This window comes from Denitratisoma sp. agr-D3, assembly GCF_054658675.1.
On record NZ_BAAGIA010000002.1, the window covers coordinates 393,437 to 449,406 of the forward strand.

Annotated in this window: 53 protein-coding genes and 1 tRNA gene (2 of these 54 running past the window's edge); 35 read left to right on the plus strand and 19 right to left on the minus strand. The window is 65.8% G+C overall.

What is annotated here, in order from left to right; genetic code table 11:
* From ACYQ2U_RS06860 to lipA, 5 genes are all read left to right on the plus strand, one after another.
* On the plus strand, nt 1–1,341 hold the end of the coding sequence (locus tag ACYQ2U_RS06860) for a cation-translocating P-type ATPase (RefSeq protein WP_459949614.1). It extends 1,356 nt beyond the left edge of the window; 1,341 of the gene's 2,697 nt are visible here — the last part of the coding sequence; the start codon falls outside the window, past its left edge; its stop codon occupies nt 1,339–1,341.
* Nucleotides 1,342–1,389: 48 nt separating this feature from the next.
* Nucleotides 1,390–2,241 (plus strand): D-amino acid aminotransferase, encoded by an 852-nt coding sequence (locus ACYQ2U_RS06865; protein WP_459949932.1) that lies wholly within the window; start codon nt 1,390–1,392, stop codon nt 2,239–2,241.
* Between the two features lie 73 nt (nt 2,242–2,314).
* Nucleotides 2,315–2,578, plus strand: a complete 264-nt coding sequence (locus ACYQ2U_RS06870) for a YbeD family protein (protein WP_459949615.1) — start codon at nt 2,315–2,317, stop codon at nt 2,576–2,578.
* Nucleotides 2,578–3,192, plus strand: a complete 615-nt coding sequence (lipB, locus tag ACYQ2U_RS06875; RefSeq protein ID WP_459949616.1) for a lipoyl(octanoyl) transferase LipB — start codon at nt 2,578–2,580, stop codon at nt 3,190–3,192. Before ACYQ2U_RS06870 ends, lipB begins: the two co-directional genes overlap by 1 nt.
* Nucleotides 3,189–4,130, plus strand: a complete 942-nt coding sequence (lipA, locus tag ACYQ2U_RS06880) for a lipoyl synthase (protein ID WP_459949617.1) — start codon at nt 3,189–3,191, stop codon at nt 4,128–4,130. Before lipB ends, lipA begins: the two co-directional genes overlap by 4 nt.
* 70 nt (nt 4,131–4,200) lie before the next feature.
* Here the strand turns inward: lipA and ACYQ2U_RS06885 are convergent, their stop codons facing one another.
* Genes ACYQ2U_RS06885 through ACYQ2U_RS06895 form a run of 3 tightly spaced genes read right to left on the minus strand, consistent with a single transcriptional unit; the run spans nt 4,201 to nt 6,913 of the window.
* Nucleotides 4,201–4,830: an SAM-dependent methyltransferase gene (locus ACYQ2U_RS06885; protein ID WP_459949618.1), complete on the minus strand. Its 630-nt coding sequence runs from the start codon at nt 4,828–4,830 to the stop codon at nt 4,201–4,203.
* 12 nt (nt 4,831–4,842) lie between these two features.
* Entirely contained in the window at nt 4,843–6,456 is a 1,614-nt protein-coding gene (locus tag ACYQ2U_RS06890; protein WP_459949619.1) for a hypothetical protein, read from the minus strand.
* A 1-nt stretch (nt 6,457) separates the two neighbouring features.
* Nucleotides 6,458–6,913, minus strand: coding sequence for an HIT family protein (locus tag ACYQ2U_RS06895; protein WP_459949620.1), 456 nt, complete (start codon nt 6,911–6,913; stop codon nt 6,458–6,460).
* A gap of 137 nt (nt 6,914–7,050) precedes the next feature.
* On the opposite strand from ACYQ2U_RS06895, the gene ACYQ2U_RS06900 reads away from it, so the two are divergent.
* The 18 genes from ACYQ2U_RS06900 (at nt 7,051) to ACYQ2U_RS06985 (ending at nt 27,476) form a co-directional block, all read left to right on the plus strand.
* Complete coding sequence (locus ACYQ2U_RS06900) at nt 7,051–8,409, plus strand: TolC family protein (protein ID WP_459949621.1); 1,359 nt, start codon at nt 7,051–7,053, stop codon at nt 8,407–8,409.
* Complete coding sequence (locus tag ACYQ2U_RS06905) at nt 8,406–9,587, plus strand: efflux RND transporter periplasmic adaptor subunit (RefSeq protein ID WP_459949622.1); 1,182 nt, start codon at nt 8,406–8,408, stop codon at nt 9,585–9,587. Before ACYQ2U_RS06900 ends, ACYQ2U_RS06905 begins: the two co-directional genes overlap by 4 nt.
* On the plus strand, nt 9,587–10,348 hold the full coding sequence (locus tag ACYQ2U_RS06910; protein WP_459949623.1) for an ABC transporter ATP-binding protein: 762 nt from the start codon (nt 9,587–9,589) through the stop codon (nt 10,346–10,348). The genes ACYQ2U_RS06905 and ACYQ2U_RS06910 overlap by 1 nt, the downstream gene beginning before the upstream one ends.
* Nucleotides 10,345–11,565 carry an ABC transporter permease gene (locus ACYQ2U_RS06915; protein WP_459949624.1) on the plus strand — a complete coding sequence of 407 codons (1,221 nt, stop codon included), beginning with the start codon at nt 10,345–10,347 and terminating at the stop codon, nt 11,563–11,565. Before ACYQ2U_RS06910 ends, ACYQ2U_RS06915 begins: the two co-directional genes overlap by 4 nt.
* A 7-nt stretch (nt 11,566–11,572) precedes the next feature.
* Nucleotides 11,573–13,096 (plus strand): apolipoprotein N-acyltransferase, encoded by a 1,524-nt coding sequence (lnt, locus tag ACYQ2U_RS06920; RefSeq protein ID WP_459949625.1) that lies wholly within the window; start codon nt 11,573–11,575, stop codon nt 13,094–13,096.
* 126 nt (nt 13,097–13,222) lie between these two features.
* A complete protein-coding gene (locus ACYQ2U_RS06925; protein WP_459949626.1) occupies nt 13,223–15,640 on the plus strand; it encodes an ankyrin repeat domain-containing protein in 2,418 nt (805 codons plus the stop codon).
* 75 nt (nt 15,641–15,715) lie between these two features.
* The gene (locus ACYQ2U_RS06930) at nt 15,716–15,946 is read left to right on the plus strand and encodes a FeoA family protein (protein ID WP_459949627.1); all 231 of its coding nucleotides are present in this window, start codon (nt 15,716–15,718) and stop codon (nt 15,944–15,946) included.
* 11 nt (nt 15,947–15,957) lie between these two features.
* Nucleotides 15,958–17,784, plus strand: a complete 1,827-nt coding sequence (feoB, locus tag ACYQ2U_RS06935; protein ID WP_459949628.1) for a ferrous iron transport protein B — start codon at nt 15,958–15,960, stop codon at nt 17,782–17,784.
* Nucleotides 17,785–17,852: 68 nt separating this feature from the next.
* Nucleotides 17,853–18,656, plus strand: a complete 804-nt coding sequence (locus ACYQ2U_RS06940) for an ABC transporter ATP-binding protein (RefSeq protein ID WP_459949629.1) — start codon at nt 17,853–17,855, stop codon at nt 18,654–18,656.
* A 147-nt stretch (nt 18,657–18,803) separates the two neighbouring features.
* The gene (locus ACYQ2U_RS06945; RefSeq protein ID WP_459949630.1) at nt 18,804–19,625 is read left to right on the plus strand and encodes an AraC family transcriptional regulator; all 822 of its coding nucleotides are present in this window, start codon (nt 18,804–18,806) and stop codon (nt 19,623–19,625) included.
* 121 nt (nt 19,626–19,746) lie between these two features.
* On the plus strand, nt 19,747–20,685 hold the full coding sequence (gene glyQ / locus ACYQ2U_RS06950; protein WP_459949631.1) for a glycine--tRNA ligase subunit alpha: 939 nt from the start codon (nt 19,747–19,749) through the stop codon (nt 20,683–20,685).
* A 3-nt stretch (nt 20,686–20,688) separates the two neighbouring features.
* Nucleotides 20,689–22,866 (plus strand): glycine--tRNA ligase subunit beta, encoded by a 2,178-nt coding sequence (glyS, locus tag ACYQ2U_RS06955; protein ID WP_459949632.1) that lies wholly within the window; start codon nt 20,689–20,691, stop codon nt 22,864–22,866.
* Nucleotides 22,867–22,945: 79 nt separating this feature from the next.
* Nucleotides 22,946–23,488: a D-glycero-beta-D-manno-heptose 1,7-bisphosphate 7-phosphatase gene (gene gmhB / locus ACYQ2U_RS06960; protein WP_459949633.1), complete on the plus strand. Its 543-nt coding sequence runs from the start codon at nt 22,946–22,948 to the stop codon at nt 23,486–23,488.
* A 12-nt stretch (nt 23,489–23,500) separates the two neighbouring features.
* On the plus strand, nt 23,501–24,238 hold the full coding sequence (locus ACYQ2U_RS06965; RefSeq protein WP_459949634.1) for a lysophospholipid acyltransferase family protein: 738 nt from the start codon (nt 23,501–23,503) through the stop codon (nt 24,236–24,238).
* 111 nt (nt 24,239–24,349) lie between these two features.
* The gene (locus tag ACYQ2U_RS06970) at nt 24,350–24,829 is read left to right on the plus strand and encodes a YgjP-like metallopeptidase domain-containing protein (protein ID WP_459949635.1); all 480 of its coding nucleotides are present in this window, start codon (nt 24,350–24,352) and stop codon (nt 24,827–24,829) included.
* Entirely contained in the window at nt 24,826–25,701 is an 876-nt protein-coding gene (locus ACYQ2U_RS06975) for a M48 family metallopeptidase (RefSeq protein ID WP_459949636.1), read from the plus strand. The genes ACYQ2U_RS06970 and ACYQ2U_RS06975 overlap by 4 nt, the downstream gene beginning before the upstream one ends.
* Before the next feature lie 10 nt (nt 25,702–25,711).
* Nucleotides 25,712–26,092, plus strand: coding sequence for a lactoylglutathione lyase (gene gloA, locus ACYQ2U_RS06980; protein WP_459949637.1), 381 nt, complete (start codon nt 25,712–25,714; stop codon nt 26,090–26,092).
* Between the two features lie 28 nt (nt 26,093–26,120).
* Nucleotides 26,121–27,476 carry an MATE family efflux transporter gene (locus ACYQ2U_RS06985; protein ID WP_459949638.1) on the plus strand — a complete coding sequence of 452 codons (1,356 nt, stop codon included), beginning with the start codon at nt 26,121–26,123 and terminating at the stop codon, nt 27,474–27,476.
* Here the strand turns inward: ACYQ2U_RS06985 and ACYQ2U_RS06990 are convergent.
* A complete protein-coding gene (locus tag ACYQ2U_RS06990; protein ID WP_459949639.1) occupies nt 27,440–27,874 on the minus strand; it encodes a YqaA family protein in 435 nt (144 codons plus the stop codon). The genes ACYQ2U_RS06985 and ACYQ2U_RS06990 overlap by 37 nt on opposite strands.
* 55 nt (nt 27,875–27,929) lie before the next feature.
* On the opposite strand from ACYQ2U_RS06990, the gene ACYQ2U_RS06995 reads away from it, so the two are divergent.
* From ACYQ2U_RS06995 to ACYQ2U_RS07010, 4 genes are all read left to right on the plus strand, one after another.
* A complete protein-coding gene (locus tag ACYQ2U_RS06995; RefSeq protein WP_459949640.1) occupies nt 27,930–28,928 on the plus strand; it encodes an alpha/beta fold hydrolase in 999 nt (332 codons plus the stop codon).
* A gap of 46 nt (nt 28,929–28,974) precedes the next feature.
* The gene (gene ilvA, locus ACYQ2U_RS07000; protein WP_459949641.1) at nt 28,975–30,546 is read left to right on the plus strand and encodes a threonine ammonia-lyase, biosynthetic; all 1,572 of its coding nucleotides are present in this window, start codon (nt 28,975–28,977) and stop codon (nt 30,544–30,546) included.
* A gap of 20 nt (nt 30,547–30,566) precedes the next feature.
* Nucleotides 30,567–31,727, plus strand: coding sequence for a MalY/PatB family protein (locus ACYQ2U_RS07005; protein ID WP_459949642.1), 1,161 nt, complete (start codon nt 30,567–30,569; stop codon nt 31,725–31,727).
* 125 nt (nt 31,728–31,852) lie between these two features.
* The gene (locus tag ACYQ2U_RS07010; protein WP_459949643.1) at nt 31,853–32,089 is read left to right on the plus strand and encodes a hypothetical protein; all 237 of its coding nucleotides are present in this window, start codon (nt 31,853–31,855) and stop codon (nt 32,087–32,089) included.
* A gap of 130 nt (nt 32,090–32,219) precedes the next feature.
* Here ACYQ2U_RS07010 and ACYQ2U_RS07015 read toward each other — a convergent pair whose 3' ends face one another.
* On the minus strand, nt 32,220–32,561 hold the full coding sequence (locus ACYQ2U_RS07015) for a hypothetical protein (protein WP_459949644.1): 342 nt from the start codon (nt 32,559–32,561) through the stop codon (nt 32,220–32,222).
* Nucleotides 32,562–32,706: 145 nt separating this feature from the next.
* Between ACYQ2U_RS07015 and ACYQ2U_RS07020 the strand changes: the two genes are divergently transcribed.
* Complete coding sequence (locus tag ACYQ2U_RS07020; RefSeq protein ID WP_459949645.1) at nt 32,707–33,651, plus strand: GNAT family N-acetyltransferase; 945 nt, start codon at nt 32,707–32,709, stop codon at nt 33,649–33,651.
* A gap of 97 nt (nt 33,652–33,748) precedes the next feature.
* On the opposite strand, the gene ACYQ2U_RS07025 is transcribed toward ACYQ2U_RS07020, so the two are convergent.
* Nucleotides 33,749–34,411, minus strand: a complete 663-nt coding sequence (locus tag ACYQ2U_RS07025; RefSeq protein WP_459949646.1) for a TetR/AcrR family transcriptional regulator — start codon at nt 34,409–34,411, stop codon at nt 33,749–33,751.
* Nucleotides 34,412–34,638: 227 nt separating this feature from the next.
* Between ACYQ2U_RS07025 and ACYQ2U_RS07030 the strand changes: the two genes are divergently transcribed.
* Genes ACYQ2U_RS07030 through adeC form a run of 3 tightly spaced genes read left to right on the plus strand, consistent with a single transcriptional unit; the run spans nt 34,639 to nt 40,407 of the window.
* Complete coding sequence (locus ACYQ2U_RS07030; RefSeq protein ID WP_459949647.1) at nt 34,639–35,808, plus strand: efflux RND transporter periplasmic adaptor subunit; 1,170 nt, start codon at nt 34,639–34,641, stop codon at nt 35,806–35,808.
* Between the two features lie 26 nt (nt 35,809–35,834).
* On the plus strand, nt 35,835–38,996 hold the full coding sequence (locus ACYQ2U_RS07035) for an efflux RND transporter permease subunit (RefSeq protein ID WP_459949648.1): 3,162 nt from the start codon (nt 35,835–35,837) through the stop codon (nt 38,994–38,996).
* 1 nt (nt 38,997) lies between these two features.
* Nucleotides 38,998–40,407 (plus strand): AdeC/AdeK/OprM family multidrug efflux complex outer membrane factor, encoded by a 1,410-nt coding sequence (gene adeC, locus ACYQ2U_RS07040; RefSeq protein ID WP_459949649.1) that lies wholly within the window; start codon nt 38,998–39,000, stop codon nt 40,405–40,407.
* 92 nt (nt 40,408–40,499) lie between these two features.
* Here adeC and ychF read toward each other — a convergent pair whose 3' ends face one another.
* From ychF to ACYQ2U_RS07085, 9 genes are all read right to left on the minus strand, one after another.
* Entirely contained in the window at nt 40,500–41,591 is a 1,092-nt protein-coding gene (gene ychF / locus ACYQ2U_RS07045; protein WP_459949650.1) for a redox-regulated ATPase YchF, read from the minus strand.
* A 228-nt stretch (nt 41,592–41,819) separates the two neighbouring features.
* Nucleotides 41,820–43,835: an acyltransferase family protein gene (locus tag ACYQ2U_RS07050; protein ID WP_459949651.1), complete on the minus strand. Its 2,016-nt coding sequence runs from the start codon at nt 43,833–43,835 to the stop codon at nt 41,820–41,822.
* 327 nt (nt 43,836–44,162) lie between these two features.
* Nucleotides 44,163–44,765: an aminoacyl-tRNA hydrolase gene (gene pth / locus ACYQ2U_RS07055; RefSeq protein ID WP_459949652.1), complete on the minus strand. Its 603-nt coding sequence runs from the start codon at nt 44,763–44,765 to the stop codon at nt 44,163–44,165.
* An 8-nt stretch (nt 44,766–44,773) separates the two neighbouring features.
* A complete protein-coding gene (locus tag ACYQ2U_RS07060; protein ID WP_459949653.1) occupies nt 44,774–45,382 on the minus strand; it encodes a 50S ribosomal protein L25/general stress protein Ctc in 609 nt (202 codons plus the stop codon).
* A gap of 80 nt (nt 45,383–45,462) precedes the next feature.
* Entirely contained in the window at nt 45,463–46,413 is a 951-nt protein-coding gene (locus ACYQ2U_RS07065; protein WP_459949654.1) for a ribose-phosphate pyrophosphokinase, read from the minus strand.
* Between the two features lie 54 nt (nt 46,414–46,467).
* Nucleotides 46,468–46,544: transfer RNA gene (locus ACYQ2U_RS07070), tRNA-Gln, on the minus strand.
* Nucleotides 46,545–46,609: 65 nt separating this feature from the next.
* Nucleotides 46,610–47,461 (minus strand): 4-(cytidine 5'-diphospho)-2-C-methyl-D-erythritol kinase, encoded by an 852-nt coding sequence (ispE, locus tag ACYQ2U_RS07075; RefSeq protein ID WP_459949655.1) that lies wholly within the window; start codon nt 47,459–47,461, stop codon nt 46,610–46,612.
* Nucleotides 47,458–47,985, minus strand: a complete 528-nt coding sequence (locus ACYQ2U_RS07080) for an outer membrane lipoprotein LolB (protein WP_459949656.1) — start codon at nt 47,983–47,985, stop codon at nt 47,458–47,460. The genes ispE and ACYQ2U_RS07080 overlap by 4 nt, the downstream gene beginning before the upstream one ends.
* Complete coding sequence (locus ACYQ2U_RS07085) at nt 47,982–49,724, minus strand: tetratricopeptide repeat protein (protein ID WP_459949657.1); 1,743 nt, start codon at nt 49,722–49,724, stop codon at nt 47,982–47,984. Before ACYQ2U_RS07085 ends, ACYQ2U_RS07080 begins: the two co-directional genes overlap by 4 nt.
* A 101-nt stretch (nt 49,725–49,825) precedes the next feature.
* Between ACYQ2U_RS07085 and mutM the strand changes: the two genes are divergently transcribed.
* The 3 genes from mutM (at nt 49,826) to ACYQ2U_RS07100 (ending at nt 52,664) form a co-directional block, all read left to right on the plus strand.
* On the plus strand, nt 49,826–50,668 hold the full coding sequence (mutM, locus tag ACYQ2U_RS07090; RefSeq protein WP_459949658.1) for a bifunctional DNA-formamidopyrimidine glycosylase/DNA-(apurinic or apyrimidinic site) lyase: 843 nt from the start codon (nt 49,826–49,828) through the stop codon (nt 50,666–50,668).
* A gap of 146 nt (nt 50,669–50,814) precedes the next feature.
* Nucleotides 50,815–51,822: a YeiH family protein gene (locus ACYQ2U_RS07095; protein WP_459949659.1), complete on the plus strand. Its 1,008-nt coding sequence runs from the start codon at nt 50,815–50,817 to the stop codon at nt 51,820–51,822.
* Nucleotides 51,823–51,875: 53 nt separating this feature from the next.
* Entirely contained in the window at nt 51,876–52,664 is a 789-nt protein-coding gene (locus tag ACYQ2U_RS07100; protein WP_459949660.1) for a sulfite exporter TauE/SafE family protein, read from the plus strand.
* A gap of 41 nt (nt 52,665–52,705) precedes the next feature.
* Here ACYQ2U_RS07100 and ACYQ2U_RS07105 read toward each other — a convergent pair whose 3' ends face one another.
* Genes ACYQ2U_RS07105 through rsmD form a run of 3 tightly spaced genes read right to left on the minus strand, consistent with a single transcriptional unit; the run spans nt 52,706 to nt 53,993 of the window.
* Complete coding sequence (locus ACYQ2U_RS07105; RefSeq protein WP_459949661.1) at nt 52,706–52,954, minus strand: YfhL family 4Fe-4S dicluster ferredoxin; 249 nt, start codon at nt 52,952–52,954, stop codon at nt 52,706–52,708.
* Nucleotides 52,955–52,977: 23 nt separating this feature from the next.
* The gene (gene coaD / locus ACYQ2U_RS07110) at nt 52,978–53,463 is read right to left on the minus strand and encodes a pantetheine-phosphate adenylyltransferase (RefSeq protein ID WP_459949662.1); all 486 of its coding nucleotides are present in this window, start codon (nt 53,461–53,463) and stop codon (nt 52,978–52,980) included.
* A complete protein-coding gene (gene rsmD, locus ACYQ2U_RS07115; protein WP_459949663.1) occupies nt 53,460–53,993 on the minus strand; it encodes a 16S rRNA (guanine(966)-N(2))-methyltransferase RsmD in 534 nt (177 codons plus the stop codon). Before rsmD ends, coaD begins: the two co-directional genes overlap by 4 nt.
* Nucleotides 53,994–54,068: 75 nt before the next feature.
* Here rsmD and ACYQ2U_RS07120 point away from each other — a divergent pair, with 75 nt between their 5' ends.
* Complete coding sequence (locus tag ACYQ2U_RS07120; protein WP_459949664.1) at nt 54,069–55,154, plus strand: hypothetical protein; 1,086 nt, start codon at nt 54,069–54,071, stop codon at nt 55,152–55,154.
* A gap of 387 nt (nt 55,155–55,541) precedes the next feature.
* Here ACYQ2U_RS07120 and ACYQ2U_RS07125 read toward each other — a convergent pair whose 3' ends face one another.
* Nucleotides 55,542–55,970, minus strand: the final stretch of a protein-coding gene (locus tag ACYQ2U_RS07125) for a M16 family metallopeptidase (protein WP_459949665.1). Its footprint extends 924 nt past the window's final position; 429 of the gene's 1,353 nt are visible here — the last part of the coding sequence; the start codon falls outside the window, past its right edge — the gene reads right to left on this strand; the stop codon is at nt 55,542–55,544.

A 55,970-nucleotide genomic window follows, 5' to 3' on the forward strand; every position in this document is an offset into this window, starting at 1 on the left:
CAGGTGCAGCTCTGGTTCAAGGGCGCGCCGGACGTGTTGCTGCCCCTGGCCCGGCTCGATGCTGCCGAGCGCCAGGCCTACGCCGCCGCGAACGACCGACTCACGGGCCAGGCCCTGCGGATCATCGTCCTGGCCGGGCGGCGCATGGCCGCCGCCGAGTTCGACGCCGCCCAGGCCCGGGGCGACGCGCCCATGACGTGGGCGCGGGAATTGATCCCGCTGGGCTTGGTGGGCTTGGCCGATCCGCCCCGGGCCGAGGCCAGGGAGGCCATCCGCCTCTGCCGTCGGGCCGGCATCGCGGTGAAGATGATCACCGGCGACCACCGCGCCACCGCCGCCGCCGTGGCGCGGGAGCTGGGGGTGGTGGGCCCCGTGCGCGAAGGCCGGGAACTGGAGGGCCTGACGGACGAGGCCCTGCGCGCCCTGGTGATGGAGACCGTGGTGTTTGCCCGGGTGGCGCCCGAGCACAAGCTGCGCATCGTCCGCGCGCTCCAGGCCCGGGGCCAGGTGGTGGCCATGACCGGCGACGGGGTGAACGACGCGCCGGCCCTGAAGGCGGCGGACATCGGTATCGCCATGGGTCGCGGCGGCACGGCGGTGACGCGAGAAGCGGCCACCCTGGTGCTGGCGGACGACAATTTCGCCACCATCGTCGGCGCGGTGCGGGAAGGCCGCACCATCTACGACAACATCGTCAAGTTCGTCCGCTTCCAGTTGTCCACCAACATCGGTGCCATCCTCACCGTGCTCGGCGCCCCCCTGCTGGGCCTGCCGACGCCCTTCAACGCGGTGCAGATCCTGTGGGTGAACATCATCATGGACGGTCCGCCGGCCATGACCTTGGGGGTCGAGCCCAGCCGCCCCGGCGTCATGGACGAACCGCCCCGCCAGCGGGACGTCGCCATCCTCGGTGGCCCGCGCCTATTGCGCATCGCCCTCTACGGCCTGACCATGGCCGTCGGTACCCTGGCCGCCTACTGGATCGGCCTGCACCATCTGGGGCCTGGCCACGACGCCCGCTACGCCGCCACCCTGGCCTTCACCACCTTCGTCCTGTTCCAGTTCTTCAACATCTTCAACGCCCGGGCCGACCGGGGCAGCGCCTTCAATGCCCAGTTCTTCCATAACGGCCGGCTGTGGGCCGCCCTGGCGGCGGTGTTGCTGTTGCAGGTCCTGGCGGTGCATTGGGGGCCGGCCCAGGCCCTGTTCGACACCGTGGACCTGTCCCCGCCCCATTGGGGCCTGGCCTTCGCCGTGGCCGCCAGCGTGCTGCTGTTGGAGGAGGGACGCAAATACCTGCGCCGGCGGGGCCTGTTGCGCTGGCCTGCGTCGCCGGAATAGGCACTTAGTGCGAAAATCGCCCTTTTCCCCTTTGGAATCCCCGTGTCCCTGATCTATCTCAACGGCGAATACGGCCCCCTGGAAGACGCCCGCGTCCCGGTGATGGACCGGGGTTTCCTCTTCGGCGACGGCATCTACGAAGTGGTGCCGGTGTACGACCGGCGACCCTTCCGTCTGGCGGAACACCTGCAACGCCTGGACCGCAGCCTGGCCCAGGTGCGCATCGCCAATCCCCACGACGAGGCGGCCTGGGCGGCCCTGCTCGCTCCCGTCATCGCCGCCGCGCCCTGGCCCGACCAGTCGCTGCTGATCCAGGTCACCCGGGGCGTCGCGCCGGTGCGCAACCACGCCTTCCCCGCGCCGGCGCCGAGCCCCACGGTGTTTGTCATGGCCGAGGCCCTCAATTCGCCCGATGCGGCCCTCAAGGCCGAGGGCGTGGCCGCTGTGTCGGCGGCGGACAACCGCTGGCTGCGCTGCGACATCAAGACCATTTCCCTGCTGGCCAACTGCCTGCTGCGGCAAAAGGCCGTGGACGCCGGCTGCGCCGAGACGGTGATGTTCCGCGACGGCATGCTCACCGAGGGCGCCGCCGCCAACATCTTCGTCGTCAAGGACGGCGTGCTGCTGGCGCCCCAGAAGAACCACCTGATGCTGACCGGCATCACCTACGACGTGGTACTGGAAATTGCCGCCCGTCACGGCCTGCCCTGCCAGGTGCGGGACATCACCGACGCCGAGCTGCGGGCCGCCGACGAACTGTGGCTGAGTTCCTCCACCAAGGAAATCCTCGCCATCGTCAGTCTCGACGGCCGTCCCATTGCAAATGGCCGTCCTGGCCCCATCTACCGGCAAATGGACGGTTGGTACCAGCAGTTCAAGCAAGACGTGATGCGCGCATGAGCGGGGAATCCGCTCCCGTCGCGGCCCGGAGGACTGCGCCGGTCCGGTCCGCGTATTGAATAAAAGGAATCCCATGGCCGAAGAAACACTCCTCGAATTTCCCTGCGACTTCCCCTTGAAGATCATGGGCGCCAGCCGCGACGGCTTCGCCCAGGCCGTCGTCGAGGTGGTGGTCAAGCACGCCCCCGACTTCGATGCCGCCACGGTGGAGATGCGGCCCTCCAAGGCCGGCAACTACCTGTCCCTCACCTGCACCGTGCGCGCCACCTCCAAGGCCCAGTTGGATGCCCTCTACCTGGAACTGACCGGCCACCCCTGGGTGCGCATCGTGCTCTGATGACCATCCTGGTACGCCGCCTGGGGCGGGTGGACTACGCCCCCACTTTCCGCGCCATGCAAGACTTCACCGCCGCCCGGGGCGAGGACACCCCCGACGAGATCTGGCTGGTGGAGCATCCCCCCGTGTTCACCCAGGGCCTGGCCGGCAAGGCCGAGCACCTGCTGCGGGACGTGGGCATTCCCGTGGTGCAGATCGACCGGGGCGGCCAGGTCACCTACCATGGCCCCGGCCAGATCGTGGTCTATCTGCTGCTGGACCTGCGCCGGCGCGGTTTCAAGGTACGGGAGCTGGTGCACCGCATGGAGCAGGCCCTGATCGACTGCCTGGCGACCTACGGCGTGGCGGCCCAGCGCAAGGAGGGCGCCCCCGGCGTTTACGTCGGCGAAGCCAAGATCGCCGCCCTGGGCCTGCGCATCAAGAACGGATGCAGCTACCACGGCCTGTCCCTCAACGTGGACATGGACCTCTCCCCCTTCAAGGCCATCAACCCTTGCGGCTACGCGGGCATGGAGGTCATTCAGTTGCGCGATCTTGCCGATCCGGGCAAGCTGGCGGACGTGCAGGAGAAACTTCTCGCCTGCCTGGAAGAACAGTTGAAAGAAAAGCCATGAGCGAACGCGGTGTCAAACAAAAAGGCGAGGCCAAGACGGCCCGCATCCCCATCAAGATCGTCCCCCTCGAGCAGGCCCTGAAGAAGCCCGAGTGGATCCGGGTCAAGGCCGGCTCCAACGCCACCCGCTTCAACGAAGTGAAGCAGATCCTGCGTGACCACCAGTTGCACACCGTGTGCGAGGAAGCCACCTGTCCCAACATCGGCGAGTGCTTCGGCAAGGGCACCGCCACCTTCATGATCCTCGGCGACATCTGCACCCGCCGCTGCCCCTTCTGCGACGTGGGCCACGGCAAGCCCCTGCCGGTGGATGACGCCGCCGCCGCCAAGCTCGGCGCCACCATCGCCGCCATGAAGCTCAAGTACGTGGTGATCACCAGCGTGGACCGGGACGATCTGCGCGACGGCGGTGCCCAACACTTCGTCGACTGCATCAACGAAACCCGGACCCAGTCCCCCAGCACCCAGATCGAAGTACTGGTGCCCGACTTCCGCGGCCGTCTCGACATCGCCCTCGACATCTTCGCCACCGGCCTGCCCGACGTGATGAACCACAACCTGGAAACCGTGCCCCGCCTCTACAAGCAGGCCCGGCCCGGCGCCGACTACGAACATTCGCTACAGTTGCTGAAGCAGTTCAAGGCCCGTCACCCCAGCATTCCCACCAAGTCCGGCCTGATGGTGGGCATCGGCGAAACCGACGAGGAAATCCTGCAAGTGATGCGCGACCTGCGCGCCCACGACGTGGACATGTTGACCATCGGCCAATACCTGGCCCCCTCGGGCCACCACCTGCCGGTGCTGCGCTACGTCCATCCCGACACCTTCAAGCGGTTTGAAGAAGAAGCGCTGAAGATGGGATTCAAGAACGCCGCCTGCGCACCGATGGTGCGCTCCAGCTACTGGGCAGACCAGCAGGCCCACGGCGCCGGCGTTTGATGTGAATTCCAACGATCTGGACTACTGCGGATCGTTGCTGGTCTACCCCCATCGGCAGGAACCGCGACGACTAACCCGGTTTGCGCGCCACCAAGCCGATCAGGGCGGAGCGGCCGCGGTGGCCGAGGCCCTCGTTGATCTCGTCCTCGTACTCCACCAATTCCTCAATGGTCCAATCGGTGAAGGCCTCCCGCAGCAGATCGGCGGTGTAGAGGTTTTCCACGGTGGAGGGGCCGCCGGTGCGGTATTCCAGTTGGCGCGGGGTATAGCCCTGGAGCAGGATGCGGCCGCCGGGGGCGGTGGCCCGTTTCAGGGCGGCGAACTGGCGTGTTCGTTCCTGCGGACCGACGAATTGGATGAAGATGCCCACCACCCAGTCGAAGGCCGCCGTCATGGTCGGGGGCGGCCAGTCGGCGGCGAGCATGTCCGCCACCTGGAAGTCCACGCTCACGCCGCGGCCCGCCGCCAGGCGTCGGGCCTTTTCCACGGCGACCGGCGAGATTTCCACCGCCGTCACTTGCAGGCCTTGTTCCGCCAACCAGACCGAGTTGCGGCCCTCGCCGTCGGCCACGGCCAGGGCGTTGTGGCCCTGGGTCAGCAGTTCGGCGCGATGGGCGAGGAAATGGTTGGGTTCGGTACCGAACAGATAGTCCTTGCCCGCATCGCGGTAGCGGGCGCTCCAGTGGGATTCCTGGTTCATGGCACGGAGACCTTATGAGGGTTGATAGCTGACCCGCTCGTAGTCGTCGCCCCGTTCCAGCAGGCCGAGCAGGGTGATGGTCTTGCCGTCGCGCAATTGCAGGACGCGACGGGGGCGGAAGGTGCCGGCGGGGACCACCAGACTTTCCTCTTCCTGTCCCGGGGCGAAACGGGGTAGGAAATAACCGGCGCGCCAGCCGGCCTGGGGATCGTCCTCGCCTTTCACCGGGGCCGCGCTGGCCGGGCCGGGCAGCAGGCGCGCGCCGGCCACCAGCCAGCCGCCGTCGTCCACGTCGACTCGCAGCCAGGCGACGCTGGCGAGCAGATACTGGCTGCCTCCCGGCGGTTGCAGCGCCAGCAATTGCCCTGGGCGGAGGGCGCGCGTTCCGGCTTGGCCGAGAGGACGCGCCAGGCGCAGGGTCAGGGCGGAGTCGTCGGTCATGAGCCAGCCTTCCTCCACGGGGGGTGGCGGGCTGGCGACGGGGGGCGGCGCGGCGCGGTGTTCGTTGCCGAACAGGGCCATCTGTTCCCGATCCCGGCGCAGGTCGGCAATGGAACGCTGGGCTTCCGGTGCCGCCTGACGCAGGGAGCGGCCACCGGAAAGGTGAAAGAACAGGCTGTCGCCGTCGGTCAGCACGGGGCCCGGCGCGCCCGTGGGGCGGGGCGCCAGGCAGCGCGGGGCGATGCCTTTGCACCAACGACCGTAAAGCAGTTTGAGCAGGGGCTCGCAGGCTGCGGCGGGGCAGTCGTCCCCCAGTTGCAAGTCGGCCGGACTGCGGCCCTGGCCGAGCAGGGCGAGCCGGGACTTGATGCTGTCGCGCAGGGCGTGGGTCAGCAGCAGGCGAGCGCCGGGGCCGTCCCAAGGGAGATGGCGGGGAGGCTGGTCGCCGGCCAGGTCCAGCGCCAGGGGCAGGGCCTGCGCCTGGGTGGGGAGCTGCCGCGCCAGGACCAGCTTGGCGCCCCAGCGTCGCGCCCAGCGGGCAGTCCAGGTCAATTGCCGCGGCGACAACTCGAACAGACCGGCCGTGTGCAGCAAAACCGCTTCACCGTAGGCGGCGAGGACGCTGGTGGGGGCATCGCCGTGGCGCTGGGGATCGGCCACCGGCGTTGTCGTCAGTTGCCTTTCCTCGGCCAGGACCAGCAGCCGGTGCAGCCCGGCCCAATCGGCATGGGGCAGCAGTTGTCCGCCGCGCAGGGTTTCGAGCAGGAGGCTGACGTACTGGCTGGCGGCCCGTTGCAGCGACTGGGCGGCGAAGGCGGGGTCGCCTGCGGCCAGGGCCGGTGCCAGGCAGTGCAGGGCGCTGGTCAAGCAGGCGCGGCGCAAGGCCAGGGCGCCGTCCAGGTGCGCCTGCTCCGTCGCCGCCAGGGGCAAGGCCTTGCCGCTATAACGCTTGCCAGCCTCCTCCTGGGCGAAGGCGACCGCCTTGCGCAGGGTGTCGAGCACGGCCAGCCGTTGCGCCGGATCCAGGGGGCGGCGGTTGAGCTTGCCGAGTTCCGTCGTCAGGGCATCGCGCATCCGGGTCGGATCGGTCAGGGGCAGGGCGGCCAGCCAGGTCTTGGCCTCGGCCGCGTTGGCGAAGGCGGCGGGGTCCGCGCCGTCCAGGGGCGGCAGGGAAAAAATTTCCACGTCAGGCACCGCTGGCCAGTTCCGCCAGGGCCCGCACCAAGGCCTGGCGTAAGTCGTCGCTGCTGGGGGCCGGCCGGTTTGGCGCGGGGCGTTGGGGCGCCGACCAGACGCTGGCGGGGAAGTGGCTGTCGTCGCGCCAACGGGGAATGACGTGCCAGTGCAGGTGGGGCACCATGTTGCCGAGGGCGGCGAGGTTGATCTTGTCCGGCGCCGACACCTCGCGCACGGCCAGTTCCAGGGCATGCACCACCCGCCACAGGTGGTGTTGGTCGGCGACGGAAAGATCGCTCATCTCGGCCACGTGGTCCTGCCACACCACCCGGCAAAAGCCCGGGAAGGTCCGGCCTTCCTCGCCCTCGACGCGGATCACCCGGCAGCGTCCGTCCTGCCAGAGGAGTTCGCCACCGGCTTGGTGGCAGAGGGGACAATCGGTCGGCGCGGGGGTGGTATCGGTCATGGGCATTTCCTTTTTTTGCTTTAGCCGAAAGAGTAATAACAAAAGGCGATCTTTAGGGCATGAATACCTTACGTTTGGTAACAAATTCTGCGCCTGGTGGAACCAGATCGGCACGGGGACTCGGTACACTCCGGGCCATGCGACACGCTTACCTCTTTTTATTGCTGGGCTTGGCCTTGCCCGCCCTGGCGGGGGACGGTTTGGGTTTGGATCCCTTCGCCACCCGCGACGGTTTGAAGACCTTCACGCCGTGCAGCCCCGTCGAAAACGGTCCCCTGTCCTTGACCCAGGTGGTGGACGGCGCCCTTTGCGCCAATCCGCAAACCCGCGAGGCCTGGGCCAATGCCCGCGTCCAGGCTGCCCAACTGGGCGTGGCCGAGGCCGCCTGGCTGCCCACCCTGAGCGCCAGCGCCGGCAGCGGCCGCAACCGCAGCAACGGCGTGGACAACGACCAGCGCACCTTGGGGCTGACCGCTTCCTGGTTGTTGTTCGACTTCGGTGCCCGTTCCGCCAACATCGAGAACGCCCGCCAATTGCTGGAGGCCGCCAACGCCACCCGCGACGCCACGGTGCAATCGGTGTTCCTGGCGGCGGTGCAGGCCTTCTACCAGGCGCAGAGCGCCGAGGCTTCCCTGGCCGCGGCCAGGGAAGCGGAAAAGGCCGCCGAACAGAGCTTCCGCGTCGCCGACGCCAAGTACGCCGTGGGCAGCGCCGCCCCCGCCGACAAGCTCCAGGCCCAGACCGCCTATTCCCAGGCCCAGTTGACGCGGATCACCGCGGAAGGCGCGCTGAAGACCGCCCAGGGCACCCTGGCCGCCGTGCTCGGCCGCGACGCCCATCGTCCGGTGGTCCTGGCGGCCCCGACGCCGGTGCCCGCCGCCGACGGCTTTGCCAAGGACGTGAACGCCCTGGTGGACGAAGCCCGCCGCCGCCGTCCCGACCTGCTGGCCGCCCAGGCCCAGGTCAAGGCCGCCGAAGCCGGCGTGGACGCCGCCAAGGCCGCCCACCTGCCCAGCCTGTCCCTGGGCTTCACCGGCAGCGACACCAAGACCGGTGGCGTCGAGAACCGCAGCGGCACCCTCGGCGTAACCCTGTCGGTGCCCTTGTTCACCGGTTTTTCCACCACCTACAAGGTGCAGACCGCCGAAGCCCAGCGCGAGGCCAAGGCCGCCCAGGCGGAAAAGCTGCGTCTGCAAGTGGCCCAGGATGTGTGGAACGCCTGGCAATCCCTGCTCACCGCCACCCAGACCGTGCGCACCACCGCCGACCTGATCGTCAGCGCCGAGCAGTCGGACAAGGTGGCCCGGGGCCGCTACGCTGCCGGCGTCGGCACCCTGCTGGAAATGCTCACCGCCCAAAGCGCCCTGGCCAGCGCCCGCCAGCAGCGGGTGACGGCCCTCTATAGCTGGAACATCGCCCGCACCACCCTGGCCCAGGCCATGGGCGTGCTCGACAACAACATCCTTACTGCCGCCACGGAAGGCAACACGCCATGAAGTTGAAAACCATCGGGATCGGTGCCCTCGCCCTGCTCGTCGTCGGCGCGGGGGGCTACGGCCTTTACGCCTGGCTGAGCAAGCCCGACGCCGAACAGCGCTACAAGACCCAGGCCGTGGAGAAGGGCGACGTGGCCCAGAACGTCTCCGCCAACGGCACCCTCAACCCGGTGATCCTGGTCAGCGTCGGTACCCAGGTCTCGGGCACGGTGCGCAAGCTGCTGGTGGACTACAACAGCAAGGTGAAGCAGGGCCAGGAATTGGCCGAGCTGGACGACGTGCTCTACACCTCCCAGGCCAACCAGGACCTGGCCAACCTGAAGAGCGCCCGGGCCAGCCTGGAGCTGGCCGCCGCCAACGAGAAGCGGATGCAGACCCTGTTCGCCCAGGAATACGTTTCCCGCCAGGAGCTGGACCAGGCGGTGCAGGCGCGCAAGGCCGCCGCCGCCGCAGTGGAGCAGCAGCAGGCCGCCGTGGCCAAGAGCCGGGCCAACGCCAATTACACGGTGATCCGTTCGCCGGTGTCGGGCATCGTGGTGGACCGCCAGGTGGACGTGGGCCAGACCGTGGCCGCCAGCTTCCAGACGCCGACCCTGTTCAAGATCGCCCAGGATCTGACCAAGATGCAGATCGACTCCGCCTTCGCCGAGGCCGATATCGGCCAGATCAAGGAAGGCCAGCCGGTGCGCTTCAACGTGGACGCCTTTCCCAACCGGGCCTTCAACGGCGTGGTCAAGCTGATCCGGCTCAACCCCACCACCACGTCCAACGTGGTCACCTACGATGTGGTGATCACCGTGGACAACCCGGACCAAATTCTGCTGCCGGGCATGACCGCCTATGTGAACATCAACGTGGCGAAGCGCCAGGATGCGCTGCTGGTGCCCAACGCCGCCCTGCGCTTCAAGCCCCTGGACCAGACCGCCAGCGCCGCCAAGCCCGGCGAGAAAAAACCCGAGGGCCAGCGTAAGCGCGACGCCGGCAGCGGCACCGTGTGGGTGCTGGAAGGCGACAAGCTGCGCGCCGTGGCCCTCAAGGTCGGCATCACCGACGGCCGCAACACCGAGGTGCTGGAGGGCGAGTTGAAACCCGGCGACAAGCTGGTGGTGGCGGAGAATTCCGGCAAGGGCAAGGCCGCCGGCAACACGCCGCCCGGTCCCCAGTTCAGGCCCTTCTGATGGCGGACGCCGTTATCCGGGTGACGGGTCTGCACAAGGCCTACGACACCCCCGCCGGTCCCTTCCCCGTGCTCAAGGACGTCAACCTGTCCATCGTGCCGGGGGAGTTCGTCGCCATCATGGGTCCCTCCGGTTCCGGCAAGTCCACCTTCATGAATATCCTCGGCTGCCTTGATCGGCCCAGCAGCGGCGAGTACGTGCTGGACGGCAAGGCCGTCAGCGCCATGAGCAAGGACGACCTGGCCGGCGTGCGTGGTGGCCTGATCGGTTTCGTCTTCCAGGGCTTCAACCTGCTGCCCCGCATCAGCCTGGAGGAGAACGTGGCCCTGCCCCTGGTGTATGGCCGGGTGGAAAAGGAGGAGCGGCTGCGCAAGGCCCGCGTCATGCTGGACAAGGTGGGCCTGGGCCAGTACGCCAAGTCCCTGCCCAACCGCATTTCCGGCGGCCAGCAGCAGCGTGTCGCCATCGCCCGGGCCCTGGTCAACAGCCCGCGCTTGATCCTGGCCGATGAACCCACGGGCAATCTGGACACGAAGACCTCGGAAGAAATCATGGCCCTGTTCGAGGAACTCAACCGGGAAGGCATCACCATCGTCCTGGTCACCCACGAGCCGGACATCGCCTATCACGCCAAGCGCCTGGTGCGCTTCCGCGACGGCCGCATCGTCCATGACGGCGACGTGTCCCACGCCCATCACGACGACGGCCACGGCGAGGGCGCTGTTCCCGTCGCCGCCGTCAGCGAGGGGAGCCCGACATGATCTACACCCTGCTCGGCCAAGCCTGGAGCGCCATGGGCGCCAACCGGCTGCGTACCTTCCTCACCATGCTCGGCATGGTCATCGGCGTCGCCGCCGTGGTGCTGATGACCGCCATCGGCCAGGGCGCCCAACTGGCGGTGGCGGAGTCCATCAATTCCATGGGCGCCAACCTGTTTATCGTCCTCTCCGGGTCCACCACTTCCAGCGGTGTTCGCATCGGCACCGGCAATGCGCCGACCCTGACCGTGGCCGACGCCAACGCCATCGAGGAATTGCCCGGCGTCGCCGCCGTGGCGCCGATCCATCCCGGTTCGGCCCAGGTCCTGTACGGCAACAACAACTGGGCCACCCAGGTCTTCGGCGTCACGCCGTCCTACCTGGACGTGCGTTCCTGGCCGGTGGAAGAGGGCCTGCCCTTCACCGACACCGATCTGCGCTCCGTGACCCGGGTCGCCCTGCTGGGCAAGACCGTCGCCACCACCCTGTTCGGCGACGAGGATCCGGTGGGCAAGACCATCCGCATCCGCAACAGCCCCTTCCAGGTGATGGGCGTGCTGGGCAAGAAGGGCCAGAGCCTGGATGGCCGCGACCAGGACGACACCATCCTGATCCCCCTCACCACCGCCCAGCGCAAGGTGTTCGGCACGTCCTTCCCCGGTTCCGTGCGCTTCATGCAGGTCCAGGCCAGCAGCCCCGAGTTGATGGCCTCGGTGGAAAAATCCATGAATTCCCTGCTGCGCCAGCGCCACCGCATCCGGGAAAACCAGGACGACGACTTCGCCATCCGCAACCTCACCGCCGTCGCCGACTCCGCCGCCGAGACCACCCGCATCATGTCCCTGCTGCTGGGCGCCATCGCCTCCGTCTCCCTGCTGGTGGGCGGCATCGGCATCATGAACATCATGCTGGTGTCGGTGACGGAACGCACCCGGGAGATCGGCATCCGCATGGCCATCGGCGCCCGGGAGCGGGACATCCTGCTCCAGTTCCTGCTGGAGGCCATCGTGATTTCCGTCGCCGGCTGCCTGATCGGCCTGGTGCTGGGTATCGGCGGCGCCCTGCTGGCCAACGCCCTGGCCAAGACCGCCGTGGTGATCTCCGGCTCCTCGGTGCTGCTGGCCTTCGGCGTGGCGGCCACGGTGGGCATCTTCTTCGGCTTCTACCCGGCCCGCAAGGCGGCCCGCCTCGATCCCATCGAAGCGCTGCGCTACCAGTGATCCGCCCATGAGTGCCGCTCCTTTCGCTTCCTGGGGCCGAGTCCTGCTGGCGGCGGCCCTGGGCGCGGTCGCCGTGGCCGGCTTCGCCCCGTTCGAGTGGTGGCCCCTGCCCCTGTTCAGCCTGGCGGCCCTGCTCATCCTGTGGCGCGACGCATCGCCACGCCGCGCCGCCCTGCTGGGTTACGGCTGGGGCCTCGGCTTTTTCCTGACCGGCGTCTCCTGGGTTTATGTGAGTCTGCACGACGTGGGCGGCATGGCCTTGCCCCTGGCCGCCGCCGCGACCCTGTTGTTCTGCGCCTATCTGGCCCTATTCCCGGCCCTGGTCGGCTATCTGCTGGCGCGTCTGCGGAGTGGCCGGCCCTGGGCCGATGCCCTGTTGTTTGCGTCCCTCTGGACCGCCACGGAATTCCTGCGCGGCTACCTGTTCACCGGCTTTCCCTGGCTGGCCTTGGGCTATGCCCAGACGCCGCCCAGTCCCCTGGCGGGGTACGCGCCCGTGCTGGGCAGCTACGGCGTCGCTTGGATCGCCGCCTTCGCCGCCGCGCTGCAGGCCAAGCTGATCGCCCTGCGCGCCTGGCGGCCCGCCCTGGCGCCCTGCGCGCTGCTGGCGATCCTGGCCGGCCTGGGCATGGGGTTGCGGGCCGTGACCTGGACCGCGCCGGTGGGCAGTCCCTTCAGCGTCAGCCTGTTGCAGGGGAACATTCCCCAGCAATTGAAGTGGGACCCGGACAACCTGCACCTGTCCATCGACAGCTATCGCCGCCTCGCCGCCGAGCACCCCGCCGACCTGACCGTGCTGCCGGAAACGGCGATCCCCCTGTTCTTCCAGCAGATTCCCCTGGACGTGCTGGCCAGTTTCGTCGGCCATGGCCAGGCCCTGGTGGGCGCCGCCCTGCGCGGCAACAACGAGCAGGAGTACAGCAACAGCGCCTTGCTGCTGGGCAGCCTCAGCGATGGCGGCTTCAACGTGAACTTCTACAGCAAGCGCCACCTAGTGCCCTTCGGCGAATTCATTCCGCCGGGCTTCGCCGGTTTCCTGCAATTGGTGAACATCCCCCTGGCCGGCTTCACCCCCGGCCCCCGCCAGCAGTCGCCCCTGGCCTGGCGCGACCAGCGGCTGATGCCCAACATCTGCTACGAGGATTTGTTCGGCGAGGAAATCCGCGACGCCTTGCAGGGAGAAAACCCCGCCACGGTGCTGATCAACCTGTCCAACACCGCCTGGTTCGGCCACTCCCTGGCCCAGCCCCAGCATTTGCAGATCGCCCGTCTGCGCGCCCTGGAAAGCGGCCGGGTCATGCTGCGCGCCACCAACACCGGCATGACCGCCGCCATCGAGCCCGACGGCCGGGTCAGCGCCCGGCTCGAACCCTTCACCCGCGGCGCCCTGACCGTGATGGTCCAGGGCCGGGAAGGGCGGACACCCTACGCCGTTTGGGGCCACCTGCCCGCCCTGGCCTTGCTGTTGGCCGGCTTGGCACCGGCCTGGATCCGTCGGCGCCAGGCTGTCGCAAAGTCGACAAGGGGCTGAGGGCCCCATCCCGCACCGGTCCCGCGCCGATTACGGGACCGGCGCGCAAACCCGGGCGCGGCGGGCCTCGGGCCTTCCGCCGGGATTTCCCCGCCCCCTGGGCATCCATATTGCTGATGGCTGTCCATGAGCGCCTCAGCCCTGGATACCGTCCTCGATTACCACCGCCGCACCAAGCACCGCCTCGACGGCTACGCCGCCGGGCCGGAAGCCCTGGACTGGGACGACCAGCCCGCCCCCTTCCGCCATTTCGACCGGGCCGAACGGGTGGCGCTGCCCTTGCTGTCGGACGATGGCGCGGACAGCGGCCCGGACAATGGCCCGGACAGCAGTCTTAGCGGCCAGCCCCGCCCCCTGGACCTGGCCGCCCTCGGCGCCTTGCTGCAACTGTCCCTGGGCATCACCGCCTGGAAGGCCGCCGGTCCTGACCGCTGGGCGGTGCGGGCCAATCCCTCCAGCGGCAACCTGCATCCGGTGGAGGCTTATCTGCTGCTGGCCGGCGTGCCGGGCCTGGCGGACGGGCTCTGGCACTACCGGCCCGACGACCATGCCCTGGAATGCCGCGCCGCCTGCGCTACCCAGGCCCTACCGCCCCAGGCGGCCCTGCTTCTGACCACCGTGCCCTGGCGCGAGGCCTGGAAATACGGCGAGCGGGCCTTCCGCTACTGCCAGCTCGACGTCGGTCACGCCCAGGCTGCCGTGGCCCAGGCCGCCCGCCTGCTGGGCTGGCGCGTGGCGGAACAACCGTTGCCCCACGCCAGCCTGTCCCGTCTGTCCGGCACCGACCGCGACCAGGATTTCAACGGCGGACGCCGGGGCCGCGCCGACACGGAGCGGGAAGAAGCGGAACTGCTGCTGACCTTGTCCGCCGCCGGCGAGGAAGGGCGCTTCGATCCGGCGCCCTGGCTGGCCGCCCTGACCGAAACCCGCTGGTCCGGGGTTGCCAGCGTCATCGACCGTCATCCCCTTTACCAGTGGCCCGTCATCGACCAGGTGATCGCCGCCAGCCGCGACGGCACCGTGTGTACGCCGACCCTGGCGGCCGGGCCGTTGCCGGCGGCGGCAATCCTGCGGCAACGGCGCAGCGCCCAGCGTTTCGATCCGCGCCACGTCCTGCCCCAGCGGGATTTCGTCGCGCTCCTGGCCGCCACCGCGCCCGAGCGGCGCAGCAGTTTCCACCTGCTGTTGTTCGTCCATCGGGTGGAGGGTCTGGCGCCCGGCGTCTACCTGCTGCCGCGCAACGAGGCGGGCCGCGCCCTGTGTGCCGGTCTGGGCAAGGCGCCGACGCCGGTGCTGGATATCCCCGGCCTGGGCTCCCTGCTCAAGCTGGCCGAGGTGGACCCCAAGCGGCTCCAGGCCACCGCCCGGCAATTGCAGTGCCACCAGGACCTGGCCGCCAGCGGCAGCTTTTCCCTGGCCATGGTGGCCCGCTTCGGCGACGTGGTGCGCGAGGCGCCGGCCCGCTATCGCACCCTGCTGCGGGAGGCCGGCGTCATCGGTCATGCCCTCTACCTCCAGGCCGAGGCCCTGGGCGTGCGCGGTTGCGGCATCGGCTGCTTTTTCGACGATGCCGTGCACGGTCTGCTGGGCCTCAAGGACGACGCCTTCCAAAGCCTTTACCACTTCGCCGTGGGGTTGCCGGTCATCGACCCCCGCATCGACACCCTGCCTCCCTATACCCACCGAAACGAGAACGCCGCCATGAATCCCACCAGCGAGAACGCCGCCAGCCCTGCCTACCACTGCATTCCCGCCGACGAGGCGGCGCGCATGATCCTCGACGCCCGCCAGGGCAAGCTCACGGGCCTGGTGCTGCTCGACAGCCGCGACGCCCAAAGCTATCAGCAAGGCCATGTGGATGGCGCCATGAACCTGTCCGGCGCCAACCAGGACCGCCTGCTGCTCAAGCTCGACAAGGGGGCGCCCATCGTCATCTACTGCTATCACGGCAACGCCAGCCGCACCCACGCCGCCACCTTCAGCGACTTCCGCTTCCAGAACGTGTACAGCGTGGACGGCGGTTACGCGCCCCTGGCGGCGGCCCTGGCCGAGGCGGAGCAGGGCGCCGCGGCCCCGGCGGCAACGGCCCAGGCCGGCGACAAGGCGTCCGCCGAGTTGCTGGCTTTCCTCCAGGCCTGGAACTTTGATCCCGCCGACCTCGACGCGCCGCGCAAGAACAGCCTGACGCCCCTGATGCGGGCCGCCCTGCTGGGGGACGAGGCCCGGGTGGCGGAGTTGCTGGCCCTGGGCGTGGACATCGCCTATCTCAACGGCGACGGCAACAACGCCCTCTGGCTGGCTTGCGTCTCCGGCAACGGCGCCGTGGTGCAGCGTCTGATCGACGCCGGCATCGAAAAGGACAACCGCAACCTGCTCGGTTCCACGCCCCTCATGTACTGTGCCTCCAGCGGCAAGGCCGACATGCTCAAGCTGCTGCTGGACAACGGCGCCGATCCCCTGGTGGAAAACTTCGACGACGCCCGCGCCGCCGACCTCTGCGCCACCATGGACTGCCTGCGCCTGCTGCGCACCACGGCCCGTTGAGAATTGTTCGCAAAAACCCTTGCCAAGGTTGTCGATCCCCCAGATAATGAGATCAGTTCTCAAAAAGGTTCGATCATGAGCGCCCGCCTGACCACCCTGAAGCCTGGCCAACCCGCCGCCATCGCGGCCATCCATGCCGCCGAGGCGCTGCACCACCGGCTCAATTCCCTTGGTCTGCGTGTGGGCAAGCAAATCCAGGTATTGCGCCAGGCGGCCTTCCGCGGCCCGCTCCATGTACGGGTGGGCAGCACCGACATCATCATCCGCCGCAGCGACGCCGACTGCATCGAGTTGCGGGCGGTCTGAGCCGCCTTTCCATGAGCAAGCGCATTGCCCTGTTGGGCATGCCCAACACGGGCAAATCCACCCTGTTCAACCGTCTTACCGGCGCCAGCGCCCGGGTCGGCAACTGGCCCGGCGTTACCGTGGACCTGCTGTCCGCCAAGATCCTGGTGGGCGGCGACATGGTGGAAATTGTTGACCTGCCCGGCATCTACGACCTGCACGGCTATTCCGACGACGAGAAGGTGGTGCGCCACTTCCTGGAGCAGCAGGCCTTGGACCTGCTGATCGTGCCGGTGAACGCCCTGCAACTGGACCGCCACCTGGTGCTGCCCCTGCAATTGGCGGAACTGGGTTTGCCGGTGCTGGTGCTGGTGAACATGATGGACGAGGCCAAGACCCTGGGGGTGAGCATCGACACCCGGGCCCTGGCCGCTGGCCTGGGCCTGCCGGTGGTGGCCATCAGCGCCAAGTACGGCCTGGGCCAGGGGGAGATGCTGGAAGCCCTGCGCGCCGCCCTCCATGCCAGTGCCGGCATGGCGGCGGGGGCCGCGACCACCGCCACCACTGCCCAGGCGGCCCGCCAGCGCCTGGCGGCCGACGACGGCCTGGAGGACAAGGTGGCCGCCCTGACCCGTAGCGCGGTGGACGTGCCGCTGCACCTGCCCGAGCGCCTCACCGACAAGCTGGACAAGGTGCTGATGCACAACGTCTTCGGCCTGCCCCTGTTCTTCGTCGCCATGTTCTGTGTTTTCGCCGGCGTGTTCTGGCTGGGCGGCCCCTTGCAGGATGGCATGGAATGGCTGTTCGACCAGTTCAACGGCCACGTCCTCAGCCCCGCCCTGGCCGGCGCGCCGGAGTTGTTGCGGGGCTTCATCGTCGAGGGGCTCTACGGCGGCCTGTCCACCGTCGCCGCCTTCGTGCCGGTGATCGTGCTGTTTTTCTTCTTCATGGCGGTGGTGGAGGATTCGGGCTATCTGTCCCGCGCCGCCTACCTGATGGACGCCCTGATGGTGCGCCTGGGCCTCGACGGCCGCAGCTTCGTCATGTTGCTGATGGGCTTCGGCTGCAACGTGCCGGCCATCATGGGCACCCGGGTCATGCGCAGTCGCGCCCTGCGCCTGTTGTCCATGCTGGTGATTCCCTTCTCCCTCTGCTCGGCGCGCTTGCAGGTCTTCCTCTTCATCATCGGCGCCTTGTTCGCCCCGGCGGCGGCGCCCTGGGTGCTGATGTCGCTCTACCTGATGAGTTTCGCCACCGCCTTCCTCACCGCCCTGCTGCTGCGCAAGGACAAGCACTTCCGTTCCAGCGAGCCCTTCGTCATCGAACTGCCGCCCTATCGCCTGCCCACCCTGCGCCAGGTGTGGATGCGGGGCTGGCTGGAGGTGCGGCATTTCCTGGTGCGGGCCACCAAGATCATCGTCGCCGGGGTGGTGCTGGTCTGGCTGCTCACCCACCTGCCCGCCGGGGTGGAGCCCGCCAGCGCCGCCAGCTACGCCGGTATGGTGGGTCACTGGATGCAGCCCATCCTCGGCCCCCTGGGCATCGACGAAAAACTGACCATCGCCCTGATCTTCGGCTTCGTCGCCAAGGAGGTGGTGATCGGTGCCCTGGCGGTGATCTACGGCATGGAGGGCGACGCCCTGGGCCAGCACATCGCCGCCAGCCTGACCACGGTGCAAGCCTACAGCTTCATGCTGTTCTGCCTGATCTACACCCCCTGCCTGTCCACCATCGCCACCATCCGCGCCGAGGCTCGCAGCATCGGTTTCGCCCTGCTGGCGGTGGTCTGGCCCCTGGCCCTGGCCTGGGCTGCCAGCTTCGTTTTCTATCAGGTCGCCAGCCGCCTGGCGGCGGCCTGAGTGCGGCCTGACCCCGGTCCGGCGCGCCGATCCGTTATCATGGCGGCCTTGCGAAAGGCCACGGCACCATGAAAGGCAACACCGAAAACCTCATCGAAATCGAAGACCTGCACTTCGCCTACGGCGCGAACCAGGTGCTTCAGGGCATCAACCTGACCATTCCCCGCGGCAAGGTGGTGGCGATCCTCGGCGTCAGCGGCTCCGGCAAGAGCACCCTGCTGCGCCAGATCGGCGGCCAACTGCACCCCGACCAGGGCCAGGTGCGGGTGAACGGCAAGGTCATGCACACGCTGGACCCCGACGGCCTTTACGCCATGCGTCGCCAGATGGGGCTGATGTTCCAGGCCGGCGGCCTGTTCACCGACATCTCGGTGTACGAGAACGTGGCCTTCCCCATGCGCGAGCTGACCGATCTGCCGGAGGAAATCATCCGCGACCTGGTGCAGATGAAGCTCCAGGCCGTGGGCCTGCGCGGCGCCATGGAGCTGATGCCCAACGAGCTGTCCGGCGGCATGGCCCGCCGCGTTGCCCTGGCCCGGGCCATCGCCCTCGATCCCATGCTGGCCATGTACGACGAGCCCTTCGCCGGCCTCGACCCGATCTCCCTCAACCAGATCGCCGGCCTGATCCGTAGCCTCAACGACGCCCTGGGCGTGACCTCCATCGTCGTCACCTACGACATGAGCGAATCCCTCAAAGTGGTGGACTACGCCTACTTCATCCACCACGGCAAGGTGGTGGCGCAAGGCACGCCGGCGGAAATCGAAGTCTCCGACAACCCCTTCGTGCACCAGTTCGTCCATTCCGAACCCGACGGTCCCGTGGCCTTCCACGCCGACGCCGTGCCCTACGCCGAGGACCTGGGGGTCTGAGCCGGCCCGGGCAAGTGCGCAATCCCGGTCAGGACCGGCGGCGCGCTTCCCGGCAAAGTGGCGCCTGATTGAGGAGGTGCCATGACGGCGGCGGAATCACGCGAAAAGCGAAATCCGGGCGGGCGCTATGCCCGACGGTTCCAGAAGGTGTTCGACTACATCCACACCCATCTGGACGAGGAGTTGTCGGTGGAGACCCTAAGCCGGGTCGCCCACTTTTCCAAGTTCCATTTCCATCGCCAGTTCTTCCTGTTCGTCGGTCTCAATGCCGCGCGGTACATCCAGTTGCTGCGGCTCAAACGGGCGTCCTATCGCCTGGTGTTCGAGCCCAAGGCGCGGGTGATCGACATTGCCTTGCAGGCCGGCTTTGAAAACCCGGAATCCTTTTCCCGGGCCTTCAAGGCCGCCATCGGCCAGACACCTTCTCAATTCCGCAAGGGCCCGGCCTGGCAGCCGTGGACCGAGCGGCTCCAGATACCCGCCATTGAGAGGACCGAACCTATGGAAGTGAAGATCATCGATTTCCCCGCCACCGACATCGCCGTGCTGGAACACCGGGGCGCCCCGGCCCTGGTGCACGACACCGTGCAGCGCTTCATCGACTGGCGCAAGACCACCGGCCTGTCGCCGGTGCACAGCAGCCGCCATTTCGGCATCGCCTACGACGACCCGGCCACCACGCCGCCCGAGCAGTTCCGCTTTGACCTGGGGGGCTCCGTCACCGCGCCGGTGCCCGAGAACCCCTGGGGCGTGGTCAACAAGCACCTTCCCGCCGGGCGTTGTGCCGTGGTGCGCCACCTGGGCAGCCGCGACCACATCGGCGACAGCATCTATCCGCTTTACCGGGAGTGGCTGCCCCAGAGCGGCGAGGATCTGCGCGACTTCCCCCTGTTTTTCGAATACCTGAACCTGATTCCCCAGGTCGAGGAACACGCCCTGGTGACGGACATTTTCTTGCCGCTGCGCTGAGCCGGACTTCCCGCCGGGGCGGCCCCCGGCGGGAGAGGAGGGGCCTTGGGCAAAGATGCCCCAGGGGGCACGCTTCCCCTGTAAAATCGCACCTTTGCGCCATTTTCCGGTTCTCTCCCCCATGAGTTCGAGCAAACCCAGCTTCCAGGATCTGATCCTGCGCCTGCAAACCTATTGGGCCAACCAGGGTTGCGCCCTGCTGCAACCCTACGACATGGAAGTGGGCGCGGGCACCAGCCATACCGCCACCTTCCTCCGGGCCCTCGGCCCCGAGCCCTGGAAGGCCGCCTACGTGCAGCCCAGCCGTCGTCCCAAGGACGGCCGCTATGGTGAGAACCCCAACCGCTTGCAGCACTACTACCAATACCAGGTGGTGTTGAAGCCCGCGCCGGAAAACATCCTGGAGCTGTACCTGGGCTCCCTCGAGGCCCTGGGCTTCGACCTGAAGAAGAACGACGTCCGCTTCGTCGAGGACGACTGGGAAAACCCCACCCTGGGCGCCTGGGGCCTGGGTTGGGAAGTCTGGATGAACGGCATGGAAGTGACCCAGTTCACCTACTTCCAGCAAGTGGGCGGCATCGACTGCAAGCCCATCACCGGCGAAATCACCTACGGCCTGGAACGCCTGGCCATGTACCTGCAAGGCGTCGAAAACGTTTACGACCTGGTATGGACCGAAGGCCTGTCCTACGGCGACGTCTATCACCAGAACGAAGTGGAGCAATCCACTTACAACTTCGAGCACAGCAATGTGGATTTCCTGCTCAAGGCCTTCGATGCCCACGAAGGCAACGCCAAGCACCTGATGAGCGAGGAAGTGGCCCTGGCCCTGCCCGCCTATGAGCAAGTGCTGAAGGCCGCCCACACCTTCAACCTGCTGGACGCCCGGGGCGCCATTTCCGTCACCGAGCGGGCCGCCTACATCGGCCGCATCCGCAACCTGGCCCGGGCCGTGGCCCAGAGCTACCTGGACAGCCGCGCCCGCCTCGGCTTCCCCATGGCGCCCAAGGCCCACGCCGAAGAAGTGCTGGCCCAGATCAACGCAAAGAAGGCTGCTTAAGAAATGAGCAACACAAAGAATCTGCTGGTCGAACTCTTCGTTGAAGAACTGCCCCCCAAGGCCCTGAACAAACTCGGCAACACCTTCGCCGACGCCCTGCTCAAGTCCCTGCAAAGCCAGGGTCTGGCGGCGACCGAGGCTGTCGTGACCGCCTACGCTTCGCCCCGCCGCCTGGCTGCCCACGTCACCGCTGTCGCCGGCCAGGCCGCCGACAAGCCCGTGGCACAAAAGCTGATGCCTGTGGCCGTGGGCCTGGACGCCAGCGGCAACGCCACCCCCGCCCTGGTGAAGAAACTGACGGCCTTGGGTGCCGATGCTTCCGTGGTGCCCCAACTGCGTCGCGAGAACGACGGCAAGGCCGACGTGCTGTTCTTCGACAGCGTCGCCAAGGGCGCGACCCTGGCCGACGGACTGCAAAAGGCGATTGAAACTGCCCTGGCTGCTCTGCCCATTCCCAAGGTGATGACCTACCAACTGGCCGACGGCTGGACCACGGTGAACTTCGTTCGTCCCGCCCACGGTCTGGTGGCACTGCACGGTGCCGACGTGGTGCCCGTTGCCGTGCTGGGGTTGACCGCTGGCCGCAATACCCAGGGCCATCGGTTTGAAGCTGCCGTCAGCCCCGTGACCATCGCCGATGCCGACAGCTACGCCACCGCCCTGGAAAAAGACGGCGCCGTGATCCCCGGCTTCGCCGCCCGCCGCGCCGAAATCGCCAAGCAACTGGCCGAGGCCGCCGCCAAGGCCGGTCACAATCTGGTGCCCATCCACGACGAAGCCCTACTGGATGAAGTCACCGCCCTGGTGGAACGGCCCAATGTGCTGATCGGCCAGTTCGAGGAAGCCTTCCTGGAAGTGCCCCAGGAATGTCTGATCCTGACCATGAAGGCCAACCAGAAATACTTCCCCCTGCTGGACAGCCAGGGCAAGCTGACCAACAAGTTCCTCATCGTCAGCAACATCCGCCCCAGCGACGCCAGCAACGTCATCGGCGGCAACGAGCGGGTGGTGCGCCCCCGCCTGGCGGACGCCAAGTTCTTCTTCGACCAGGACCGCAAGAAAAAGCTGGCGGACCGTATCCCCGGCCTGGACAAGGTGGTCTATCACAACAAGCTGGGCACCCAGGGCCAGCGGGTGAACCGGGTGGCCGCCATTGCCGAGGCCATCGCCCGCCTGCTGGGCAACGAGGTCCTGGCCGCCAAGGCCAAGCAGGCCGCCGAATTGGCCAAGGCCGACCTGCTCACCGACATGGTGGGCGAGTTCCCCGAGCTGCAAGGCATCATGGGCCGCTACTACGCCCAGCACGACGGCCTGGGCAGCGAGATCGCCGACGCCATCGAGGACCACTACAAGCCCCGTTTCGCCGGCGACAGCCTGCCCCGGGGTCTGGTGGGCACGGTGGTGGCCCTGGCCGACAAGCTGGAGACCCTGGTGGGCCTGTTCGCCATCGGCCAGATTCCCAGCGGCGACAAAGACCCCTTTGCCCTGCGCCGCCACGCCCTGGGCGTGGTCCGCATGCTGGTGGAAGGCGACCACAACCTCACCCTGGACAAGCTGCTGTTGAGCGCCGCCGGCGTCTTCGCCGACCTGGGGCTGGACCAGGACAAGGCCCCCCTGGTTTCCCTGGCCGAGCTGAAGTCCGGCCAGGTCAAGGAAGGCAACGCTACCCTGGGTGCCCTCAGCGCCTTCATCTACGACCGCCTCGCCGGTTCCCTGCGCGATCAGGGCTACACCGCGCAAGAAGTTGACGCCGTGGTGAGCCAGCGGCCCCAGCGCCTGGGCGACATTCCCAAGCGCCTGGCGGCGGTGCGCGCCTTTGCCGCCCTGCCCGAGGCCGCCGCCCTGGCCGCCGCCAACAAGCGGGTCGGCAACATCCTGAAGAAGGTGGAGGGGACGGTGGAGCCCAAGGTGAACGAAGCCCTGCTGCGGGAAGACGCCGAGAAGTCCCTGGCATCAGCCCTGGAACAGGTGGCCTACGCTGCCAACGCCGCCTTCGACAGCGGCGACTACACGGCCTCCCTGCAAGCCCTGGCCGCCCTGCGTGGGCCGGTGGATGCCTTCTTCGACGACGTGATGGTGAACGCCGAGGACGAGCAGTTGCGCCTCAACCGCCTCGGCCTGCTGGCCACCCTGCACGGCGCCATGAACCGGGTGGCCGATTTGTCCAAGCTGTCCACCTGATGCCGAACGCCCGGAGAAAGCCCGGTTTGTGCCGGATGTTCTGCGGGCGGGCGGCGACCATCCTGATCACAATGGCCCAATGAAACTCGTCATCCTCGACCGCGACGGCGTCATCAACTTCGACTCGGACCAGTACATCAAGTCCCCGGACGAGTGGAAGCCCATTCCCGGCAGCCCGGAGGCCATCGCCCGGCTGAACCAGGCGGGTTACCGCGTGGTGGTGGCCACCAACCAGTCCGGCGTGGGGCGCGGTCTGTTCGAGATGGACACCCTCAACGCCATCCACGAAAAAATGCTGCGCACCGTGGCCCAGGTGGGCGGCCGCATCGACGCCATCTTCTTCTGTCCCCACACCAACGAGGACAAGTGCAACTGCCGCAAGCCCAAGCCGGGCATGCTGGAGGAGATCGGCGCCCGTTACAACACCGTGCTGGCCGGCGTGCCGGTGGTGGGCGACGCCCTGCGCGACCTCCAGGCCGCCGTGGCGGTGGGCGCCCAGCCCATGTTGGTCCTCACCGGCAAGGGCGAGAAGACCAAGGCCGATCCCCAACTGCCCGCCATCACCCCCGTTTATGCCGACCTGGCAGCCGTGGCCGACGCCCTGGCCAAGGCCGGCAACTGAGCCCCATCCGCCATGGCCCTGCTGCGTTCCCTGCTCTACATGCTGTTGCAGACGATCTTCACGCCGATCTTCGTCACCAGCTTTTTGTGTTTCTTCTGGATGCCCCTGTGGCAGCGCCACCTCTACAGCCGCGGCTGGGTGTGGACCGCCCTCTGGCTGATCCGCCACGTGCTGGGCATCCGCTATGAGGTGAAGGGAGCGGAGAACATTCCCGCCGGCGCCTGCATCGTCATGTCCAAGCACCAGTCGGCCTGGGAGACCATCGGCCTGCAACAGGTGTTCCTCGGCTCCATCTTCGTCATGAAGAAGGAGTTGCACTGGATTCCCTTCTTCGGCTGGGCCCTGGCCCTCAACCCCATGATCGCCATCGACCGCGGCGCCCGCCGCGACGCCCTGCGCCAGGTGGTGACCCTGGGTACCGCCCGGCTCAAGGCCGGCTACCGGGTCATCATCTATCCCGAGGGCACCCGGGTCGCCCCCGGCGTGCACGGCGAGTACAAGCGCGGCGGCGCCGTGCTGGCCCACCACTCCGGCTTTCCCGTGGTGCCCGTGGCCCACAACGCCGGCGAGCTGTGGCCGCGCAATGCCTTCATCAAACGCCCCGGCCTGATCACCGTCAGCGTCGGTCCCGCCATCGATCCCAACGGCCTGCGCTCCGAGGAAGTATTGCGCCGGGCCGAGGAATGGATCGAAGGCGAAATGCGCCGCATCAGTCCCCACCGCTACCCCGCTCCCAGCGAGCAATCCTGATGGTTTTCATCGCCCGCCCAACCCTGATCCCGTCCGCCGCCAGTCGTCCGGCGCGGGCAGGGCAGCGGCGGACGCCGGCCCGGGCGGCAATCCCGGTTTCGGAGGTCGTCCATGAAGCCCCGTAATCCCCAACTCTCCCTGCGTCTGGACCTGGGCAATGCCGAGGACACCACGGCGCCCTGGTGCGAAGGCGCCAGCCTCGCCTATCTCGGCGGACAGCTGCGCCTGACCCTGGATACCACCCACAAGCAGGCGGCCCTGGATGGCGCCGTGCTGCACCTGCCGCTGCCCCCCGAGGCCACACCGCGCCAGATCCAGGACGCCGCCGAGGCCTGGTTGCGCCAGGAGGCCAAGCACTTGCTGGGCGAGGCCATCCATCGTCACGCCGCGCGCCAATGCCGCACCCCGCCCAAGCTGGCCCTGTCCTTCGCCGCCCGCAGCCACTGGGTCCATGTGGAGGCGGACTGCCTGCGCTGCAACTGGCGCCTGGTGGAGCAACCCATGGCCGTCATCGACCAGGTGGTGGCGCGGGCCGTGGCCAGCCTGCCGCTGCCGGTGGTGGAAGGCGATCTGTTCGCCGCGGTGGCGTGAGGGGATTCCGTTTTCAGCGGCGGCGTCGACACGATGACCAGGGCCCGGAACACCGGCATGGCACCGGCCTCTTCGGCGACTTCGCCAACCGGGGCCTGCGCGCCGCGCGGGAAGCGGGACTGATCATGAGCGCCGCCGAACAACTGCCCCTGTTCCGCCTGCCGCCGCCCGATGCGCCGGCCAAGGTGCACCACGTCCAACTGGGCAACCGCATCGTCGGCTATACCCTGCATCCGGCCCGGCGCCGCATGAGCCTCAACATCGACGAGCGCGGCCTGCGCGTCAGCCTGCCCCGGGGCGTGCCCCTGGCCGAGGCCGAGGCCTTCATCCGCCTCCACGGCCAATGGGTGCTGGACAAGCTGGACGAATACAGCAGCCGCGAAGTGCGCCGCCAGATCATGCTCCACGACGGCCAGCGCCTGCCCCTGCTGGGGGGCGAGGTGACGCTGCGCATCGGCGCCGGCAACAACCGCTTCCGCTGGTTCGACACCCTGCTCGAATTGCTGCCCCGGCCCCAGGCCGACCTGGATGCCCTGACCCGGCGCGCTTTCCAGACCCGGGCGCTGGAGGTGTTCGACAAGCGCCTGCGGCATTTCGCCGAACTCGGCGACTACGACCTGCCCACCCTGGCCCTCAGCAGCGCCCGTACCCGTTGGGGCAGTTGCAGCCTGGAATCGGGCATCCGCCTCAACTGGCGGCTGATCCACCTGCCCTTGGACCTGATCGACTACGTGGTCTGCCACGAGCTGGCCCACTTGCGCCAAATGAACCACAGCGCCCGTTTCTGGTCGGAAGTGGCGGCGATCTGCCCCGATTGGCAGGAAAGACGCCAGGCCCTGAAGCAGCGCGGCGCCCATCTCCCCATCCTGTGAGTACAAGACCATGAGAATCCTCCACACCATGATCCGGGTCGGCAACCTGGAAAAATCCCTTGCCTTCTACACCGAGGTCCTCGGCATGAAGTTGCTGCGCCAGCACGACTACCCCGAGGGCAAGTTCACCCTGGCCTTCGTCGGCTACGGCGACGAGGCCAGCAACGCCGTGATCGAGCTGACCTACAACTACGGCGTGGACAAGTATGAACAGGGCAACGCCTTCGGCCACATCGCCCTGGCCGTGCCCGACGCGGCGGCGGCCTGCGATGCCATCCGCCAGCGCGGCGGCAAGGTGGTGCGCGAAGCCGGCCCCATGAAGCACGGCTCCACCATCATCGCCTTCGTCGAGGATCCTGACGGCTACAAGATCGAGCTGATCCAGCACTGAGCCCTTCGTTGCCCACACCCTCGACACCATGAGGGAATTGATCCGCCTGGCCTGGCCGGTATTCATCGCCCAGGTCGCCATCATCGCCAACGGTATGGTGGATACGGTGATGGCCGGCCGCCTGTCCTCCGCGGACCTGGCCGCCATCGGCATCGGCTCGGCCATCTTCGCCTCGGTCTTCATCACCGCCACCGGCGTGCTGCTGGCCCTGACGCCGGCGGTGGCCCATCTGTACGGCGCCGGTCAGCGGCAAGCCATCGGCGAGGAAGTGCGCCAGGCCGCCTGGTTGGCCTGCGGGCTGACGGTGCTGGTGGAACTGCTATTCCTCTTTCCCGATCCCCTGCTGGCCCTGTCCCGCCTCACGCCGGACATGGAGACGCGGGTGCGCGCCTACCTGGGGGCCCTGGCCTGGTACGTGCCGGCGGGCATGTTGCTGCGCCTGTTCCACGCCGCATCCTCCGGCCTCGGTCTGCCCCGGCCGGCGATGATCCTGAGTCTGCTGACTCTGGCCCTGAAGGCGCCCCTCAACTGGGTGTTCATGTATGGCCATTTTGGTTTACCCGCCCTGGGTGCCACGGGTTGCGGCGTGGCCAGCGCCGTGGCCGGCTGGATCGTGGCCGGCATCGCTTGTTATTGGTGGGCCAGCTGGGAAGCCTACCGGCCCTACGGCATCTTTCAGCGCTTCAGCCTGCCCCGCGGGTCGGATTTGGCGGCCCTGCTCAAGCTGGGCCTGCCCATCGGCGCCACCTTCCTGGTGGACGTCACCGCCTTCACCTTCATGGCCCTGTTCATCGCCCGCCTGGGGGCCACCGCCTCGGCGGCCCACCAGATCGCGGCCAATCTCTCGGTGCTGTGCTTCATGTTGCCCACCGCCATCGGCCACGCCGCCGGCGTGCTGGCCGGTCAGTCCCTCGGCGCGCAACAGCCGGCCCAGGCGCGGCGAGCATGCTTGCGGGGCTACGGCCTGGGTATGGCCTGCACCATGGCGCTGGCCGCCGCCCTAGCCCTGGGCCGGGAGCCCTTGGCCGGTTTCTATAGCGCCGATCCGGCGGTGCGGGCGCTGGCCGCCAGCCTGATTCTTTGGGTGGCTTGCTATCACCTGGCGGACGGCTTGCAGACGGTGGCGGTCAACGTGCTGCGGGGCTACAAGCGGGCCACCGCACCCATGGTGATCTACGCCGTGGCCCTGTGGGGCGTCGGCCTCGCCGGCGGCGTGGCGCTGGGCTTGTATGACGGCTTGGGGCCGCCCCGGGGCGCGGCGGGCTTCTGGCAGGCGGGCGCCGTGGCTCTGACCCTGGCCGGGCTGGCGGTGACGGTCTATTGGTGGCGGGTGTCCGCCGCCGCCCTTCAGCCCAGGCCGGTGGCGAACAGCACGGCGCCGTAGCGGGCCGTCTTGCCCAGGGCGATCCAGGCCAGGCAGGGCCAGAAGGGCAGGCGCAGCCAGCCGGCGGCCAGGCACAAGGCGTCGCCCACCAGGGGCAGCCAGGACAGCACCAGGGCGGGGCTACCCCAATGGTGCAACCAGGCCAGGCTGCGGGGCGAAACCCGCTGTAGGGAGCGTTCCGGCAGCAGTCGGGCCAGGCCGTAGCTGCTGAGGCCGCCCAGGGTATTGCCCAGACTGGCCAGGGCCAGGGCATGCCACCACTGTTCGGGGTGCAACTTGACCACGGCGAACAGCAGGGCTTCCGAACCGCCGGGAAAAACCGTGGCGGAAATGAAGGCGGAGAGGAATAGACTGATCAAGCCCCCTTCCGGGGTGATCCACGACGCGAAAAAATCCATGGCGGGATGATAGCGTTACGGTCATCGCCCTCTGGGATCTTTGCGGACTATCGACATGAGCCAGACTTCCCTCTTGCGTCGCCTTTTCGCCCTGGCGCGGCGGCGCGGTTTGCGCGCCGCCGCCCAGTTGGCCGGCCCGCCCTCGTCGCCGCCGCCGACGGACTTCCTGCCCGGCGCCGACCCCACCGGCCCCACGCCCCAGCGCGAAGGCCGGGTCCAGTGTGCGAGCCCCGCCGGGCTGCACCACATGCACTATTACGAGTGGGGGGCGGCGGACAATCCGCGGGTGCTGCTGTGCGTGCACGGCCTGACCCGCAACGCCCGCGACTTCGACTTCATTGCCCGCGCCCTGGCCAAGGATTACCGGGTGGTCTGCCCCGACGTGGTCGGTCGTGGCCGCAGCGACTGGCTGCGGGACAAGGCCCTGTACGCCATTCCCCAATACGTGTCGGACATGGTGACCCTGATCGCCCGCCTCGGGGCGGAGCAGGTGGATTGGATCGGCACTTCCATGGGCGGCCTGATCGGCATGACCCTGGCCGCCCAGCAGGGCACGCCGATCCGCCGCCTGGTGCTCAACGACGTGGGTCCGCTGCTGTCCGCCAGCGCCCTGCAACGGATCGGCACCTACGTCGGTCGCCAGCACCACTTTCCCAGCCTGGCGGCGGCGGAGGCCCACATCCGCAAGGTGCACGCCCCCTTCGGCCTGCTCACCGACGAGCAATGGCAGCATCTGACCCGCTGGTCGGTGAAGCCGGACGTGGAGAAGGAGGGCGGGTTCGTCTTCCACTACGATCCGGGCATCGGCGACGCCTTCCGTACCGCGCCGATGTTGATGGACGTGAACCTGTGGCCCATCTACGAGCGCATCGCCTGCCCGGTGCTGGCCCTGCGCGGCGGCGATTCCGACCTGATTTCCCACGCCACCCTGGCGGACATGGCCTTGCGCGGCCCCCGCGCCAAGACCATCGAATTCGCCGGCATCGGCCACGCCCCCACCCTCATGAGCGATGCCCAGATCGTGCCGGTGTGGGACTTTTTGGCCGCGGCCTGATACCCTTTTGCCTTTGCGCCATTGTTTTCCTTTCGGTAAATCCGCTGTGAAATCCTCCGCCGCTTCCCGTCCGGCCGCCAAGGCGGCCGCGAAAACCCCCGCCACCCGCCCCATCGACTACCTGGAAAAGATCCTCAACGCCCGGGTCTACGATGCCGCCATCGAAACCCCGCTGGACCTGGCGCCGGGCCTTTCCGCCCGCAGCGGCAACAAGATTTTCCTCAAGCGCGAGGACATGCAGCCGGTGTTCTCCTTCAAGCTGCGCGGCGCCTACAACAAGATGGCGTCCCTGACGCCGGCCCAGCGCAAGCGCGGGGTGATCTGCGCCTCCGCCGGCAACCACGCCCAGGGCGTGGCCCTGTCGGCGAAGAAGATGGGCTGCCGCGCCGTGATCGTGATGCCCACCACCACGCCCGCCATCAAGGTGAACGCGGTCAAGGCCCGGGGCGGCGAGGTGGTGCTGGCGGGCGATTCCTACGACGACGCCTACGCCCATGCCAAGACCCTGGAAAAGAAACAGGGTCTGACCTTTGTCCATCCTTACGACGATCCCGACGTGATCGCCGGCCAGGGCACCATCGGCATGGAAATCCTGCGCCAGCATCCCGATCCCATCGACGCGGTGTTCGTCTCCATCGGCGGCGGCGGCCTGGCGGCCGGCGTGGCGGCCTACATCAAGCGGGTGCGGCCCAGCACCAAGGTGATCGGCGTGGAAACCTTCGACGCCGACGCCATGGCCCGCTCCATCAAGGCTGGCAAGCGGATCAAGCTCGATACCGTGGGCCTCTTCGCCGACGGCACCGCCGTGAAGTTCGTCGGCGAGGAAACCTTCCGTCTCTGCCGCGAACTGTTGGACGACATCGTGCTGGTGGACACCGACGCCATCTGCGCCGCCATCAAGGACGTGTTTGAGGACACCCGTTCCATCCTGGAGCCCTCCGGTGCCCTGGCCATCGCCGGCGCCAAGGAATACGCCAAGAAAAAGCGCCTCAAGGACAAGACCCTGGTGGGCGTGGCCTCCGGCGCCAACACCAACTTCGACCGCCTGCATTTCGTCGCCGAGCGGGCCGAGGTGGGCGAACAGCGGGAAGCCATCCTGGCCGTGACCTTGCCGGAGAAGCCCGGCGCCTACAAGAAGTTCGTCAGCCTGATCGGCAAGCGCAACATCACCGAGTTCAACTACCGCTACAACGACCCCAAGCAGGCCCACGTTTTCGTCGGCATCCAGGTCGCCAACCGGGACGAGGCCCACAAGCTGGTGGCCAACCTGAAGCGCCACGACCTGCCCACCATCGACCTCACCGACGATGAGATGGCGAAGAACCACGTGCGCCATCTGGTCGGCGGCCACGCGCCAGGGCTCACGGACGAACTGCTCTACCGCTTCGAATTCCCCGAGCGCCCCGGCGCCCTGATGAACTTCCTCGAGCACATGAGCAAGGGCTGGAACATCAGCCTGTTCCACTACCGCAACCACGGCGCCGACTACGGCCGCGTGCTGGTGGGCATGCAGGTGCCCAAGGGCGAGATGAAGGCCTTCAAGGGCTTCCTCGACGCCCTCGGCTATCAATGGTGGGACGAGACGAAGAACCCCGCCTACCGCCTGTTCCTGGGCTGAGTCAGAGCGGGGAGGCGATCATGGCTGGTTATGATTTCGACACCCCCATTGATCGCCGCGACAGCGACTCCATGAAGTGGTCCCGCTACCGGGGCCGCGACGTGATTCCCCTCTGGGTGGCGGACATGGACTTTGCCGCGCCGCCGCCGGTGCTGGCGGCCCTGCACAAGCGCGTCGACCACGGCGTGTTCGGCTACGCCAAACCCTGGCCCTCCCTCACCGCCGCCGTCATCGACCATTTGCGTCGCCACTACGCGTGGAAGGTGGAGGCGGCGTGGATCGTCTGGATCCCCGGCGTGGTGGCCGCCTTCAATGCCGCCTGCCGCGCCGTGGGCGGCACCGGCGCCAACGTGTTCACCGCCACCCCGGTGTATCCACCCTTTCTTACCGCGCCCGCCAACGCCGGCCGACACTTGGTGACCCAGCCCCTGGTGCAGTCGGACCCGGATGGCCGCTGGGGGTGGGACTTCGCGGCGACGGCGCGCAGCCTGGCCGAGAGCCGCGCCCGTCTCTGGCTGCTGTGCCATCCCCACAATCCCGTGGGGCGGGTGTGGCGCGACGACGAGTTGGCGGAGATCGGACGCTTGGCGGAAAAGCACGACCTAGTGGTGTGTTCCGACGAGATCCATTGTGGCCTGGTGCTCGATCCGGCCCTGCACCATCGGCCCCTGGCCTCCCTCTCGCCGCAACTGGCCCGGCGCACCATCACCCTGATGGCGCCCTCCAAGACTTTCAACATCCCCGCCCTGTACAGCGCCTTCGCCGTGATCGCCGATCCCGCCCTACGGCGCGCCTTCAGCCAGGTGATGGAGGGCATCATGCCCCACATCAACACCCTGGGCCTGGTGGCGACGGAAGCCGCCTACCGCGATGGCGACGAGTGGCGCGAGGCCCTGATCGATTATCTGCGCGGCAACGCGCGGCGGGTGGAAGCCGCCGTGGCGACCATGGACGGGTTGTCCATGACGCCGGTGGAAGCGACCTACCTGGCCTGGATTGATTGCCGCGCCCTCTGCCAGCAACGCGGCATCGACGATTCGCAAAAATTCTTCGAGGCTGCCGGCGTCGGCCTGTCCGATGGACGCGACTTCGGCCTGCCCGGCTTTGTCCGTCTCAACTTCGGTTGCCCCCGTGCTTTGCTCGACGAAGCCCTGGCTCGCATGACCAAGGCCCTGGCCTGAGGGACTGCACCTCTGTAACGACAGACACAAACCCTTACACTGGGTTTGTCCCCCACCACCCTCGCCGGTTCGTTATTGGACTCATGGGCAACGTCGCCCAGCAACCAAGAAAGTCGAGATCCAAAATGAACCGTACCCTGCGCACCCTGCTCGTTTCCGTGATCGGTCTGTCTGCTGTCGCTGCTTACGCCCAGGCCCCCGCCACGCCTGCTACTCCCGCCACCGCCCCGGTCAAGGCCGAAGCCAAGGCGGAAGCCGCCAAGCCCGAAACCGCCCCTGCCGAGAAGCACAAGAAGGTTCACAAGGCCAAGGTGGAAAAGGCCGAGAAGGCTGAAGCTGCCAAGACCGACGCCGCCAAGTAATTCGCTGCTTGCGAAAAGAGGCCACCGACGTGAGTGTCGGTGGCCTCTTTGCATTTTTCCGAGCGTCCTAGACTGCGTGTGCCGTCACGGACAACACCCGGTCAGTTTTTGATCGGGCGTCCCGAGGCATTTATTTCTTTTTGGACTGGGTCGTCTGCTTGGTGCCATACCACGTTTCCCAATCCACAAAGGCAGAAAAGCTGATGCCGCCAGAGGCCAGGTCCAGCAGTTCGTCCGGCAATTCGTCTTTGCCTGCGGGCAGGACGATGGTGACTTCACCGGGTTTTTCTTCAAGCACGTTGATCTTAAGAGTGGCCACAGGATTGCTGCCGAAGGTTTGTTGCAGGGCACCGTGGGGGTCCTTCACCAACAGGTCGTGGAAGTCGGCGTCCTTGAGGGCGCGGTCCACCAGGACGGCTTCGGCTTGACGACGAATGTCGAGGAAAGAGGGCTGGGTGGCTTGAGTGGTCATGGTTCACCTTTCACAAATTTAAAAATGCAGGCCAGTACATCTGGGTTATCTTTCGCGCCGTTTGCGTACGGAATACGCTGTCCGCGACGTGGTGCAATCTAGTCGTCACGCATGCGATCACAGAATCGTCACAACCTTGCCAGGCATGAATAATTCACACTCGCCCATCATTTCCCCGGTACTCCCCCATCAGGCGCAGGCATTGGCGCCGCTCACCTGGGATCGCTATCGTTGTCTGCTGGACATGACCGGCGCCGAAGCCGAAGCGCTGGTTCCTTGTTGTTTTGCTGCCTGGGACGGGGAGCGGCCGGTGGGGCTGATCGTTTCCGCCCGTTCTGATCGGCAAGCCAGGTCATCCGGCTGGCAGGGCCTTTACTCCCTCATGGTGGCGCCGGACTGGCGCAATCAGGGCATCGGCGGCGCGCTGTTGGATGCCTTGACGTCCGCCCTGCCTGTCCTGGGCACAAAGGGCATCGATACGAGCTACTCCGACGCCTTGCCCGGCGCACCGGCCTTCGCCGCCCTATTGCAATCCCGTGCCTGGCAGACGCCGTGGGCCGAGCGCTTCCGCATCTGCGGCGAGGTGCGCGCGACCCAGGCCATCTTCCGCGATGTCGAACAACTGTTGCAGCGGCTCCATCAGGGCGGTTTGCGCGTCCATCCCTGGCGGGAGCGCAAAGAGGAGGTGGAGGCCTTTGCCGTGGACGTGATCAAGCGGGGCGAAGCCCCAGCCTGGGCCAGTCCCGAGAGTTGGAGCGCTCGCCTCGACCAAGACATGTCCCTGGCGGTGGCCGATGCGGCAGGCAGCCTGGTGGGATGGGTGATTTGTGAATACCAGCCCGCCCTCAAGCGCTGGCATTTCCCCGTGGGTTGGGTCTGTCCCCCCTGGGACGGCTACGGCTGGTTGCTGGGCGTCTATGCCGACGGTGCCCGGCGCATTGCGGCAAAGGATGGTGACCAGGCACTGGTGGTGATCGAAACCGGGTCCGAACAGCAGGGCATGTGGCGCGTGTTGGAGCGGCGTTTCAAGCCCCACATGCGGTGGACCGATCGCCTGATGGTCAGTGCGCGGGCCCTTGCCGCTGAGTGAGTCAGGCGAGTGTCGTCAGGCAATGGCCGGTGACGGCGCGGCACGACCTGTAGCGTGCTCGACCCGTTGATTTCCGTTGCGGCAGACAGGCGGACCGTCAAACACCCTGGGTCTGGGATGCGCCCTTGAGCAAATGGGTTTGCACCACGTGGGCCACGACGCTCTTGAGGACCGGCAGGTAGCTATCGACGGATAGGTCGGGGTTGCGGATGACCCGTACCGTCAATCCTTCGAACAGGGACGCAAGCACGCTCAGGGGGCCATCCAATTCGGCATCGCTGAAATGGATGCCGTAGCGCTGCAATCCTTCCCGGAAGAAATCCCGCATGTGCACCATGGCCGCCTGATCGGCCTTGCGTACGATGCCGGCGACGCTTTCATTGCGCGCCGCCTCGGCGATGATCTCCAACATCAGCGGGGCGTTCTGGTCGCTGGTCGTCTCTTCCAGACAGTTGTCCACGTCGTCCACCAGGGCCTGAAGCAGATCGCCGCCGACGGAAATGCTGCGCAAGCGGTCGGTGATGGTGATCAGGTTGAGCAGGTCCCGCTCGACGATGGCGGCGATGATGGCTTCCTTGTTCTCGAAGTAGTGGTAGATATGGCCGACGCTCATGCCGGCGGTCTTGGATATCTGGGCCATGCTGGCGCCGTGGAAGCCCTGGCTGCGGAAACACTCGGTCGCCGCTTCCAGCACTTGCGCCTTGCGCGCCTCGGCGCGGCTGGGCTCGGGAGCGGGAGGGGTGTGACTTTCGATACGCATGACGGCAATCTTTCCATTGTGGTTATCAGCCAGTCGGCAAGCGGGCCGGCTGGGTTCGGGCCATGGGGATCCGCTACCGGAAACCCGTCGTTACACATCGACCATGGCGAAGCTCTGTATTATTTTTCCTATTCTAGATTAGAATGAACGCTCAAACTAATTATTGTGCTGTTTATTCCGAGGCCTGAGCGCTCCCGCCCCAGTCCCGATCCCCCAGGGAGAAATACATGAAAATCAAATACGTATCGCAGTTTGGTTGGGTCCTGGCCCTTGGTGGCTTGGTGCTGGCGGGCTGTGGCCAATCCCAGTCCCCTCAAGGGGGCGGAGCCGCCGGGCCGGTGGAAGTCGGGGTTTACGAGGTCAAGCCGCAGCAACTGGCCCTGACCACCGAACTGTCCGGACGCACCTCTGCCTATCAGGTGTCCGAGGTCCGGCCCCAGGTGAACGGCATCATCCAACGCCGCCAGTTCGTGGAAGGGGAAGACGTCAAGGCAGGCCAGTCCCTCTACCAGATCGATCCGGCCCTCTACCAGGCGACCTATGACAGTGCCAAGGCCACCCTGGCAGCGGCCAAAAACAAGGCCTCCCGCTACGACGATCTGGTGGCGATCAAGGCCGTCAGCCAGCAGGATTACGACGACGCCCAGTCGGCCCTCCAGCAAGCCCAGTCGGCCCTGGAGACGGCCCGCATCAACCTGGCTTATACCAAGGTGTCGGCGCCCATCTCCGGCCGCATCGGCAAGTCCAGCGTGACGCCAGGCGCCCTGGTCACGGCCAACCAGGCGACAGCCCTGACCACCATTCAGCAGTTGGATCCGATGTACGTGGATGTGACCCAGTCCAGTGCCGAACTGTTGCGCCTGAAGCGCGACTGGGCCAGCGGCAAGTTGAAGCGCGTCAACAACAAGGAGGCCTCGGTGCGTCTGCTGCTGGAAGATGGCAGCGAGTATCCCTTGTCGGGCAAGTTGCAGTTTTCCGACGTGACGGTGGACCAGGGCACGGGCACATACACCCTGCGGGCCGTGTTCCCCAATCCCAAGGGCGACCTGCTGCCGGGTATGTACGTCCGCGCCGTGCTGGAGGAAGGCACCACCAGCGAGGCATTGCTGGTGCCGCAGCAGGGCGTCAGCCGCGACAACAAGGGTAATCCCACGGCCCTGGTGTTGACCGCCGAGGGCAAGGTGGAGGCCCGCGTGCTGAAGACCGAGCGCACCGTGGGCGACAAGTGGTTGGTGGGCGAGGGCATCCAGAGCGGTGACCGGGTGATCGTGGAAGGCTTGCAGAAGGTGCGGCCCGGAGCGATGGCCAAGGCCGTGCCGGTAGGCAATGCAGCAGCACCGGCGGCGACCGAGGCCAAGGCCGGCGGCAGCGAAACCCCAGCGGCTGCCAAGCCCTGATGACCCCCACGCCCTAAGGAAACGCCATGTCACGCTTTTTTATCGACCGGCCCATCTTTGCCTGGGTCATCGCCATCGTCATCATGTTGGCGGGGTTGCTGGCCATCCGCACCTTGCCCATTTCCCAATATCCGCCCATCGCGCCACCGGCGGTGAGCATCAGCGCGAGCTACCCCGGCGCTTCCGCGAAGACGGTGGAGGACAGCGTCACCCAGGTGATCGAACAGAAAATGAAGGGCATCGATCACCTCACCTACATGTCCTCCAGCAGCGATTCCACGGGCAACGTCAGCATCAACCTGACCTTCGATGCCGGTACCGATCCCGACATCGCCCAGGTGCAGGTACAGAACAAGCTTGCCCTGGCCACCCCGCTGCTGCCCCAGGAAGTACAAAAGCAGGGGGTGCAGGTGGCGAAGTCGTCCACCAACTTCCTCATGGTGTTGGGTTTCGTCTCTGAAAACGACAGCATGAGCGACATCGACCTGGGAGACTATGTGGCGTCCAACATCCAGGACATCATCGCCCGGGTCAACGGCGTCGGCGAAACCCAGTTGTTCGGCAGCAAGTACGCCATGCGCATCTGGCTGGATCCGGCCAAGCTGCAAAAGTACAAGCTCACGCCGGCGGAAGTCAGCGCCGCCATCGTCGCCCAGAACGCCCAGGTCACCGCCGGCCAGCTGGGCGGAATGCCCGCCATCAAAGGGCAGCAGCTCAACGCCACGGTGACGGCCCAGAGCCGCTTGCAGACGCAGGAACAGTTCGGCGACATCCTGCTGAAAACCGCCAGCGCCGGTTCCGTGGTGCGCCTGCGGGACGTAGCGCGGATCGAACTCGGTGGTGAAACGTACGACGTGGTGGCGCGCTATAACGGCAAGCCGGCGACGGGACTGGCGGTCAAGCTGGCCACCGGCGCCAACGCTCTGCAAACCGCCCAGGCGGTCAAGGCCAAGGTGCATGAGCTGGAGAAGTATTTTCCCCAGGGCATGAAGGCCGTGTTGCCCTACGACACCACGCCCTTCGTCGAAATTTCCATCGAGGAAGTGGTCAAGACCCTGGTGGAGGCCATCGCCCTGGTCTTCCTGGTGATGTACCTGTTCCTGCAAAATTTCCGCGCCACGCTGATCCCCACCATCGCCGTGCCGGTGGTCTTGCTGGGCACCTTCGGCGTGCTGGCCGCCGCCGGATTTTCCATCAACACCCTGACCATGTTCGGCATGGTGCTGGCCATCGGCTTGCTGGTGGACGACGCCATCGTCGTGGTGGAAAACGTCGAGCGGGTCATGAGCGAGGAAGGACTCTCGCCCAAGGAGGCGACCCGCAAGTCCATGAACCAGATCACCGGCGCTCTGATCGGCATCGCCCTGGTGCTGTCCGCCGTGTTCGTCCCTATGGCCTTCTTTGGCGGATCCACGGGTGTGATCTACCGGCAGTTCTCCATCACCATCGTCTCGGCCATGGTGCTGTCGGTGGTGGTGGCGCTGATCCTGACCCCGGCCCTGTGCGCCACCCTGCTCAAGCCGGTGGCCAAGGGCCACGTCGCTGCCGAGGATAGCCGCATGGGCCGTTTCTTCCTCTGGTTCAACCGGGGCTTTGACCTTACCAACAGCCGCAGCCGGACCATCGTTGGCCGCATGGTGGAGAATCCCAAGCGCTACCTGGTGATCTACGGTCTGGTGGTGGCCCTCATGGGCTTCCTTTTCCTCCGCCTGCCCACCGCGTTCTTGCCCGACGAAGACCAGGGCTTCCTGATGGCACAGGTGACCCTGCCCTCCGGGGCGACGACGGAACGCACCCTGAAGGTGATCGAGCAGGTGGAGCACCATTTCATGGAAGAGCAGAAGGAAGCCGTGGATTCCGTGTTCACCGTGACGGGCTTCAGCTTTGGCGGTAGCGGCCAGAACACGGGGCTGGCCTTCATCAACCTCAAGGACTGGAGCGTGCGCAAGCGTCCCGATCTGAAGGTCGCCGCCGTCGCTGGCAAGGCCATGGGGCGTTTCATGGGATTCCGCGATGCCCTGGCCTTCGCCTTTGCCCCGCCGGCCGTGGTGGAGCTGGGTAATGCCACCGGTTTCGACTTCCAGTTGCAGGACCGGGCCGGCCTCGGCCACCAGGCCCTAATGGACGCCCGTAACCAGTTGCTCGGCATGGCCGGGCAAAATCCGTTGCTGATGGCGGTGCGGCCCAATGGCCAGGACGACACGCCGGAATACAAGCTGGACATCGACACGGCCAAGGCCGGCGCCATGGGGCTCACCCAGGCCGACATCAACAGCGTGTTGCAAACGGCCTGGGGCAGCGCCTACGTCAATGACTTCATCGACAAGGGCCGGGTCAAGCGCGTCTACCTGCAAGGGGATGCGCCGGCGCGGATGGACCCGAAGGACTTCGACAAGTGGTACGTGAAGAACAGTGCCGGCGACATGGTGCCCTTCTCCTCCTTCGCCACCGCCCACTGGGCCTACGGTTCGCCGCGGCTGGAGCGGTACAACGGCCAGTCTTCCGTCGAAATCATGGGGCAGGCAGCACCCGGGCGTAGCAGCGGTGAAGCCATGGCCGCCATGGAGGAGATGGCCGCCAAGCTGCCGGCGGGGATAGGCTACGAATGGACCGGTTTGTCCTACCAGGAGCGCATGTCCGGCTCCCAGGCCCCGGCCCTCTACGCCATCTCCCTGTTGGTGGTCTTCCTCTGCCTGGCCGCTTTGTATGAGAGCTGGTCGATCCCCTTCTCGGTGATGCTGGTGGTCCCCCTGGGCATCATCGGCGCGTTGTTGGCTGCTCTGCTGCGAGGCATGTCCAACGACGTGTACTTCCAGGTAGGCCTGCTGATGACCATCGGTCTTTCCGCCAAGAACGCGATCCTGATCGTCGAATTCGCCAAGGAGCAGATGGAGCACGGCAAGGGGCTGGTGGAGGCGGCCATCGAGGCGGTACGTCTGCGCTTGCGTCCCATCGTCATGACTTCCCTGGCCTTCATCCTGGGGGTCTTGCCCCTGGCCATTTCCAGCGGAGCCGGTTCCGGCGCGCAGAACGCCATCGGTACCGGGGTGATCGGCGGCATGGTCACCGCCACCGTGCTGGCCGTGCTTTTCGTTCCTGTATTCTTTGTGGTCGTGCGGCGGGTCTTCAAGGGTAAGACGCCCGATGACCAGGCCAGCCAAGGGACCGCTGCCGAGGAGGCGCACTGACATGAATAAAACATTGATTGCCACCGCCCTGGCGACCCTGGTGCTGGCCGGTTGCGGCACCCTGGCGCCCGACTACGCGACACCGGCTGCCCCCATCCCCGCCCAGTGGCCGCAAGGAGCGGCTTATGGCAAGGCCATGGCCGATGAGGGCTCGCCGGTCACCGACCTGACATGGGATGTGTTCTTCACCGACCCGCAATTGCGACGCCTGATCGCCCTGGCCCTGGAAAACAACCGGGACCTGCGGGTGGCCAGCCTCAACATCGAGAAGGCCAGGGCCCAGTACCAGATCCAGCGGGCGGACCTCTTTCCCAGTATCAATGCCACGGTGGGCGGCACCAACCAGAAGACGCCCGCCAGCTTGTCCGCCACGGGCAAGGAGCTGGTGTCCCACCAGTACAACGCGGGGCTGGGATTTGCGTCCTATGAACTGGATTTCTTCGGCCGGATTCGCAGTCTCAAGGACCAGGCCCTCTACCAGTTCATGGCCACCGAAGAGGCGCGGCGCAGCGCCCAGATCAGCCTGGTGGCGGAAGTGGCCAATGCTTATCTGACCCTGGCCGCCGACAGCGAAAGACTGTCGATCGCCCAGGAAACCCTGGACAGCCAGCGCACTTCCTACGACATGACCAAGCGGCGCTTTGAGCTGGGCAGCGCTTCCGAACTGGATTTGCGCCAGGCCCAGACTAGCGTGGATTCCGCCCGGGGCGACGTTGCCCGCTATACCAGCCAAGTGGCCCAGGACCACAACGCGCTCGCCCTGTTGGTGGGCGGCACTTTGCCCGAGGATATTGAGCAAATCACGACCCTGGACCGGGTGTCGGTCCTGGCCAAGCTGCCCGAGGGCCTGCCTTCCTCCTGGCTGCAACGGCGTCCCGATGTGCTTCAGGCCGAGCGGCAATTGCAGGCCGCCAATGCCAATATCGGCGCGGCCCGGGCTGCCTTTTTCCCCAGCATCACCCTGACCGCCAGTGGCGGTTCGGCAAGCAACCAGTTGTCGGATTTATTCAAGAGCGGCTCCGGGGCCTGGAGTTTTTCACCCCAACTCAATCTGCCCATCTTCAATGCCGGGCGCAACCAGGCGAACCTGAAGGTGGCCGAGGTGGACAAAGACATCAGTCTGGCCCAGTATGAAAAGGCGGTGCAGACCGCCTTCCGCGAAACGGCTGACGCCCTGGCCCAGCATGGCACCCTGGGCGAGCAGTTGGATGCCCAGCGGTCCCTGACGGAAGCCACCGAAGTCAGCTATCGCCTGTCTCGGGCGCGCTACAACAAGGGCGTGGATAGCTATCTGGTGGTGCTGGATTCCCAGCGTTCCTACTATGCGGCCCAGCAAAACCTGATCACGGTGCGCCTGGCCGAGCTTTCCAATCAGGTGACCCTGTACAAGGTGCTGGGCGGCGGCGGGTGATCCGTCAGGCTAGCGGATTTTCCCTGTACCCCAAACAAAAGCCCCGCAGCGATGACCGCTGCGGGGCTTTATTCTTGGCTATGTAGTCAGGGTCAGACGTTGAACAGGAAGTTCAGCACGTCGCCGTCCTTGACCACGTAATCCTTGCCTTCCGCCCGCATCTTGCCGGCTTCCTTGGCACCCTGTTCGCCCTTGTAGGCGATGAAGTCGGCGAAGGAGATGGTCTGGGCACGGATGAAGCCGCGTTCGAAGTCGGTATGAATGACGCCGGCCGCCTGGGGGGCGGTATCGCCGACGTGGATGGTCCAGGCGCGCACTTCCTTCACGCCAGCGGTGAAGTAGGTCTGCAAACCCAACAGCTTGTAGCCGGCGCGGATCAGGCGGTCCAGGCCGGGTTCTTCCAATCCCATGTCGGCCAGGAACATCTGCTTTTCCTCGGCGTCCAGGTCGGCGATCTCGGCTTCGATGGCGGCGCAGAGGGCCACCACTTGGGCGCCTTCCTTGGCGGCATGGGCCGTGACTGCGTCCAGGTGGGGGTTGTTGCTGAAGCCGTCTTCCTTCACGTTGGCCACGTAGAGCACGGGCTTGGCGGTGATGAGGCAGAACTGCTTGATGGCGGCTTTTTCTTCCTTGGACAGATCGAGGCCGCGCACGGGCTTGGCTTCATTCAATTGGGCCGCACACTTTTCGAGCACAGCCACGAGGATCTTGGCGTCCTTGTCGCCGGCGGAGGCGGGCTTCTTGTAGCGGGTGATGGCCTTTTCAACGGTGGCCATGTCAGCCAGCGCCAGTTCGGTGTCGATCACTTCGATGTCACGGATGGGATCGACGGAGCCGGAAACGTGCACCACGTTGTCGTCGGCGAAGCAGCGCACCACATGGACGATGGCGTCGGTTTCGCGGATGTTGGCGAGGAACTGGTTGCCCAGGCCTTCGCCCTTGGAGGCACCCGCCACCAGGCCGGCGATGTCCACGAATTCGACGATGGCGTGCTGGATCTTCTGGGGATTGACGATCTTGGCCAGTTCGTCCAGGCGCGGATCGGGCACTTCCACGATGCCCACATTGGGCTCGATGGTGCAGAAGGGATAGTTGGCCGCTTCAATGCCCGCCTTGGTCAGGGCGTTGAAGAGGGTGGACTTGCCGACATTGGGCAGGCCGACGATGCCGCATTGCAAAGCCATAACTAAATTTCTTTCATTGATCAATGCACCATCAAGCCCCAACGCATACGAATTAAGTAACCAACGATGCGAAGCTAATGGTATGTGTGGTTAATGAATAGATAGAAATAACAAAGTATCTCTAAATGATTTATTGGGGGATGTCCCGGGGTAATGGATAAAAAATCTTTCTATATTCAACATTCTATACTGGTGTGGCAGATATGAGCGCAATACTATGTACAGATTTTATTGTTTATCTAAAAGTCTCAATAGTTTTTCACCTAGAAATGCCGAGCCCGTCATTGTTAAGTGCTCCTGGTCGCTATATATAAGTTCATTATTGATGGAAGCTGAGCATGATTTCGTGTCGCACAAATAATCAGATGATGTAAAAACTTTAACATCGTTGAATTTTTTGGTGATGGAAAGCGCCATTTCATGAAACTCTTTATCTTTTGCAACAGACTCTTCCCTGGTCATTTTGCATAAGCTGTGTAGTTTCTCTGTCTCATTTGCAGCAGGCTCAGGTGTCGAGAAACATGACTTCGATGGAATGGTCATTTTCGGCCAATCCAAAAAAACGATGACTTTTTTGCCATGGTTTCGTAAAAAAACCAAAGAGTCTTCGAGTGCAGTTTTCCAGATTACGCGCCCATCCTCCAAGTCTGGATGATCGACTAGCGTTGTGATTTTTTTACCGTGCTCGAAATAACTATTGCCAGACAACAGAAGTACAACTGTCTCGATCGATTTAGTATTTGCGAGTATGTCGAAAGCCTGTTTGTTAATTAGCGCTGTTTTTCGGATCTCCCGCTGGTCTATCAAATACGACTTGGGCTCATAAGTGCCAACCCCTAATAGCACCAGAGCTCCATTTCTTCGTAAATTTATAAAATTGATATCCTTTTGGTCGTTAGTTATCTTGGCTAGGCCTTCAAATATATTGCCGGAATGAGAGTTTCCTAAAATGGCGACTGTAGGAGCTGCTTTATGCTGTAAAAAGCAACCGCCCTCGAAGTCAGGGTAGCGGTCCTTGCAATTGGCGGAATAAATAATGGTGTCATCGAAACTCACCGATCTGAGTCCGATTTTATTGTTCAACCTATAAAGAGACAGCATGCGGAACGATAGGCCATCTCTGTCATATGTGTTGTATCCAATGTAGGCTAAAAAAATTGAAAGCACGATCAACACTATGGAAATCTTTCTTCTTCCGCCCTTCTTGTACCGCAATGGTCTCTCTATCAGATACGTAGAGATAACTGCTAATGCAACACTGAGCATTATCAAGGAACAGCTAATCAATGCTGATGGCCGTTCCCCGATGAGTATTACCGCAGCGGACAAAATAGTCCAGTGCCATAGATACAGAGAGTAACTTATACCACCGATAAAAACAGTGAATTTATTCGATAGTGCGAATGTGCTAACCCGGTTGGTTTCATTCGCCAAGATAATCATGGCTGCCCCTATTGTTGGCATTATTGCTCTCACGCCAGGGTATGGGGAATTATCTTCGAATATATATGCGCTTAGTAGGGTTAGAGATAAACCTAGCGCTGAAATAAGCTCTGGAGGAAATGCTTTTCCGAAGCGTATATCTAACGTCGTCCTCGCATTTTCAATATGCAAAGCAAGTAACCCTCCAATCATCAGTTCCCAGTATCGAGAAACTGGAGAAAGAAAGGCCAGTTTGGGGTCGATTAGATAGGTAAAAACTAGATTTGCAAGTAGTGAGGAAAGTAGAGCGAAAATAAGGAAGAAATTTAATGATAATTTTTTTCGAAAAACCCAATAAATAAGCGGAGGGAAAACAATATAAAACTGTTCCTCAACTGCCAGCGACCACAAGTGCATAAGTGGTTTCTGCAATGCTTCTACATCGAAATATCCAGTTTCATTCCATAGTAGGAAGTTCTCTACAAAAAGTAATCCGGCTGAAACGTGCTTGCCTAGTTCCTTATATTCGGCCGGCAGAAAGAGAAACCACCCGGTAATAACAAGCGTAATCGCAACTAACAATAATGCTGGAAATATTCTTAGTACTCGGTTTACATAAAATCCGAGCAGATCAATCGATCCATCCGTTAATTCGGTGTAGATGATTCTTGAAATTAAGTAGCCCGAGATTACAAAGAAAACATCAACCCCCACGAAACCGCCGCTAAGTGCGTTGGGGAAGTAATGAAATAAAACAACCAGAACAACCGCTAGCGCACGTAACCCATCAATGTCTGCTCTATAGGTAATGCGATTAGACATAAAATAAATCCTTGGTTGGTAGGCTTGCGCTGTGGTATGGGTCGTTTATTTATAATATTAGGCTGCCATTCATATAGCAGCCTGCAATATTAAGTGAATTAAGCGGTACATCAGTTAAGCGATGTTTATTGTGAATGTCGTGGTAATAATGCCTGTCGAGCTGAGTGCTGAGGCAAGTAGGTCAGTTCAGTAGTTTCCTGAAGTTTGTGCGAAGATTTTTGGGTTGTAAGTATTGCGATGCTTTTGTTTCATCGTCGCAGGAGGTTGATTTCTTAATTATTGGGGAATAGGAACAACATGTCACCCGCTGCCTTTAGAAAGGGATCCTCATTCAATAGAAAGCTTCTGTGAAGGAGGTTTCGTGTTGATTTTGCGGGTGGCGGCTTCCATGTCGCCCCGGGCGATATCGCTCCAGGCCAGCAGGGCCCGGTCGATGGCGGTGTCGATGTCCGCCTGCTCTTCCTTGCGGGCGGCCTTGAGCACGTAGTTGGCCACTTCGGCCTTGTCGCCGGGGTGGCCGATGCCCAGCCGCAGGCGCCAGTAATCCTGGGTGCCCAGCTTGGCGGTGATGTCCTTGAGGCCGTTATGACCACCGAGGCCGCCACCGAACTTGAGACGCATCTGCCCCGGCGGGAGATCCAGTTCGTCGTGGACCACCAGCATTTCGTTGGGCTGTATGCGGTAGAAGTGGGTCAGGGCTTGGACAGCTTGGCCCGAGCGGTTCATAAAGGTGGCCGGCATCAATAGCCAGACCCCCGCGCTGCGCGCATTGGCGACCCAGCCGTGGAAACGGGATTCGCTGCTGAAGCTCGTCCCCAGTTCCCGTGCCAGACGCTCACAAAACCAAAACCCGGCGTTGTGCCGGGTTTCGGTGTATTCGGTCCCGGGGTTGCCGAGACCGACGATCAGACGAATGTTCGCCTGGGTCACGTCACTGCTTAGGCAGCGGGCGCGGCCGGAGCGGCAGGTTCTTCGTCCTTGCCACCCTTGATCACGATGGCGGCAACCACGGGGTCGCCTTCGCCGTGATGGACCACTTCCACGCCCTTGGGCAGAGCCAGTTGGGAAACGTGGATGGAATGGCCGGCGGCCAGATCCTTCAGGTCCACTTCGATGAAGGCGGGCAGGTCGCCGGGCAGGCACTTCACGTCGATTTCGGTGATGACGTGGGAGACTTGGCCGCCCTGGGTCTTCACGCCGGGAGCGATGTCGGCGTTGATGAAGTGCAGGGGCACCTTCTGGTGGATGGCGTGGGTGGCGTCAACCCGTTGCAGATCCACGTGCAGGATCAGCTGACGGTAGGGGTGGCGCTGCACGTCGCGCAGCAGGACGGTTTCCTTGGCGCCGGCCACGTTCAGGTTGAGCACGGAGGAATAGAAGGCCTCCTTGCGCAGCAGCTGATAGATCTCGTTGTGGTCGAACTCCACCGCCAGGGGGGCGGCGGTGCCGCCGTAGATGATGCCGGGGACCCGGCCAGCACGACGCAGGCGGCGGCTCGCACTCGATCCCTGCAGTTCGCGCTTGGTAGCGTTAAATTCAATAGTCATGACAACTCCAAAAATTAAACCCGTCCGCGACCAGACAGGTTGTTGAAAAACCCGGCGGCCGGATGGCCGCCGGGCGAAACTCAATCCATGAACATGGAGGACACGGACTCGTCGTTGCTGATGCGGCGGATGGTGTCGGCCATCAGCCCGGCAATGCTGGCCACCTTGATGCGGGGCGACTTCTGGGCCTCTTCGGAGAGGGGGATGGTGTCGGTGACCACCAGTTCGTCCAGGTCGGATTCGTTAATGCGGGCCACGGCGGTGCCGGACAGCACCGGGTGGGTGGCGTAGGCCAGCACGCGCTTGGCGCCGTTCTGCTTGAGGGCCTGGGCGGCCTTGCACAGGGTGCCGGCGGTGTCCACGATGTCGTCCATGATGACGCAGGTGCGGCCCTTGACGTCGCCGATGATGTTCATCACCTCGGACACGTTGGCCTTGGGCCGGCGCTTGTCGATGATGGCCAGGTCGGTTTCCAGCTGCTTGGCGAAGGCGCGGGCGCGGACCACGCCGCCCACGTCGGGGGACACCACCATCAGGTCGCCGTAGTGCTGGGCGCGCAGGTGGCCGAGCAGGGCGGGGGAGGCGTAGACGTTGTCCACCGCGATGTCGAAGAAGCCCTGGATCTGGTCGGCGTGCAGGTCGACGGTCAGCACCCGGTCAACGCCGGCGGTTTGCAGCATGTTGGCGACGACCTTGGCCGTGATGGGCACCCGGGCGGAGCGGGGGCGGCGGTCCTGGCGGGCGTAGCCGAAGTAGGGTATCGCGGCGGTGATCCGGCCGGCGGAGGCGCGCTTGAGGGCGTCGGCCAGGATGACGACTTCCATCAGGTTGTCGTTGGTCGGCACACAGGTGGGCTGGAGGATGAACACGTCGCGACCGCGCACGTGTTCCAGGATCTCCACGTTGATCTCGCCGTCGGAAAAACGGGAGACGTTGGCGCGACCGAGGGAAATCCCGAGTTGCTTGACGACGTCAGCCGCGAGTTTCGGGTTGGCGTTGCCGGTGAAGACCATCAAGCTGTCAAATGACATGGCTGCCTCTGCAAACGAAGCGGGCAGACCGTGGTGGGTCTGCCCGGCGAAATTTGGCAGGGGAGGAAGGATTCGAACCTTCGCATGCCGGAATCAAAATCCGGTGCCTTAACCAGCTTGGCGACTCCCCTACTCGGCAAAGGGCGAATACCCAGCGCCGAAAGGACGCGCATTTTCGGCGGTTTTCTTTTCGCCGTCAACCCAAAAGTGGATGTTTGTGCAATCCGCGGGCGACGAAACCCGCCATGTCGGTGGGCAGGGCGGCCAGGGCCGCCTCGGCATCCGCCGCCGTGGCGAATTCGGCGAAGCAACAGGCGCCGGAACCGCTCATGGCGGCGCGGCGGGCCTGGCCCAGGGTGCGCAGCCAGGCCAGGTGGCGGGCGACTTCGGGATACAGGCGACAGGCCACGGGCTCTAGGTCGTTGCCGCCGAAGTCCGGCTGCCAGTCCGCCGGGACGATGGGCGGGGTGTTCCGCCGCAGCTCCGGGTCGCGGAAGATAGTGGGGGTCGGCACCGCCACCGGCGGTACCAGGATCAAGTACCAGGCCTCGGCCACCGTAACGTCGGTGAAGCGTTCGCCGACGCCCTCGGCAAAGGTGCTGCAACCGTGGACGAAAACCGGCACGTCGGCGCCGAGGCCGAGGCCGATGGCCTCCAACTGGGGGCGGGACAGCCCGCAGCCCCACAGACTGTTGAGGGCCACCAGGGTCGTGGCGGCGTCGGAGCTGCCGCCGCCGAGGCCGCCGCCCATGGGCAGGTGTTTTTCCAGGGTGATGTCCGCGCCCTGGCGGCAGCCGCTGGCGGCTTGCAAGGCCAGGGCGGCGCGCACCGTCAGATCCTGCTCGGCGGGAACGCCGGGGAGGGGGGTGGTCAGGACGATCCGGCCGTCGCTGCGGGGGGAAAAGCGCAGCAGGTCGCAGCGGTCCACGAAGCGGAACACGGTTTGCAGCAGGTGGTAGCCGTCGTCCCGGCGCCCCACCACGTGGAGGAACAGGTTGATCTTGGCCGGCGCGGGCCAGGTGCGGTGCCAGTCAGGAGCGGGAGTCACGGCAGTTGCCAGTCGTCGATTTTGATGCGGACCGTCAGCTCGTCCCGCCGCAGTTCCAGCAACTGGGGCAGGGCGTTGGCGGCGTCGGATTCATAGCGCAGCACGTCCACCTGCCAATCGCCGGTGGACGCGACGCGGCCCAGCACCCAGTCGGGCAGGGCGGCCAGGGGCAGATCCACGCCGAGCAGTTGCCGCGCCAGGCTGTCGGCATCGGCGGCCTCGACCACTTTGTGGTCGGCGCCGGTCAGGCGGGCACCCGTTTCATCCCGGGCCAGTTCGGCCAGGCCCTGGCCGAGGGGGCCAGTGAGCAGCAGTTGGTCCCGTGCCGGGCTGTGCTGCCATTGGATGCCGGCCTGGTAGGACTTGTCGCCCTGGCGCACCGAAATCCGACCCTCTAGGGTGAAGGCGACGATGGCGGCCCGTTCCGGCCGGGGCGGCAGTTCCCGGGGCTCCAGGGTGATGCAGGCGGCGAGGAACAGGCAGGCCGCCGTCAGGAGCGGCCAGGAGCGGACACGACGATTCAAGGCAGCAGGCGTTTGCGGGTGCTGTTGAGCAATTCGTTGCGGGGATCGAGCTTGTAGGCGGCGTCCCAGACGCCGCGGGCTTCGTCCTGCCGGCCCTGGCGCCACAGCACCTCGCCCAGGTGGGCGGCGAATTCGGCGTCGCTGCGCAGGGCGGTGGCCTTGCGCAACCAGGCCTCGGCCTCGCTCAGCTTGCCCAGGCGGAAATCCAGCCAGCCCCGGCTGTCGAGGATGAAAGGGTCGTTGGGGGCCAGGGCCAGGGCCTTGTCCAGCAACTGCTGCGCTTCCTCCAGATGGACGTTGCGGTCGGCGTAGGAATAGCCGAGGGCGTTGTAGGCCTGGGCATGGTCGGGCTTGAGCTTGATCAGCTTGCGCAGGTTGCGCTCCAGGGCGTCGTACTTGCCGAGCTTTTCCGCCACCAGGGCGGATTCATAGAGCAGCACCGGCTCTTCCGGCTGTTCCGTCAGGGCTTTGTCCAGCACGGAGTAGGCCTCGGCATCCTTGCCCTTTTCCGACAGCAACTGGGTCTGGGCCAGCAGCAATTGCAGCTTTTCCTTGGGGTTTGCGGCCAGGGCCTTGTTCAGGTGATCCATGGCGTCGTCGCCACGACCCAAGCCGTAGAGCAGGGCCGCGGCCCGACTCTGGGCCGAGACGAAGCGGTTGTGGCCGGGGCTGATGCCGTCGTAGTAGCCCAGGGCTTCCTCGACATGGCCATGCTCCTCGGCGTATTGGCCCAGGTACAGGCGCACGCTGTCCTTGTCGGCGAAATTCATGTCGAGCAGGCGGCGCAGCAGCTTTTCGCCCTGGGCGCCTTCGCCCACCTGCAAGGCCAGCAGGCCCGTGGCGTAGAGCAGTTCGGGGTTGTCCGGCTGTTGGGCCAGCAATTGGGCGAAGGCCTGACGGGCCTCGGCGTAACGCTTCATTTCCACCAGCAGGCGCGCCCGGGTCAGCCGGGTTTCGCTGTAGTCCCGCTCGCCGCCCTGGGCCAGCAGCCGGTCCAGGGTGGCCAGGGCTTGCTCGGGCGTGGCCGCCTGGAGCTGGGCCTTGAACAGGCTGGCGGCTTCCCAGTCGGGCTTGAGGCGGACGGCCTCGTCGATGCTGGCCAGGGCGGCGGCTTCGTCGCCGGCGGCCACGGCGGCCTGGGCCCGGGCGTAATGGGCCTCGGGCAGGGCGATGTAGGGTTCGCTGACCTGTTGGATCAGGTGCTGGACGGCGGCCCGGTCCTGGACCCGGAGGAAGATGCGGTTGAGCAAAAGCAGGGCGCCGCCGGCATTGGGGCCTTCCGCCTTGAGGGCGGCGGAGAGGGCGGTGGAAAGTTCATCCACCTTGCCGCTGTTGGCCAACAGGGTCCAGAAGGTTTGCCGGGCCTGGGCCGATTCCGGCTCCAGTTCCACCCAGATGCGGGCCGATTCCAGGGCCAGGGCGGGTTGTTGGCCGAAATAGGCGATCTCGGTGGCCCGCTTGGCGATGCGCGGGTCGCGGGTGTTGCGGGCGAGATCGGCATAGATATTGGCCGACAGGGGGAGCTGGCCGCGGTTGGCGGCGATTTCCGCCAACAGGTATTGGTAGAGCACCTGTCCGGTCAGGCTGCTGGTTTCCGTCGGGGTCTCGGCCTTGGTTGCCGGCGCATCAGCCGCTGGCGCGGCGCCGGCCTTGTCGTCCGCCATGGCCGGCGCCGCGCACCACCCTGCCAGCAGGGCGACCAGCAACAGGGCGGGGGTGCGGCGGGACAAGGGGCGCATGGTGAGGGGCCGGACAATTAGAATGCGGCGATGTTAGCAGTTTCGGCCCGGCCGCCGCCGTGCGGGGTGTTACCGGGCGTTAGCCAGTAGACCCTGTCGCCATGCCCGAATTACCCGAAGTCGAAGTGACCCGCCTGGGTATCGCCCCGAACCTGGAAGGCCGCATCCTGCGCCGGACGGTGCTGCGCACCCCGGCCTTGCGCTATCCCCTGCCCGCCGACCTGGAGCGCCGTATTGGCGGCCAAGTGTTGCGGGCGGTGCGGCGGCGGGGCAAGTACCTGCTGCTGGATTTCGGCGTGGGCCAGGTACTGCTGCACCTGGGCATGTCCGGTAGCCTGCGCCTGGTGCCGGCCCGCCAGGCGGCGGAAAAGCACGACCACGTGGATTTGGTGTTCGCCCCGGTGGCTGGGGAACGGGAGGAAACCGCCCTGCGCCTGCGCGATCCGCGCCGCTTCGGCGCCCTGCTCTGGCTGCCGGGCTCGCCCGAGGCGGCCATGGCCCATCCGCTGCTGGCGGTACTGGGCATCGAGCCTTTGTCCGACGAATTCACGCCGCGCTGGCTGTTCGACCAGACCCGGGGCCTGAGCGCGGCCATCAAGACCACCCTGATGGACGGCCACCGCCTGGTCGGGGTGGGCAACATCTACGCCTCGGAAAGCCTGTTCCGCGCCGGCATCGACCCGCGCACGGCGGCGGGAAAGATTTCCCTGCAACGCTACGCCCGGCTGGTGCCGGCGGTGCGCGCCACCCTGGCCGAGGCTATCGCCGCCGGCGGCAGCAGCCTGCGGGACTTCATCCATTCCGACGGCTCCAGCGGCTACTTTCAGTTGCAGACCGCCGTCTATGGCCGGGAAGGGGAGCCCTGCCGCCGCTGTGGCGGGCCGGTGAAGATGATCCGCCAGGGCCAGCGCGCCACCTTCTTCTGTCCCCGCTGCCAGCGCTAGGGCGTCGGGCGAGGCACCGGCGCCGGTCAACGCCAAGACCCTTTCCTTATTCAGGACATAGATGATCGTCAGCTGGAAAATCTGATTTTCCAGTCCATCATGACTGCCTAATATGCCGCCGGTGTCGATTACATCGGAGCAAGGTCATGGCTAACGTGGGACGTTTTCTGCCCGGTTTGGGCTTGGTGGCGGGTTTGTGCGGATTGGCGGGATTCGCGGCGCGGGCGGCGCACCTGGATCGCTTGGGCATCAGCGCCGCCGCCCTGGGCATCCTGCTCGGCGCCGTGGCGGGCAATCTGCTGCCGGCCCTGGGGCGGGGCCGTTTCGCGCAGGGCGTCGCCTTCGCCCAGACCCGGCTGCTGCGCTGGGGCATTGTCTGTTTCGGTTTTCACCTGAGCCTGCAACAACTCATGGCCCTGGGCCGCAGCGGTCTGGTGGCGGATCTGGTGATGGTGGCCTCCACCCTGCTGCTGGGCCTCTGGCTGGGCCGCCGCCTGTTCCGCCTGGACGCCGAGACCGCCTTGCTCACCGCCGTCGGCAGCGCCATCTGCGGCGCGGCCGCCATCGCCGCGACGGCACCCCTGCTCAAGGCCAGGACCGAGCAGGCCACGGCGGCGGTGGGCACCGTGGTGCTGTTCGGCACCCTGGGCATGGTGATCTATCCCTGGATCCACCAATGGGCGCCGGCCTCGTTGCAAGGCGTGTTCGGTATCTACGTCGGCTCGACAGTGCACGAGGTGGCCCAGGTGGTCGCCATCGGCAGCGGCCTGGACGATGCGGCCGCCGGCAGCGCCGTGGTGGTCAAGATGCTGCGGGTGCTGATGCTGATGCCCTTCCTGCTACTGCTGGGCTGGATGCGACCGGCGGCGGCCGCCGCCACCACGGGCAAGGGGCGCTGGTCGACCATGCCCTGGTTCGCCCTCGGCTTCATCGCGACGGCGGCCCTCAATTCCAGCGGCTGGGTGCCGGCGGCACTGGCCCAGGCCTGTCGCGACCTGGGTGGGCTGTTGTTGGCGGCGGCCATGACCGCCCTTGGGCTGGGCACGACTCTGGCGCGGATACGGGGCGCCGGTGCCGCGCCCCTGTTGCTGGCGGCGCTGCTGTTCGGCCACCTGTTGTTGACCGGCGCCCTGGTCAATAGCTGGCTGGCCTGAACGGCGGGGCGCCGCAAGGCGCTAGACTGCCGGCCTCGTCAGGAAAATATGCCATGGACCCATTGATTGTCGCTGCCCTCGGCCTTGTCACCGGCTTGCTGCTGGGCCTCACCGGCGCCGGCGGCGGCGTGGTCGCCGCGCCTCTGTTGATGTTGGTGTTGCACCTGCCCCTGACCGAGGCGGCGCCCATTTCCTTGCTGGCGGTGGCCCTGGGGGCGGGCCTGGCCATGACGATGGGGCTGCGCCAAGGGGTGGTGCGCTACCGGGCCGCCCTGTTGATGGCGGCCCTGGGCCTGCTGGCCTCGCCCCTGGGCATCCGCCTTTCCCTGGCCCTGCCCAATACGCCCCTGGTGCTCGCCTTTGCCGCCTTGCTGGTTTACCAGGCCTGGCGCCACTGGTACGGCCAGGGCGTCGCGGCGGATACCGAGCCCCCTTGCCGGATCAACCAGGACAGCGGCCGCTTCGCCTGGAACCGGCCCTGCGCCTGGGCCCTGGCCCGGGCCGGACTGGTGGCGGGTTTCCTCTCGGGGCTGCTGGGGGTCGGCGGTGGTTTCGTGCTGGTGCCCGCCCTGCGGCGACACACGCCCCTGGCGATGCACGCCGTCACCGCCACGTCGTTGATGGTGCTGACCCTGGTGTCCTGGGGCGGCATTGCGGTGTGGACGGCCCACGGCGCCATGGATTGGCCACGAGCCCTGCCCTTCGCCGGCGGTACCCTGGCGGGAATTTTCCTCGGCAGAAAGGCGTCGCCCCGATTGGCGGAAACGACCTTGCAGCGGGCTTTCGCCCTCATGTGCCTGACGGCCGGCCTCGCCCTGGTGGCGAAAAGCCTGCTGGGCTGAGGCGGCCCGATCCCGTGGGGCGGGATCGGGGATGGACGGTCTTACTTGCCGGACAGCTTGAGGAACTTGGCCATCAGTTGGTCGTGGTTTTCCACGTGGTCGGGATTGTCAGGGATGCAATCCACGGGGCAGACCTCCCGGCATTGGGGGGTGTCGAAGTGGCCGACGCATTCGGTGCACTTGTTGGGGTCGATCACATAGATCTCGTCCCCCTGGGAAATGGCGCCGTTGGGGCACTCGGGTTCGCACACGTCGCAGTTGATGCACTCGTCGGTAATCATCAGGGCCATGGTGAGGCTTCCTCTCTCTACTTTTAAGGTTTTTGCTGAATCTTGGCCGCCAGCCGTCGGGCGACGGAGGTGGGCACGAAGGGGGTGACGTCCCCGCCGAAACGGGCGATTTCGCGCACGATGGTGGCGGAGACGAACATGTACTGCTCACCGGGGGTGAGGAACACGGTTTCGACGTCGGGATGGAGCTTGCGGTTCATGCCCGCCATCTGGAACTCATACTCGAAGTCGGAGGCGGCCCGCAAGCCGCGCAGGATGACGCTGGCGCCCTGGTCGCGGACGAACTTCATCAACAGGCAGTCGAAGCCCACCACTTCCACCTGGGGTAGGTCGGCCAGGGCTTCCCGGGCGATCTCGATACGCTCCTCGAGGGAGAACAGGGGGCCCTTGCGTTCGCTGGCGGCCACCGCGACGATCACCTTGCTGCACAGGGTGCAGGCGCGACGGACGAGATCTTCGTGGCCCCGGGTCAGGGGGTCGAAGGTACCGGGGTAGACGGCTATGCTCATGGTCGCTCCAGCAGGTGGTAGTGGACTTGTCCGGCCGTGCCGCGCTTCACCACGCGCCAGTCGCCGAGGGATTCCAGGGCGTGTTCGGCTTCGGCGTAGAGGCGGGTTTCCGGTGTCGCCAACCGGGGCAGCAGGGCTTCGAATTTTTCCAGCCAGCCCTGACGGTAGGGCGGATCGAGAAAGATCAGATCGCAATGGGATGCCACAGTGGGCGCGCATTTTAGCGCATCGCCGCAAACCATCTGGAGATTGGGGCTATTGAACAGGGCGGCGTTCTTCTGCAACTGGAGGAAGGCGCGCCGCTCCTGCTCGATCATCACCACCTTGGCCGCGCCCCGGGAGGCCGCTTCGAAGCCGAGGATGCCGCTGCCGGCGAAGGCGTCGAGGCAGGTGAGGCCGGACAAATCCTGGCCCAGCCAGTTGAACAGGGTTTCCCGCACCCGGTCCGGCGTCGGCCGCAGGCCGGGGCCGTCCGCCACCTGGATCATGCGGCTGCGCCACTGGCCGCCGGTAATGCGGATGCGGCTCATGACAGCAGAAAAGGGCGGAGTGGCGCGGACATAGGGGGCGAATGATACCCGTCCCCCCATGTGAGAATAGTCACCATGAACCCTCATCTCTTCGTGGATATTTCCTCCCACGGCTTCGGCCACCTGGCCCAGACCGCCCCCGTCCTCGCTGAACTGCGCCGCCGCCTGCCCAATCTGCGGCTCACGGTGCGCTGCGGCCTGGCCAAGCGCATGTTGTTGACCCGCATCGCCGAGCCCTTCATCCACATCCGGGAATGCAGCGATTTCGGCTACGTCCAGCGCGACGCGGTCAGCATCGACCATGACGCCTCGCGCCGGGCCTACGCCGAGGCCCATGCCGACTGGGCCGGCGCGGTGGTGCGGGAAGCGGATTTCCTGCGCCGGCTGCGGCCCGACCTGGTGCTGGCCAACGCCGCCTATCTGCCCTTGGCCGGCGCGGCAGCGGCGGGTTTGCCGGCCCTAGGCATGAGTTCCCTCACCTGGCAGGCCCTGGCCCGGCATTTTTACGGCGGCGAGGCGTGGGCTGCGCCGGTGCTGGCGCAGATGGCCGCCGCCTACGCCGCCGCCCCCTTCATCGCCCTGACTCCGGCCATGGACGGCCTGCCCGCCGGTCGCCAGGTCGGTCCCGTGGCCCGTCTCGGCGACCCTGCCGCGCGGGCTCGACTGCGCCGGGAATGGGGCGTGGCGGCGGAGGACCGGGTGGTCTTGGTGGCCATGGGTGGTTTCGCCCTGGATCTGCCCCTGGAGCGTTGGCCCGAGCGCCCCGGGCTGCGCTACCTGCTGCCGGAAAGCTGGGATTGCAGCCACGCCTCGGCCCTGCACTACAGCCAGACCGAACAGGATTTCGCCGAATTGCTGCAAGCCGCCGACGCGGTGCTGACCAAGCCCGGCTACGGCACCTTCACCGAAGCGGCCTGCAACGGCACGCCCCTGCTCTACGTGCGGCGGGAGGACTGGCCCGAGCAGGAGGCCCTGATCGCCTGGCTCCAGGTCGCGGGGCGCTGCCGGGAAGTGGACCGCGCCGCCCTGGACGGCGCGGACTGGCTGGCGGACCTGGCGCAACTGCTGGCCCAGCCGCCACGCCCATGCCCCGTGCCCACGGGCATCGCCGAGGCGGCGGAAGTGCTGCTGGAGCGTTTGCAGGTCCAGGCGGAGGCTTAGCAAGCCTGGGAAATACCGAACGAGTCCGCGCGCGCCGAGCCCTTCGTTGCTTAAAGACAGGAGGCGACGTGCGCGTCCCGGCTAGCGTCGTCCCCGCGCAGGCGGGGAGCCCGTGGTTTTTGCGTTCCAGCGTCGCTGGATTCCCGCCTGCGCGGGAATGACGGTGGTGGGTGTCGGGTGCGGCCAAGTGTGACCTGGTGCGGCCGATGCAGCACGTGCCGCAAGTACCGCCAATTGTCCCCAATTGCCCTCAGGAATGCGCCGCGTCGCTTTACCACGTAAGGGGCGCAAGTGTTGAGGTGTTGCCGACTAGGCGGCACTCCGCCTAGTGACATCGAGACGGGCGCCATCCATCCGCGCCGCGCCCATGCTCCGCCCCCGCTGGTTTCAGCGGGCGCCGTCGGCCTGGGTTGCGCTGGGCTCGTCGGCAGCCACGATCACCGTCACCAGGTGTTCCGGCTTCACCTTGCGCTGGAAGGCGTCCCGCACCTGCTGGGCGGTCACTGCCTTGACCTTGGCCGGGTAGTCGTCCAGGTAGCTGAGGGGCAGGTCGTAGAAACCGATGGCGGAGAGGAAGCCCAGCAGCTTGGCGTTGCTGTCGGTGCGCAGGGCGAAGCCGTCGGCGATGTTCTGCTTGGCGGCCTTGAGTTCCGCCGCCGTCGGGCCTTCCTTGAGGAATTTCGCCAGCACTTCGTTCACCACCTTGAGCGCGGCGTCGGCCTGATCGCGCCGGGTTTGCAGGCCGATGGTGAAGGGTCCTTCCTGCTTGCGCGGGGCGAAGTAGGAATGCACGTCGTAGGCATAGCCGCGCTTTTC

Coding starts and splice junctions, on each gene's coding strand:
- ACYQ2U_RS06870 (WP_459949615.1), top strand. CDS start 2,315: ATGGCCGAAGAAACACTCCTCGAATTTCCCTGCGACTTCCCCTTGAAG.
- lipB (WP_459949616.1), top strand. CDS start 2,578: ATGACCATCCTGGTACGCCGCCTGGGGCGGGTGGACTACGCCCCCACT.
- lipA (WP_459949617.1), top strand. CDS start 3,189: ATGAGCGAACGCGGTGTCAAACAAAAAGGCGAGGCCAAGACGGCCCGC.
- ACYQ2U_RS06885 (WP_459949618.1), bottom strand. CDS start 4,830: ATGAACCAGGAATCCCACTGGAGCGCCCGCTACCGCGATGCGGGCAAG.
- ACYQ2U_RS06895 (WP_459949620.1), bottom strand. CDS start 6,913: ATGACCGATACCACCCCCGCGCCGACCGATTGTCCCCTCTGCCACCAA.
- ACYQ2U_RS06900 (WP_459949621.1), top strand. CDS start 7,051: ATGCGACACGCTTACCTCTTTTTATTGCTGGGCTTGGCCTTGCCCGCC.
- ACYQ2U_RS06905 (WP_459949622.1), top strand. CDS start 8,406: ATGAAGTTGAAAACCATCGGGATCGGTGCCCTCGCCCTGCTCGTCGTC.
- ACYQ2U_RS06910 (WP_459949623.1), top strand. CDS start 9,587: ATGGCGGACGCCGTTATCCGGGTGACGGGTCTGCACAAGGCCTACGAC.
- ACYQ2U_RS06915 (WP_459949624.1), top strand. CDS start 10,345: ATGATCTACACCCTGCTCGGCCAAGCCTGGAGCGCCATGGGCGCCAAC.
- lnt (WP_459949625.1), top strand. CDS start 11,573: ATGAGTGCCGCTCCTTTCGCTTCCTGGGGCCGAGTCCTGCTGGCGGCG.
- ACYQ2U_RS06925 (WP_459949626.1), top strand. CDS start 13,223: ATGAGCGCCTCAGCCCTGGATACCGTCCTCGATTACCACCGCCGCACC.
- ACYQ2U_RS06930 (WP_459949627.1), top strand. CDS start 15,716: ATGAGCGCCCGCCTGACCACCCTGAAGCCTGGCCAACCCGCCGCCATC.
- feoB (WP_459949628.1), top strand. CDS start 15,958: ATGAGCAAGCGCATTGCCCTGTTGGGCATGCCCAACACGGGCAAATCC.
- ACYQ2U_RS06940 (WP_459949629.1), top strand. CDS start 17,853: ATGAAAGGCAACACCGAAAACCTCATCGAAATCGAAGACCTGCACTTC.
- glyQ (WP_459949631.1), top strand. CDS start 19,747: ATGAGTTCGAGCAAACCCAGCTTCCAGGATCTGATCCTGCGCCTGCAA.
- glyS (WP_459949632.1), top strand. CDS start 20,689: ATGAGCAACACAAAGAATCTGCTGGTCGAACTCTTCGTTGAAGAACTG.
- gmhB (WP_459949633.1), top strand. CDS start 22,946: ATGAAACTCGTCATCCTCGACCGCGACGGCGTCATCAACTTCGACTCG.
- ACYQ2U_RS06965 (WP_459949634.1), top strand. CDS start 23,501: ATGGCCCTGCTGCGTTCCCTGCTCTACATGCTGTTGCAGACGATCTTC.
- ACYQ2U_RS06970 (WP_459949635.1), top strand. CDS start 24,350: ATGAAGCCCCGTAATCCCCAACTCTCCCTGCGTCTGGACCTGGGCAAT.
- gloA (WP_459949637.1), top strand. CDS start 25,712: ATGAGAATCCTCCACACCATGATCCGGGTCGGCAACCTGGAAAAATCC.
- ACYQ2U_RS06985 (WP_459949638.1), top strand. CDS start 26,121: ATGAGGGAATTGATCCGCCTGGCCTGGCCGGTATTCATCGCCCAGGTC.
- ACYQ2U_RS06990 (WP_459949639.1), bottom strand. CDS start 27,874: ATGGATTTTTTCGCGTCGTGGATCACCCCGGAAGGGGGCTTGATCAGT.
- ACYQ2U_RS06995 (WP_459949640.1), top strand. CDS start 27,930: ATGAGCCAGACTTCCCTCTTGCGTCGCCTTTTCGCCCTGGCGCGGCGG.
- ACYQ2U_RS07005 (WP_459949642.1), top strand. CDS start 30,567: ATGGCTGGTTATGATTTCGACACCCCCATTGATCGCCGCGACAGCGAC.
- ACYQ2U_RS07010 (WP_459949643.1), top strand. CDS start 31,853: ATGAACCGTACCCTGCGCACCCTGCTCGTTTCCGTGATCGGTCTGTCT.
- ACYQ2U_RS07015 (WP_459949644.1), bottom strand. CDS start 32,561: ATGACCACTCAAGCCACCCAGCCCTCTTTCCTCGACATTCGTCGTCAA.
- ACYQ2U_RS07020 (WP_459949645.1), top strand. CDS start 32,707: ATGAATAATTCACACTCGCCCATCATTTCCCCGGTACTCCCCCATCAG.
- ACYQ2U_RS07025 (WP_459949646.1), bottom strand. CDS start 34,411: ATGCGTATCGAAAGTCACACCCCTCCCGCTCCCGAGCCCAGCCGCGCC.
- ACYQ2U_RS07030 (WP_459949647.1), top strand. CDS start 34,639: ATGAAAATCAAATACGTATCGCAGTTTGGTTGGGTCCTGGCCCTTGGT.
- ACYQ2U_RS07035 (WP_459949648.1), top strand. CDS start 35,835: ATGTCACGCTTTTTTATCGACCGGCCCATCTTTGCCTGGGTCATCGCC.
- adeC (WP_459949649.1), top strand. CDS start 38,998: ATGAATAAAACATTGATTGCCACCGCCCTGGCGACCCTGGTGCTGGCC.
- ychF (WP_459949650.1), bottom strand. CDS start 41,591: ATGGCTTTGCAATGCGGCATCGTCGGCCTGCCCAATGTCGGCAAGTCC.
- ACYQ2U_RS07050 (WP_459949651.1), bottom strand. CDS start 43,835: ATGTCTAATCGCATTACCTATAGAGCAGACATTGATGGGTTACGTGCG.
- ACYQ2U_RS07060 (WP_459949653.1), bottom strand. CDS start 45,382: ATGACTATTGAATTTAACGCTACCAAGCGCGAACTGCAGGGATCGAGT.
- ACYQ2U_RS07065 (WP_459949654.1), bottom strand. CDS start 46,413: ATGTCATTTGACAGCTTGATGGTCTTCACCGGCAACGCCAACCCGAAA.
- ACYQ2U_RS07085 (WP_459949657.1), bottom strand. CDS start 49,724: ATGCGCCCCTTGTCCCGCCGCACCCCCGCCCTGTTGCTGGTCGCCCTG.
- mutM (WP_459949658.1), top strand. CDS start 49,826: ATGCCCGAATTACCCGAAGTCGAAGTGACCCGCCTGGGTATCGCCCCG.
- ACYQ2U_RS07095 (WP_459949659.1), top strand. CDS start 50,815: ATGGCTAACGTGGGACGTTTTCTGCCCGGTTTGGGCTTGGTGGCGGGT.
- ACYQ2U_RS07100 (WP_459949660.1), top strand. CDS start 51,876: ATGGACCCATTGATTGTCGCTGCCCTCGGCCTTGTCACCGGCTTGCTG.
- ACYQ2U_RS07105 (WP_459949661.1), bottom strand. CDS start 52,954: ATGGCCCTGATGATTACCGACGAGTGCATCAACTGCGACGTGTGCGAA.
- coaD (WP_459949662.1), bottom strand. CDS start 53,463: ATGAGCATAGCCGTCTACCCCGGTACCTTCGACCCCCTGACCCGGGGC.
- rsmD (WP_459949663.1), bottom strand. CDS start 53,993: ATGAGCCGCATCCGCATTACCGGCGGCCAGTGGCGCAGCCGCATGATC.
- ACYQ2U_RS07120 (WP_459949664.1), top strand. CDS start 54,069: ATGAACCCTCATCTCTTCGTGGATATTTCCTCCCACGGCTTCGGCCAC.